This window comes from Phenylobacterium sp. LjRoot97, assembly GCF_964254345.1.
GTDB lineage: Bacteria > Pseudomonadota > Alphaproteobacteria > Caulobacterales > Caulobacteraceae > Phenylobacterium.
In genome coordinates this window covers 1,446,067-1,502,057 of the sequence record NZ_CAXUTH020000001.1, presented here as the reverse complement: position 1 = coordinate 1,502,057, position 55,991 = coordinate 1,446,067, and the positions used below count along the sequence as shown (strand labels likewise).

Annotated in this window: 53 protein-coding genes and 1 riboswitch (2 of these 54 only partly in view); of the genes, 28 read left to right on the top strand and 25 right to left on the bottom strand. The window is 69.3% G+C overall.

Annotated features, from left to right (window positions below; all coding sequences use genetic code 11):
* Both ACSQ2H_RS07270 and ACSQ2H_RS07265 read left to right on the top strand, forming a co-directional pair.
* Positions 1 to 292 carry the 3' portion of a hypothetical protein gene (locus tag ACSQ2H_RS07270; protein WP_436060772.1) on the top strand. 170 nt of this gene lie to the left of the window's left edge, so 292 of the gene's 462 nt are visible here — the last part of the coding sequence; the start codon falls outside the window, past its left edge; it ends in the stop codon at positions 290 to 292.
* A gap of 80 nt (positions 293 to 372) precedes the next feature.
* The gene (locus ACSQ2H_RS07265; protein WP_436060771.1) at positions 373 to 1,995 is read left to right on the top strand and encodes a hypothetical protein; all 1,623 of its coding nucleotides are present in this window, start codon (positions 373 to 375) and stop codon (positions 1,993 to 1,995) included.
* 3 nt (positions 1,996 to 1,998) lie between these two features.
* Here ACSQ2H_RS07265 and ACSQ2H_RS07260 read toward each other — a convergent pair whose 3' ends face one another.
* The 3 genes from ACSQ2H_RS07260 to ACSQ2H_RS07250 all read right to left on the bottom strand — a co-directional run bounded on the left by ACSQ2H_RS07260 (position 1,999) and on the right by ACSQ2H_RS07250 (position 3,175).
* Positions 1,999 to 2,397, bottom strand: a complete 399-nt coding sequence (locus ACSQ2H_RS07260; RefSeq protein WP_436060770.1) for an NUDIX hydrolase — start codon at positions 2,395 to 2,397, stop codon at positions 1,999 to 2,001.
* Between the two features lie 141 nt (positions 2,398 to 2,538).
* Complete coding sequence (locus ACSQ2H_RS07255; RefSeq protein ID WP_436060769.1) at positions 2,539 to 2,922, bottom strand: GreA/GreB family elongation factor; 384 nt, start codon at positions 2,920 to 2,922, stop codon at positions 2,539 to 2,541.
* Positions 2,923 to 2,974: 52 nt separating this feature from the next.
* A complete protein-coding gene (locus ACSQ2H_RS07250; protein ID WP_436060768.1) occupies positions 2,975 to 3,175 on the bottom strand; it encodes a hypothetical protein in 201 nt (66 codons plus the stop codon).
* Positions 3,176 to 3,728: 553 nt separating this feature from the next.
* Between ACSQ2H_RS07250 and ACSQ2H_RS07245 the strand changes: the two genes are divergently transcribed.
* The gene (locus ACSQ2H_RS07245) at positions 3,729 to 4,064 is read left to right on the top strand and encodes an HU family DNA-binding protein (RefSeq protein ID WP_436060767.1); all 336 of its coding nucleotides are present in this window, start codon (positions 3,729 to 3,731) and stop codon (positions 4,062 to 4,064) included.
* Between the two features lie 70 nt (positions 4,065 to 4,134).
* Here the strand turns inward: ACSQ2H_RS07245 and ACSQ2H_RS07240 are convergent, their stop codons facing one another.
* Positions 4,135 to 4,872 (bottom strand): IclR family transcriptional regulator, encoded by a 738-nt coding sequence (locus ACSQ2H_RS07240; protein ID WP_436060766.1) that lies wholly within the window; start codon positions 4,870 to 4,872, stop codon positions 4,135 to 4,137.
* Positions 4,873 to 5,044: 172 nt separating this feature from the next.
* Between ACSQ2H_RS07240 and ACSQ2H_RS07235 the strand changes: the two genes are divergently transcribed.
* From ACSQ2H_RS07235 to ACSQ2H_RS07210, 6 genes are all read left to right on the top strand, one after another.
* Entirely contained in the window at positions 5,045 to 8,017 is a 2,973-nt protein-coding gene (locus tag ACSQ2H_RS07235) for a TonB-dependent receptor (RefSeq protein WP_436060765.1), read from the top strand.
* Between the two features lie 157 nt (positions 8,018 to 8,174).
* Entirely contained in the window at positions 8,175 to 8,894 is a 720-nt protein-coding gene (locus ACSQ2H_RS07230; protein WP_436060764.1) for an IclR family transcriptional regulator, read from the top strand.
* Positions 8,891 to 10,279 (top strand): MmgE/PrpD family protein, encoded by a 1,389-nt coding sequence (locus ACSQ2H_RS07225; RefSeq protein WP_436060763.1) that lies wholly within the window; start codon positions 8,891 to 8,893, stop codon positions 10,277 to 10,279. The genes ACSQ2H_RS07230 and ACSQ2H_RS07225 overlap by 4 nt, the downstream gene beginning before the upstream one ends.
* A 10-nt stretch (positions 10,280 to 10,289) precedes the next feature.
* Entirely contained in the window at positions 10,290 to 11,810 is a 1,521-nt protein-coding gene (locus tag ACSQ2H_RS07220) for a carboxylesterase/lipase family protein (protein WP_436060762.1), read from the top strand.
* 19 nt (positions 11,811 to 11,829) lie between these two features.
* Complete coding sequence (locus tag ACSQ2H_RS07215; protein WP_436060761.1) at positions 11,830 to 13,434, top strand: carboxylesterase/lipase family protein; 1,605 nt, start codon at positions 11,830 to 11,832, stop codon at positions 13,432 to 13,434.
* 5 nt (positions 13,435 to 13,439) lie between these two features.
* Positions 13,440 to 14,204 carry a hypothetical protein gene (locus ACSQ2H_RS07210; protein ID WP_436060760.1) on the top strand — a complete coding sequence of 255 codons (765 nt, stop codon included), beginning with the start codon at positions 13,440 to 13,442 and terminating at the stop codon, positions 14,202 to 14,204.
* A 7-nt stretch (positions 14,205 to 14,211) separates the two neighbouring features.
* Here ACSQ2H_RS07210 and ACSQ2H_RS07205 read toward each other — a convergent pair whose 3' ends face one another.
* Complete coding sequence (locus tag ACSQ2H_RS07205; protein WP_436060759.1) at positions 14,212 to 15,210, bottom strand: asparaginase; 999 nt, start codon at positions 15,208 to 15,210, stop codon at positions 14,212 to 14,214.
* 187 nt (positions 15,211 to 15,397) lie between these two features.
* Here ACSQ2H_RS07205 and ACSQ2H_RS07200 point away from each other — a divergent pair, with 187 nt between their 5' ends.
* Positions 15,398 to 15,592 (top strand): hypothetical protein, encoded by a 195-nt coding sequence (locus ACSQ2H_RS07200; RefSeq protein ID WP_436060758.1) that lies wholly within the window; start codon positions 15,398 to 15,400, stop codon positions 15,590 to 15,592.
* Positions 15,593 to 15,693: 101 nt separating this feature from the next.
* Positions 15,694 to 15,906 (top strand): hypothetical protein, encoded by a 213-nt coding sequence (locus tag ACSQ2H_RS07195; RefSeq protein ID WP_436060757.1) that lies wholly within the window; start codon positions 15,694 to 15,696, stop codon positions 15,904 to 15,906.
* Positions 15,907 to 16,041: 135 nt separating this feature from the next.
* On the opposite strand, the gene nagE is transcribed toward ACSQ2H_RS07195, so the two are convergent.
* From nagE to ACSQ2H_RS07175, 4 genes are all read right to left on the bottom strand, one after another.
* Positions 16,042 to 17,718 (bottom strand): N-acetylglucosamine-specific PTS transporter subunit IIBC, encoded by a 1,677-nt coding sequence (nagE, locus tag ACSQ2H_RS07190; RefSeq protein ID WP_436060756.1) that lies wholly within the window; start codon positions 17,716 to 17,718, stop codon positions 16,042 to 16,044.
* Positions 17,718 to 20,225 carry a phosphoenolpyruvate--protein phosphotransferase gene (gene ptsP, locus ACSQ2H_RS07185; RefSeq protein WP_436060755.1) on the bottom strand — a complete coding sequence of 836 codons (2,508 nt, stop codon included), beginning with the start codon at positions 20,223 to 20,225 and terminating at the stop codon, positions 17,718 to 17,720. The genes nagE and ptsP overlap by 1 nt, the downstream gene beginning before the upstream one ends.
* Positions 20,215 to 22,509, bottom strand: coding sequence for a family 20 glycosylhydrolase (locus ACSQ2H_RS07180; protein ID WP_436060754.1), 2,295 nt, complete (start codon positions 22,507 to 22,509; stop codon positions 20,215 to 20,217). The genes ptsP and ACSQ2H_RS07180 overlap by 11 nt, the downstream gene beginning before the upstream one ends.
* Positions 22,510 to 22,744: 235 nt before the next feature.
* Positions 22,745 to 25,396, bottom strand: coding sequence for a TonB-dependent receptor (locus ACSQ2H_RS07175; RefSeq protein ID WP_436060753.1), 2,652 nt, complete (start codon positions 25,394 to 25,396; stop codon positions 22,745 to 22,747).
* Between the two features lie 245 nt (positions 25,397 to 25,641).
* Between ACSQ2H_RS07175 and ACSQ2H_RS07170 the strand changes: the two genes are divergently transcribed.
* From ACSQ2H_RS07170 to ACSQ2H_RS07155, 4 genes are all read left to right on the top strand, one after another.
* Complete coding sequence (locus tag ACSQ2H_RS07170) at positions 25,642 to 26,379, top strand: GntR family transcriptional regulator (RefSeq protein ID WP_436060752.1); 738 nt, start codon at positions 25,642 to 25,644, stop codon at positions 26,377 to 26,379.
* A 70-nt stretch (positions 26,380 to 26,449) separates the two neighbouring features.
* Positions 26,450 to 27,445, top strand: a complete 996-nt coding sequence (locus ACSQ2H_RS07165; RefSeq protein ID WP_436063554.1) for an SIS domain-containing protein — start codon at positions 26,450 to 26,452, stop codon at positions 27,443 to 27,445.
* Positions 27,445 to 28,563 (top strand): N-acetylglucosamine-6-phosphate deacetylase, encoded by a 1,119-nt coding sequence (nagA, locus tag ACSQ2H_RS07160; RefSeq protein WP_436060751.1) that lies wholly within the window; start codon positions 27,445 to 27,447, stop codon positions 28,561 to 28,563. The genes ACSQ2H_RS07165 and nagA overlap by 1 nt, the downstream gene beginning before the upstream one ends.
* Positions 28,564 to 28,600: 37 nt before the next feature.
* A complete protein-coding gene (locus ACSQ2H_RS07155; protein WP_436060750.1) occupies positions 28,601 to 29,506 on the top strand; it encodes a siderophore-interacting protein in 906 nt (301 codons plus the stop codon).
* On the opposite strand, the gene ACSQ2H_RS07150 is transcribed toward ACSQ2H_RS07155, so the two are convergent.
* The 9 genes from ACSQ2H_RS07150 to ACSQ2H_RS07110 all read right to left on the bottom strand — a co-directional run bounded on the left by ACSQ2H_RS07150 (position 29,503) and on the right by ACSQ2H_RS07110 (position 39,015).
* A complete protein-coding gene (locus ACSQ2H_RS07150) occupies positions 29,503 to 30,636 on the bottom strand; it encodes an AAA family ATPase (RefSeq protein ID WP_436060749.1) in 1,134 nt (377 codons plus the stop codon). The two genes, ACSQ2H_RS07155 and ACSQ2H_RS07150, sit on opposite strands and share 4 nt — an antisense overlap.
* 35 nt (positions 30,637 to 30,671) lie before the next feature.
* Positions 30,672 to 31,718 (bottom strand): threonine aldolase family protein, encoded by a 1,047-nt coding sequence (locus ACSQ2H_RS07145; RefSeq protein WP_436060748.1) that lies wholly within the window; start codon positions 31,716 to 31,718, stop codon positions 30,672 to 30,674.
* A 52-nt stretch (positions 31,719 to 31,770) separates the two neighbouring features.
* Positions 31,771 to 31,878, bottom strand: a riboswitch (SAM-I-IV-variant riboswitch).
* Between the two features lie 68 nt (positions 31,879 to 31,946).
* Positions 31,947 to 32,144, bottom strand: coding sequence for an SHOCT domain-containing protein (locus ACSQ2H_RS07140; protein WP_436060747.1), 198 nt, complete (start codon positions 32,142 to 32,144; stop codon positions 31,947 to 31,949).
* A gap of 87 nt (positions 32,145 to 32,231) precedes the next feature.
* Positions 32,232 to 33,506, bottom strand: coding sequence for an O-acetylhomoserine aminocarboxypropyltransferase (locus ACSQ2H_RS07135; RefSeq protein ID WP_436060746.1), 1,275 nt, complete (start codon positions 33,504 to 33,506; stop codon positions 32,232 to 32,234).
* 102 nt (positions 33,507 to 33,608) lie between these two features.
* Positions 33,609 to 33,986, bottom strand: coding sequence for a Rieske (2Fe-2S) protein (locus tag ACSQ2H_RS07130; RefSeq protein ID WP_436060745.1), 378 nt, complete (start codon positions 33,984 to 33,986; stop codon positions 33,609 to 33,611).
* A complete protein-coding gene (gene fahA / locus ACSQ2H_RS07125) occupies positions 33,983 to 35,278 on the bottom strand; it encodes a fumarylacetoacetase (protein ID WP_436060744.1) in 1,296 nt (431 codons plus the stop codon). The genes ACSQ2H_RS07130 and fahA overlap by 4 nt, the downstream gene beginning before the upstream one ends.
* Positions 35,275 to 36,576: a homogentisate 1,2-dioxygenase gene (gene hmgA / locus ACSQ2H_RS07120; protein ID WP_436060743.1), complete on the bottom strand. Its 1,302-nt coding sequence runs from the start codon at positions 36,574 to 36,576 to the stop codon at positions 35,275 to 35,277. Before hmgA ends, fahA begins: the two co-directional genes overlap by 4 nt.
* Before the next feature lie 164 nt (positions 36,577 to 36,740).
* Complete coding sequence (gene hppD / locus ACSQ2H_RS07115) at positions 36,741 to 37,814, bottom strand: 4-hydroxyphenylpyruvate dioxygenase (RefSeq protein WP_436060742.1); 1,074 nt, start codon at positions 37,812 to 37,814, stop codon at positions 36,741 to 36,743.
* 1 nt (position 37,815) lies between these two features.
* Positions 37,816 to 39,015 (bottom strand): amino acid aminotransferase, encoded by a 1,200-nt coding sequence (locus tag ACSQ2H_RS07110; protein ID WP_436060741.1) that lies wholly within the window; start codon positions 39,013 to 39,015, stop codon positions 37,816 to 37,818.
* A 114-nt stretch (positions 39,016 to 39,129) separates the two neighbouring features.
* Here ACSQ2H_RS07110 and ACSQ2H_RS07105 point away from each other — a divergent pair, with 114 nt between their 5' ends.
* The 6 genes from ACSQ2H_RS07105 to ACSQ2H_RS07080 all read left to right on the top strand — a co-directional run bounded on the left by ACSQ2H_RS07105 (position 39,130) and on the right by ACSQ2H_RS07080 (position 41,988).
* The gene (locus ACSQ2H_RS07105; protein WP_436060740.1) at positions 39,130 to 39,600 is read left to right on the top strand and encodes an Lrp/AsnC family transcriptional regulator; all 471 of its coding nucleotides are present in this window, start codon (positions 39,130 to 39,132) and stop codon (positions 39,598 to 39,600) included.
* A 58-nt stretch (positions 39,601 to 39,658) separates the two neighbouring features.
* Positions 39,659 to 40,528, top strand: coding sequence for an alpha/beta hydrolase family protein (locus tag ACSQ2H_RS07100; RefSeq protein ID WP_436060739.1), 870 nt, complete (start codon positions 39,659 to 39,661; stop codon positions 40,526 to 40,528).
* Between the two features lie 68 nt (positions 40,529 to 40,596).
* Positions 40,597 to 40,920 carry an ArsR/SmtB family transcription factor gene (locus ACSQ2H_RS07095; protein ID WP_436060738.1) on the top strand — a complete coding sequence of 108 codons (324 nt, stop codon included), beginning with the start codon at positions 40,597 to 40,599 and terminating at the stop codon, positions 40,918 to 40,920.
* The gene (locus ACSQ2H_RS07090) at positions 40,917 to 41,327 is read left to right on the top strand and encodes an SRPBCC family protein (RefSeq protein WP_436060737.1); all 411 of its coding nucleotides are present in this window, start codon (positions 40,917 to 40,919) and stop codon (positions 41,325 to 41,327) included. Before ACSQ2H_RS07095 ends, ACSQ2H_RS07090 begins: the two co-directional genes overlap by 4 nt.
* Before the next feature lie 17 nt (positions 41,328 to 41,344).
* Complete coding sequence (locus ACSQ2H_RS07085) at positions 41,345 to 41,572, top strand: hypothetical protein (RefSeq protein ID WP_436060736.1); 228 nt, start codon at positions 41,345 to 41,347, stop codon at positions 41,570 to 41,572.
* Complete coding sequence (locus ACSQ2H_RS07080) at positions 41,569 to 41,988, top strand: DUF1801 domain-containing protein (RefSeq protein WP_436060735.1); 420 nt, start codon at positions 41,569 to 41,571, stop codon at positions 41,986 to 41,988. The genes ACSQ2H_RS07085 and ACSQ2H_RS07080 overlap by 4 nt, the downstream gene beginning before the upstream one ends.
* Before the next feature lie 6 nt (positions 41,989 to 41,994).
* On the opposite strand, the gene ACSQ2H_RS07075 is transcribed toward ACSQ2H_RS07080, so the two are convergent.
* Complete coding sequence (locus tag ACSQ2H_RS07075) at positions 41,995 to 42,354, bottom strand: hypothetical protein (protein WP_436060734.1); 360 nt, start codon at positions 42,352 to 42,354, stop codon at positions 41,995 to 41,997.
* Positions 42,355 to 42,547: 193 nt separating this feature from the next.
* Between ACSQ2H_RS07075 and ACSQ2H_RS07070 the strand changes: the two genes are divergently transcribed.
* Positions 42,548 to 43,567, top strand: coding sequence for a methyltransferase (locus tag ACSQ2H_RS07070; protein WP_436060733.1), 1,020 nt, complete (start codon positions 42,548 to 42,550; stop codon positions 43,565 to 43,567).
* Between the two features lie 7 nt (positions 43,568 to 43,574).
* Here the strand turns inward: ACSQ2H_RS07070 and ACSQ2H_RS07065 are convergent, their stop codons facing one another.
* On the bottom strand, positions 43,575 to 44,030 hold the full coding sequence (locus ACSQ2H_RS07065; RefSeq protein WP_436060732.1) for a GFA family protein: 456 nt from the start codon (positions 44,028 to 44,030) through the stop codon (positions 43,575 to 43,577).
* Between the two features lie 134 nt (positions 44,031 to 44,164).
* Between ACSQ2H_RS07065 and ACSQ2H_RS07060 the strand changes: the two genes are divergently transcribed.
* Complete coding sequence (locus ACSQ2H_RS07060) at positions 44,165 to 44,809, top strand: FABP family protein (RefSeq protein WP_436060731.1); 645 nt, start codon at positions 44,165 to 44,167, stop codon at positions 44,807 to 44,809.
* Between the two features lie 4 nt (positions 44,810 to 44,813).
* Here ACSQ2H_RS07060 and ACSQ2H_RS07055 read toward each other — a convergent pair whose 3' ends face one another.
* Genes ACSQ2H_RS07055 through ACSQ2H_RS07045 form a run of 3 tightly spaced genes read right to left on the bottom strand, consistent with a single transcriptional unit; the run spans position 44,814 to position 48,395 of the window.
* Positions 44,814 to 46,253: a cryptochrome/photolyase family protein gene (locus tag ACSQ2H_RS07055; RefSeq protein WP_436060730.1), complete on the bottom strand. Its 1,440-nt coding sequence runs from the start codon at positions 46,251 to 46,253 to the stop codon at positions 44,814 to 44,816.
* A gap of 37 nt (positions 46,254 to 46,290) precedes the next feature.
* Complete coding sequence (gene hutC, locus ACSQ2H_RS07050; RefSeq protein WP_436060729.1) at positions 46,291 to 47,028, bottom strand: histidine utilization repressor; 738 nt, start codon at positions 47,026 to 47,028, stop codon at positions 46,291 to 46,293.
* Positions 47,025 to 48,395, bottom strand: a complete 1,371-nt coding sequence (locus ACSQ2H_RS07045) for a formimidoylglutamate deiminase (RefSeq protein ID WP_436060728.1) — start codon at positions 48,393 to 48,395, stop codon at positions 47,025 to 47,027. The genes hutC and ACSQ2H_RS07045 overlap by 4 nt, the downstream gene beginning before the upstream one ends.
* A gap of 65 nt (positions 48,396 to 48,460) precedes the next feature.
* Between ACSQ2H_RS07045 and hutI the strand changes: the two genes are divergently transcribed.
* From hutI to ACSQ2H_RS07020, 5 genes are read left to right on the top strand one after another with little or no spacing between them, the layout of a single operon-like run.
* On the top strand, positions 48,461 to 49,666 hold the full coding sequence (gene hutI, locus ACSQ2H_RS07040) for an imidazolonepropionase (protein ID WP_436060727.1): 1,206 nt from the start codon (positions 48,461 to 48,463) through the stop codon (positions 49,664 to 49,666).
* Positions 49,663 to 51,195: a histidine ammonia-lyase gene (gene hutH / locus ACSQ2H_RS07035; protein WP_436060726.1), complete on the top strand. Its 1,533-nt coding sequence runs from the start codon at positions 49,663 to 49,665 to the stop codon at positions 51,193 to 51,195. The genes hutI and hutH overlap by 4 nt, the downstream gene beginning before the upstream one ends.
* A complete protein-coding gene (gene hutG, locus ACSQ2H_RS07030) occupies positions 51,195 to 52,004 on the top strand; it encodes an N-formylglutamate deformylase (protein WP_436060725.1) in 810 nt (269 codons plus the stop codon). Before hutH ends, hutG begins: the two co-directional genes overlap by 1 nt.
* Positions 52,005 to 52,013: 9 nt before the next feature.
* On the top strand, positions 52,014 to 53,681 hold the full coding sequence (gene hutU / locus ACSQ2H_RS07025) for a urocanate hydratase (RefSeq protein ID WP_436060724.1): 1,668 nt from the start codon (positions 52,014 to 52,016) through the stop codon (positions 53,679 to 53,681).
* Positions 53,681 to 54,226: a HutD/Ves family protein gene (locus tag ACSQ2H_RS07020; RefSeq protein WP_436060723.1), complete on the top strand. Its 546-nt coding sequence runs from the start codon at positions 53,681 to 53,683 to the stop codon at positions 54,224 to 54,226. The genes hutU and ACSQ2H_RS07020 overlap by 1 nt, the downstream gene beginning before the upstream one ends.
* Here the strand turns inward: ACSQ2H_RS07020 and ACSQ2H_RS07015 are convergent.
* Positions 54,223 to 54,666, bottom strand: coding sequence for an FKBP-type peptidyl-prolyl cis-trans isomerase (locus ACSQ2H_RS07015; protein ID WP_436060722.1), 444 nt, complete (start codon positions 54,664 to 54,666; stop codon positions 54,223 to 54,225). The two genes, ACSQ2H_RS07020 and ACSQ2H_RS07015, sit on opposite strands and share 4 nt — an antisense overlap.
* A 12-nt stretch (positions 54,667 to 54,678) precedes the next feature.
* Positions 54,679 to 55,991, bottom strand: partial view of a M1 family metallopeptidase gene (locus tag ACSQ2H_RS07010; RefSeq protein WP_436060721.1) — the 3' portion only. The gene runs 565 nt beyond the window's last position; the window shows 1,313 of its 1,878 coding nt (coding positions 566-1,878); its start codon lies beyond the right edge, outside the window; its stop codon occupies positions 54,679 to 54,681.

Below are 55,991 nucleotides of genomic sequence, written 5' to 3'. Positions count from 1 at the left end.
CGAAACCCGGCTGGGCATGGGCACGGGCGCGATCCTCGGCGGCATCGCCGGCAGCCAGATCGGCGGCGGGACAGCGGCGAACGTCGCCGGCGGCGTCGCCGGCGCGGTCGCAGGCGGCGCCCTGGGCAGCGCGATCCAGGGCTCGCAGAACACCCCCGGCCTGGAGCTGACCGTCCAGCTCGACTCCGGCCGTACGATCGCCATCGTCCAGCCGGGCGGCCCGAACGACTTCCGGATCGGCGACCGCGTGCGCGTCGTCGGCAACGGCGAGAACACCCGCGTCACCCGCTAGGCCGTCCATCCCGCGCAGCTAGCGATTGCGTCTGACAAGCATTTGCAGGACCCTGGACTAAGCCACCGGGGGACGCTGACGTGACCGCTACCGACATTCTGCTGATCGCCGCCCTGGCGGCGTTCGTCCTGGCCGTATGGCTGCCGCGGCTGCCGGGCCGCGGCCGGGTGCTGTTCGGCGCAGGCCTGGCGGCGCTGGCCGTCGGCGTCGTAGGGGTGCTGGACGCTCGCTGGCAGAGCGGGCTCGGCGTCGTCGTCGCCCTGCTGCTGCTGGCCGGTCTCGGGATCGCCCGCCTGCGCCGCCGCCCCGCTTCCGGCCGCCGGCCCTACGTGTCCGGCGTGCTCGCCGCGCTGCTGGCCGGTCTGGCGGTCGCCGCCCTGGTCCTGTTCCCCGTCGGCGCCCTGCCCCGGCCCAGCGGCGAGCGCCCGGTCGGCGTTCGCACCTTCGAGGTGAGCGACGCCAGCCGTCCCGGCCTGCTCGCCGCCGCCCCCGACGCGCCGCGCCGCCTGCTGGTGCGGGTCTGGTATCCGGCCGGCGACACCAAGGGGCTCAAGCCCCGCCCCTACTTCACCGACGAGGAAGCACGGACCACCGGCGCCAGCCTGGGCGCGCTGTTCAAGTTCCCGCCCTTCTTCACCTACCTCAAGCACGTGCGGACCAATTCCTACGAGGACGCGCCGCTGGCCTCTGGCGCGGCCGGCCTGCCGGTGGTCATCTACAGCCACGGCTTCACCTCGTTCCTCGGCCAGAACACGGTGCTGATGGAGGAGCTGGCCAGCCACGGCTACGTCGTGTTCTCGCTGCAGCACACCTACGACTCGGCCGCCACGCTGTTCCCCGACGGGACGCTCGCGGCGATGGACCCCGACCTGTTCGCGCGCGGCGAGGACGACGGCGCGGCCCAGGCCCAGATCGACGCCATCGCCGGCAAGGATCTCGACGCCCGCCTCGCAGGCCAGCTGCAGATTCGCGAGACCGGCCTGGCCAAGGCCGAGCGCATCACCCGCAGCGGCGTGATCTGGGCCGCCGACCGCATCTTCCTGCACGACCAGCTGCAGGCCGGGCGGGTTCCCGACGCCATCAAGCCCATCCTGGCCGCCAGCGACCTGACCCGGGTCGGCGAGATGGGCATGTCGTTCGGCGGCGCGACCTCGGGCAGCGTCTGCATGGTCGACCGCCGCTGCGCCGCCGGCGTCAACCTGGACGGCGCCGACTTCCCGTTCCAGGCCTTCGACGCGGCCATGCCGGTCCCGTTCCTGATGTTCCACTCCGACATGCGCACGATCTACCAGGCCATGGGCGTGGAGCCGCCGGGCGGGCGGGCGCGGGCCTTCAACGACTTCTCCTACGAGACCTTCGCCGCGGCCGGTACCGACCCCAAGGTCCATCGCCTGCAGCTGCGCGACGCCAAGCACCTCGGGCTGTCGGACTTCTCGCTGTTCATCCGCCGGCCGGTGCGCGACCCGCTGCTGGGCTCAACGCCCGCCAGGGTGATGATCGGCGCCCAGAACGACTATGTCCGCGCCTTCTTCGACCGCCATCTGCGCGGCCGCAACGCCGTCGAGCTGCCGTCCAAGACCTATGCCGACTGGATCCTGCCGGCCGACAACGGCGACGTGCGCGCCTGGTGGGCCGGCAAGGCCCCGGCCGAGCAGCAGGCGATCGAGGCGCGGATCGCGCGCCTGCGCGGACCGACGCCCTAACGGCTAGCTCGGCGCGCTGAAGGCCCGGATCAGCGCCCGCAGTCCCGGCTCCTCCAGCCGCGCGGCCGCCTCGTCCGGCGCGAACCAGCGGCGCTCGCGCTGCGTCTGTTCGGGCCAGGCGTCCTGCTCGGCCAGGACCTGCATCGGAAAGACGCTGACCTCGACCGGCCGCACGTCGCCGCTCGCCAGCCGCTTGCCGTAGACGTAGCGGCCGGCCGCCGCCGGATCGATCTCGCCCACGACCCCGGCCTCCTCGAGGGCCTCCAGCGCCGCGGCCTCCTCCGGGCGCTTGCCCCGCATGGTCCACCCCTTGGGAATGACCCATCGGCGCGTCTCGCGCGAGGTGATCAGCAGCACCTCCAGCGCGCCGCACGACGCGCGCCGCCACGGCAACGCGGCCACCTGCCGATTTCCGCGCCGCGTCTTCCGCGGCGCCGCTGATGCTTGCAACGACCTACTCCAAACAGACGTCAGCCCGACAACGCCCACCCCGACGGCGGGACGTCGCGGCCGACCCGCCACCGGGCCGACCGCGATTTGCGACTAGTCGAGAACTTCCAGCACTGTGACGCGACGCCGCGATCCGCCGGTGTCGCGCCAGTCGAACTCGCATCCGGCCTTCAGCCCCAGCAGCGCCGCGCCCATCGGCGAGGTCACGGTGACCGAGCTCTCGTGGAGCTTCTCGTCCTTGGGCATCACCAGCCGGGCGGTCTTGATGCGCTGGCTCTGCGCATTGAGGTAACGCACCCGCACGCCCAGGCGGGCGAAGGGCTCGGCGTCGGGGGCCGCCACCTGCAGCCGCGCCAGTTCGGCCAGCAGCAGGTGGACGCCCGGTCCGTCGGTGGGGCGCAGCTTGTCGCCCAGCGCCGTCAGGCGCTCATAGTCTTCGGACGTGGCGTAGATCGGCGGAAGTTCGGTCGTGGTCATAAGTACCTCCAGGGGTAGCTGGAATTGAGGGGAATGGGCCTGGCGCGCCGCGCTATCGGCGGTAGGCGGCCTCGACGCGATCTCCGGCCAGGAGATCTGCCGCGCCGGTCGCGCCGCGCGCGCGAAGCCGCCGAATGGTCTCGTCGACCTGTTCGCGGCCGGCCGGACGGGAGGCTGTGGTTTCCACCAGCGCGCAGAGGGCGGCCTCGAGGTCGTCCAATCGCTTCTGGTGGTCGAAAAGGGTCATCGCCATGCGAGGCTCCTGATGCAGAGGGAGAACCGCCCGCACGCATGACCCCGCCCGCGCGTGCGCTGGGCGCGTCGCGTGGCCGACTCAAGCCGATGATGGCGGACGGATTTTGGGAATCGGCCAAGCGGCCGAGCCTGTGACGCGGGCGAAAGTCTCACCGGCGCCGTTCACCCCGGGCCGTGGCGGACGCCTAGACCCGGGGTTTCTTGCCTTCGACGCGAAGGCGCGCGCGACCCGCGCGACAGGAATTCTGCATGTTCCGCATCAGCCGAAGCATGCCAGATATATTTTATAAGTCAAAAATCTGGAAAACCTGCACGACGCCAGCTCGTGTGAAGCGAACAAGACGTGTCACGTCCGCGTGAATTCGAATAACGGCAATACTTTCCAGAACTTTCTATTCGGCTCTGTAATTCGCAGCGTGTTTTTCGACGTCCCCGCCAACGGGCGAACCATGATTTCGCGCGCCCGGATTATTACTCAGGGGACGAAGCGGCGCGACGCCGAGGGCCTCCCCGCCGCGCGCGACACCATGTGACACCGTGTTTCAAGCGCGATGGACAGCGGCCGCCGCGCGGTGAAACCTCCCCTCACCGATTCCGTAGGAGAGCACTGCATGAACACCACCGATCTGGCCGAGCGGCTCGCCGCCGACGGCAAGCTCACCAAGGCTCAGGCCCGCGAAGCCGTCGACACCCTGCTGGGCGCCGTGCGCGAAGCCCTCGTGCTTGGTCACGAGGTCAATCTGCCCGGCTTCGGCAAGTTCAAGGTCCAGGACAAGCCCGCGCGCACCGGCCGCAACCCGGCCACCGGCGCTGCGATCGAAATCGCCGCCTCCAAGAAGGTGGCGTTCGCGGCGGCCAAGGCCCTCAAGGACGCCGTCGCCGGCTGACGCTCTGGTCGCATCGCGGCGACGCGATGCGACCCACCTCTTCCGGCTGACGCGACGCCCGTAAGCGGCCTCAGCCGTCGCCCAGCACCCCGATCTCGTTCGAAATCGCCAGCAGCGCCTCGGAAACCTCGCGCAGGTGCGCGCCGCTCATGCGCTGCGCCATGGCCGAGACCGAGATCGCCCCCACCGGCGCGCCGTCGGGCCCCTCGATCGGGGCCGAGACCGAGCGCGAGCCTGGCAACAGCCCGCCGTCCAGCACCGCCAGGCCGCTGCTGCGCGCCTCGGCCAGCGCGTCCAGAACCCCTTCGGCGCTGACGTCGCGGTCGGCCGGATGCTCGGCCAGCCCCTTGGCGATCGCCGGCGCGGGATCGCCCATCGCGCTCAGGAACACGTGGCCGGCCGCGGTCAGCGTCATCGGCGCCCGCGTCCCGTTCATCGGCGTGTAACGCAGCGCCCTGGCCGGCGCGACGCGGTCGAGGAACAGCACCTCGTGGCCGACCGGCGCGGCCAGCAGCACGGTGTCCTGGGTCTGCTGGTGCAGCTTCTGGAGATAGGGCGCGACCGTGCGGCGCAGGCTGTTGGTCGAGATGATCGCCACGCCCAGCTCCCACGCCTTCAGCGAGGCGAAGTAGCGCGAGGTCTCGGCGTCCTTCTCGACATAGCCCAGCTCGATCAGCGTGCTCAGCAGCCGATGGACGTTGGATTTCTGCAGTCCCAGCGCCTCGGTCAGCGCGCTCAGCCGCATCGGCCGTTTGGCGCGCGCCAAGACTTCCAGGACCGCAAAGCCCTTCGCGACCGTGGTGTCCATCGAGCCCCTCCGACGGCGCAGCCTAGCTGATCCGTTCCAAATATTGAAACGGCCATTTGTTCCATATACTGGAACATTGATCTATTATGTAGACGCTCGATCTGATCGCTGCCTATCCTGACGCATAACTTCCGTCACCGAATGACGGTCGGCCAATGCATTAGGGGGCACCATGTTGAAGACCGAACGCCTTTGCGGCGTCTCGGCCCTGGCGATCATGCTCGGGCTCGCGACCACCACCCACGCGCAGGACAAGCCCGGCGAAGTCGCCGAGGTCATCGTCACCGGCTCCTTCATCCGCGGCACCCCCGAGGACGCCGCCCTGCCCGTCGACGTGCTCTCGGCCCAGGACCTCCAGAAGCAGGGCGCGCCGGCCATGGTCGACGTGATCAAGGCGATCCCCGGCGTGCAGAGCGTGCTCGGCGAAACCAACCAGTTCGCCAGCCAGGCCACCACCGGCTCGGGCAACGTGAACCTGCGCGGCCTCGGCGCGGTCCGCACCCTGGTGCTGCTCAACGGCCGCCGTCTGACCAGCTCGCCGGGCGGTTCGGGCGTCGACACCAACCTGCTGCCCACCGCCGCTATCGGCCGGATCGAGGTGCTCAAGGACGGCGCGGCCGCCACCTACGGCTCGGACGCCATCGGCGGCGTCGTCAATTTCATCACCCGCACCGATCTGAGCGGCCTGGAGCTCAACGGCAGCTACACGCTGATCGACGGCTCCGACGGCGACTACACGCTCAGCGCCAACTACGGCTGGGTCGGCGAGCGCGGCGACGCCCTGATCTCGGTCGGCTACCGACATCGCTCCGAACTCGACACCCTGGAGCGTGACTGGGCGGTCAACAGCTACCTGGAAAACCCCAACGGCAGCTGGTCGGGCTTCGGTAACCCCGGGACCTACATCGCGGGCGCCACCCGCTTCATCGACCCGGGCTGTACGGCGCTCGGCAACACCATCGTCACCGCCGCCGCCGGGACCCAGAGCTGCTACTTCCAGTTCGGCCGCTTCAACAACCTGGTCGAGGAGGAGGAGCACTACCAGATCTACGGCCAGTTCAACTGGGACCTGACCGACAAGACCAGCTTCCACGCCGAGGCGCTCTACGCCGCCCACGACGTGCCGCATGAAGGCACCTCGCCGTCCTACGGCCCGACCCAGGCCTTCGGCCCCGGCGCCGCCAGCGGCTCGTTCATCATCCCGCGCACCAACCCCGGGCTCTGCGGCACGGCCGGGACCGCCCTCTGCCTGCCCGGCAGCCTGCTGCCACAGCTGACCGCCGCCCAGCAGGCCGCTGTCAACGCCGCCGGCTTCACCGCCGCCAACATCCTGCTCTGGCGTCCCTACGGCGTCGGCGGCAATCCGCTGACCGGCGACTCCAAGCCCGACCAGCGGTTCTTCGAGGGCTTCCGGGTCTCGGCCGGCCTCAGCGGCGAGTTCGACAACGGGGTCGGCTGGGACGTCGCCGTCACCCACATGATCAACCGCAGCGACATCGTCACCTACGACATCCCGGTCGCGCGGCTCCACTACGCGCTCAACGGCCTTGGCGGCCCCGGCTGCGACACCGATCCGGTGACCCCGGGCGTCCAGGGCGGCGTCGCCGGCGTCGGCGCCTGCCTCTACTACAACCCGTTCTCGACCGGCGTCGCGGCCAACGCCGCCTCGGGCGAGAGCAACCCGAACTACGTCGCCGGGTCGGCCGCCGCCAACGCCAACAGCCGCGCCATCGGCCAGTGGCTGTTCCAGCCCTACGGCTACCAGTCCGAGACCACGCTCACCGTCGTCGACGCGGTGATCAACGGCCAGTCGACCCTCGACTTCGGCGGCGGCCCGATCGGCTGGGCGGCCGGGGCCCAGTACCGCGACAACACCTTCAGCCGCGAAGTGAACGACATCAACAACATCGCCCTGAACCCCTGCCCGGAGGAGAACGTCACCACCTGCACCACCGGCCGCGGCGCCGGCGTGTTCGGCTTCCTCGGCCCGCTATCGGAGCAGGATCTCGGCAGCGACGTCTGGGCGGTGTTCGCCGAAGCCCAGGTCCCGATCACCGACACCCTCTCCTTCCAGCTCGCCGTCCGCCACGAGGACTACGGCGGCGCGGTCGGCGCCACCACCAACCCGAAGCTGGCGGTCCGCTGGCAGGCCACGGACTGGCTGGCGTTCCGCGCTTCGGCCGGCACCACCTTCCGCGCCCCGACCGACCTCAACCTGGTGCCGGACGCCAACACCACCCAGGCCTTCATCACCCAGACCAGCGGCTATCGGGCCTTCGACACCACCGGCAACCCGAACCTGAAGCCGGAGACCGCCGACACCCTGAACATCGGCGCCATCGTCGACTTCGGGGCCTTCAAGGCGACGGTCGACTACTGGTCGTTCGACTTCCAGGACACCATCGAGGCCGAGTCCGGCTCGGGCCTGCTCTCGACCGTGTTCCCGAACGGCTCGTCGACCACCCTGCCGAACGGCTGCGCCAACCCGGCGCTGGCGCCGCTCGTCGCCCGCTTCGTGTTCCAGGGCGGGGTCTGCGCGCCCGGAACCATCCAGCGGGTGCGGCTCAACACCATCAACGGCACGGGGACCAAGACCTCCGGCGTCGACTTCTCGGCCACCTTCCGCGCCGACAACGTCTGGGGCGGGGCGATGAACTTCGGCCTCGATGGTTCGTACCTGCTCAAGTACGACACCGGCCCGGCCTTCATCGAAGGCATCCAGGTCGAGGCGGGCCAGGAATTGGCGGGCACCCACGGCGGCACGGCGGGCGGGACCTCGTTTCCGAAGCTGCGCGCCAACCTCTACGCCGAGTACGCCCGCGACGTGCACAACCTGCGCCTGACGCTGCGCTACATCGACAGCATGGCCGACGTGCGCGACGGACGGTTCGGGGGCACCAACATCTTCGGCCTGAACGGCGCGGTGTTCGGCTACATCCTGCCCCAGGGGGCCAAGCTCGACGCCTTCGTCACGCTCGACGCCTCCTACCGGGTGCTGCTGCCCTGGGACACCACCGCCACGCTGACGGTCGGCAACCTGCTGGACACCGATCCGCCGTTCGCCCGCCGCGACCTCAGCTACGACCCGGCCACGGCCAACCCGCTCGGCCGCACCTTCAAGCTGGGGGTGACCAAGCGCTTCTGACGGAGACGTTTCCTTCCCACCCTATGGGCCGCCCCGATCCCGGGGCGGCCTTCTTTTTCACGGCCAAGATGTTCCGCACAACGGAACATCATTTCATATATTGGAACAACACGATTATCTGTGCCATAGCTGGCGCACCACGAGGGCGGCGGCGACGATGGACCGGGCGGTTACGCGCAGTTTCGAAATCCTGGAGTGCCTGGCCCGCGCCCGCCAGCCGATCCGGCTGTCCGACGTCGCTGCGGCGACCGGCCTGCAGAAGAGCACCGTCCACCGCATCCTCGGCACGCTCTGCGCGCTCGGCCACGCCCGCCAGGACGACAGCGGCCGCTACGGCCCCACCCTGCGGGCCTGGGAGCTCGGCGCCGGGATCGTCTCGGCCCTGCCGATCTACCAGGTCGCCTCCGGCTATCTGCAGGCCCTGCACCGGGCCACGTCCGAGACCGTCAGCCTGACCATCCTGTCGGGCGACGACGTGCTCTATCTCGAGAAGATCGTCGCCGCCCGGCCGGTGCGCTTCCACACCCGCGTCGGGTCGCGCGCGCCGGCGCCGCTGACCGCCAGCGGCAAGGCGATGCTCGCCTTCCGGCCCGGCGCCCGTTCCGTCGTGGACCGCCTCGCCGCGGTCCGCGATCTCGATGTCCCCGCGCTGATGACGGAACTCTCGCAGGTCCGTCAGCGGGGATACGCGCTCTCCGGCTACAGCCCCGGCGTCACGAGCATCGGCGCCGCGGTTGCAGCCGGAGGCGCACTCCCTTCCGCGGCCCTCTCGATTTCCGCGCCCACCGAGCGCCTGACCGCCCGCAAGCGCGAGGCGTTCATCGACGCCCTGCTCGAAACCCGCGCCCGCATGACCGAGGCCCTCGACCAAGCATGAGCTCCAACGACGTCCTTCCGGTCGGCGAGACCCTCGCCGCCTATATCGCCGGCGCCCTGACCACGCCGGCCACCGCCGCCGACCGCGAACTCGGCCGCCTGCACATCCTCGACACCCTGGCCTCGATCGTCGCCTGCCGCGACCTCGAGCCCGCGGTGCTGGCCCGCGACTATGCCCTGTCGCTGAGCGGCGGGGCCGAGCGCAACGCCGCCACCATCCTCGGGACCGATCTGCGGGCCGGGATCGTCGACGCCGCCTTCGCCGGCGCCATGACCGGCCACGGGGCCGAGATCAACGACTTCATTCCCTCGGCCTTCGTCCAGCCCGGCCCGGCCGTGCTCAGCGTCGCCCTCGCCGTCGCCGAGACCCGCGGCGCCACCGGGGCCGAGCTGCTGGCCGCGGTCATCGCCGGCTACGAGATCGCCGGGCGCATGCCCAAGGCGCTCGGCGTCGACAACCTGCGCCGGGCCGGCATCGCCAACCACGGGATCGGGCCGCAGTTCGGCGCGGCGACCGCCGCCGCGATCCTGCTGCGCCTGCCGCGCGCGATGATCGCCGACGTCTTCACCTTCTGCGCCCAGCAGGCCTCCGGCTCCTGGCAGTGGCTGCTCGACGTCGAGCACATCGAGAAGGCCTTCGTCTTCGCCGGCATGGGCGCGCGCGACGGCCTGCACGCCGCCCTGATGGCCGCCGCCGGTTTCCGCGGCGTGCGCGAGGCGCTGGATCATCCCGGCGGCTGGATGCGCGGCCCGCTGTTCGCCGGCGGCGACGCCGACCGCGCCTATCTGATCGACGACCTCGGTGGACGCTCGGAGCTGCCGCATACCGCCTTCAAGCGCTATCCGGTCGGCGGCCCGACCCAGCCGGCGGTCGAAGCCCTGCTCGACCTGACGAGCGAGGTCGCCGGCGCCGAGGTCGCCTCGGTGCTGATCGAGATGCCCGGCCGCTGGCAGGCGTTCCGCGACGCTGCGATGCCGGCGCTGAACCTGCGCTACCTCGCTGCCATCATCCTGCTCGACGGCCGGCTGGACTTCGTCGGGGCCCAGAGCCTGCAGCGGATGGCCGGGGACGCCGCCGCCCGCGCCCTGATGGACAAGGTCGAGATCCGCCACGACCCGGCCCAGGAAGCCGCGCCCGGCCAGCCGCGCACCGAATCCGCCCGCGTCGCCATCGTCCTCGCCGACGGCCGGCGGCTCGAGCGCTACGTCCCGCACGTCCTCGGCTTCCCGTCGCATCCGATGAGCGCCGCCGACGTCGAGGCCAAGGCCGCCGAGCTGATGGCCCCGGCCCTGGGCCAGGCGCGCGCGAGCGCGGTGATCGACGCCGTCCGCGATCTCGAAGCCCTGCCCGACGCCGGCGCGCTCGCCCGCCTGATCGCCCGCTGAGGAGACCGCGATGAGCGAGATTGAGACCACGGCCTCCGTCACCACCGCCCACGGCCAGGTCCGCGGCCTGCGCAAGGCCGGCGTCAGCGTCTTCAAGGGCCTGCGCTACGGCGCCGACACCGCCGGCGCGGGCCGCTTCCGCCCGCCGCAGCCGGTCACGCCCTGGACCGGCGTGCAGGACGCCTTCGACTTCGGGCCGCAGTCGCCGCAGATGCGCAGCCCGCTCGCCGACAAGGGGCCGATGAGCGAGGACTGCCTGCGGCTCAACATCTTCACCCCGGCCGCCGACGCCGCCGCCCGCCCGGTCATGGTCTGGTTCCACGGCGGCGGCTTCGAGGCCGGCTCCGGCTCGCAGAAGCTCTATGACGGGACCGCGCTGGCCCTGCGCGGCGACGTCGTGGTCGTCACCCTCAACCACCGCCTCAACGTCTTCGGCCACTGCTATCTCGGCGACCGGCTCGGCGAGGCCTACGCCCAGGCCGGCAATGTCGGCTATCTCGACCTGATCGCCGCCCTGCGCTGGGTGCGCGACAACATCGCCGCGTTCGGCGGCGACCCGACCAACGTCACCGTCTTCGGCCAGTCGGGCGGCGGCCGGAAGGTCAGCCTCTGCTACGCCGGAGAGGACGCCCGCGGCCTCTTCCAGCGCGGGATCGTGCAGAGCGGGTCGCACCTGCGCGTCCAGGCGCCGGAGGAAGCCGCGCGCCTGACCAGCGCCCTGCTCGCCGCCCTCGACCTCGGCGACGCCGCCCAGCTGCTGGAGGTCCCGATGGACGCCCTCAGCGTCGCCCAGCTGAAGGTCATGCGCGAGACCCGCTCGCGCTTCTCGCCCGTGCTCGACGGCCTGGCGTTCAAGGACCACCCGTTCCTGCCGAACGCCCCGGCGATCTCGAACCAGCTGCCGATGATGGTCGGGACCACCCGCACCGAGCTCTCCAACCAGCTCGGCTACGAGCCCGGCGCCTTCGAGCTCGACATGCCCGAGCTGCGCAAGCGCCTGGTCCGCCACGTCGGCGAGGCCGACGTCGAGGCCGCCATCGCCGAATTCCGGGCCAGCAATCCCGCCGCCTCGCCGTCCGAGCTCTACTTCCTGATCACCTCGGCCCGCGGCTACATCCTCGACCAGACCCTGATGGCCGAGCAGCGGGTCAAGGCCGGCGCGGCCCCGACCTACGTCTACCAGCTCACCTGGCGCTCGCCGGCCGAGGACGGCCGTCGCATCAGCCAGCACACCCTCGACCTGCCGTTCATGTTCGACAACGTCGCCGCCGCCCCGCACCTGACCGGGCCGCAGAGCAACGACACCCGCGCCCTGGCCGAGGCGATGTCCGAGACCTGGCTCGCCTTTGCGCGCACCGGCGATCCGAACAACGCCGCCATCCCCGCCTGGGCGCCCTACGACCTCGGCGGCCGGCCGATGATGCTGTTCGACGTCCCGCCGCGCCTGGCCGACGACCCGTTCGCCGGCGAGCGCGCCTTCATGAGCCGCTTCCCGACCCAGCAGATGGGCCGGACCCTGCACCGCCAATAGACCAGCTGGAGGAAACGCCATGACCTCAGACCGCCGACAGTTCCTCGCCGCGGGCGGCGCGGCCCTCGGCCTGGCCGCCGCCGGCCCGGTGCGGGCCGCCGAGGCCGACCTGTTCCCGATCGTCGAGACCGCCGAGGGCAAGCTGCGCGGCCTGGCCAGCGGCGGGATCAGCGTCTTCAAGGGCGTCCGCTACGGCGCCGACTCCGCGGGCGCCAACCGCTTCCGCCCGCCGCAGCCGGTGCAGCCCTGGAGCGGCGTGCGCGACGCCCTCGACTACGGGAACATCTCGCCGCAGATCCCCGGCAGCCGCCGCCACGCCTATGCCGACCTGATCCTCAACGACGTCCAGCCCGGCGGCATGGGCGAGGACTGCCTGGTCCTGAACCTCTGGACCCCGGACCCGTCGCGCCGGGCCAAGCGCCCGGTCATCGTCCGCTTCCACGGCGGCGGCTTCTACGGCGGCTCCAGCAACAACCCCGGCGGCGACGGCGAGATGCTGTCGCGGTTCGGCGACTGCGTGGTGGTCACGGTCAACCACCGCCTCAGCGCGCTCGGCTACCTCTATCTCGGCGACGACGGCGACTTCGCCGACTCCGGCGCGGCCGGCATCCAGGACTTGGTCGCGGCCCTGCAGTGGGTGTCGCGCAACGTCGAGGCGTTCGGCGGCGATCCGAAGCGGGTGCTGATCGTCGGCCAGTCGGGCGGCGGCGCCAAGGTCAGCCACCTGATGGGCATGCCCAGCGCCAAGGGCCTGTTCTCCAGCGCCGGCGTCATGAGCGGCTCGCGCCTGACCGCCATGACCCGCGAGGAGGCGCTCAAGGCCTCCGACCAGCTGCTGGCCCAGCTCGGCCTGCGCCGCGACCAGATCGGCGCGCTGCAGCAGGTTCCCTACACCACCCTGCTGGCCGCCCAGGCCCAGGTCGAGGCCGGCGACCGCGCCCGCGGCGAGGCCCCGCGCTCCTTCGCCCCGGTGCTCGGCGCGGCCATCCCGCACCACCCGTTCACGCCCGGCGCGCCGGTCGAGAGCCGCGACGTGCCGCTGGTCGTCTCCACCGCCCTCGACGAGCGCGCCTATCGCGAGGTGAAGTTCGACATGACCTGGGAGGAGGTCCAGCAGCGGCTCGAAAAACGGGTCGGCCAAGACGCCCCGGCCCTGCTCGCGGCCTATCGCGACGAGGACCCCAAGGCCACGCCCTTCATCATCAACGCCCGCATCGTCAGCGACGGCTCGTTCCGGCTCGGCGCCGACCTCATGCTGGAGCGCCGGGCCGCGGCCGGCGGCGCCAAGACCTGGTCCTACCTCTGGACCAGCCCCAGCCCGGCCTTCGGCGGCCGCTACGGCGCCGTGCACGGCATCGACGTCGCCTATTCGATGCACGACATCCGCTTCCCGCTGGCCGGCCCGACCGCCGACAACCTGCGGCTGGCCGACGAGATCGCCTCGGCCTGGGTGGCGCTGGCGGCTACGGGCGATCCCAACAATCCCAAGACCCCGGCCTGGGCGCCCTACGACACGGCCGACCGCACCACCCTGGTGTTCGGCTCGACCACCGCCGCCGTGAAGGATCCGCGCCGCTACTTCCGCGAATACTGGGCCGCCCGCTCCGCGGCGCGGTCGGCGTGAGCGCCATGCAGGTCGTTTCCGAGAAGACCGCCGACGGCGTGACCCGCCGCGAGTTCCGCCTGGACGTCGCCGGCGAGGCCGTGCCCGGCTGCCTCTGGCATCCGCAGGACGCCGTCGGGCCGCGCCCGCTGATCCTGCTCGGCCACGGCGGCTCGCAGCACAAGAAGACCGCCAACATCGCCGAGGCCGCGGTCAGCCACGCCCGCGAGCTCGGCTTCGCCACCCTGGCCATCGATGCGCCGGGCCACGGCGACCGCATCAGCCGCGAGGAGGCGCAGGCCGCCCGCGCCGCGGCGCTCGAAGCCGGCCGCCGGGCGCGTGAGGGCGGCGCGGCGCCGGCCCGCGTCTCGCGCATCCCGGCCAACGCGCCCAAGGCCGTCGCCGAGTGGCGCGCCGCCCTCGCCGCCGTGCAACAGCTGGACGTCGTCGGCGACCACGACCGAGTCGGCTACTGGGGCGTCTCGATGGGAACCCGCTTCGGCGTGCCGTTGGTCGCGGAGGAGCCGAAGATCGCCTGCGCCATCTTCGGCCTGTTCGGGGTGTTTCCGGGGCTGGAGGACCACCGCGCCGCCGCCGCGCAGATCCAGGTCCCGCTGATGTTCGTGTTCCAGTGGGACGACGAGCTGATGACCCGCCAGCAGGGCATGGACCTGTTCGACGCCTTCGGCTCGGCCGACAAGACCATGCACGTCAATCCGGGCGGCCACGTCGGCGTCCCGGCCCGCGAGCGCGAGTCCTGGCTGGCGTTCTGGAAACGCTGCCTCGGGTGAAGATCGCCTAGGCGCTGGCGCGGGCGAACGCGTCGATGATCTCGTCCCGGCTCGCCCCGGCGCCCAGCAGCAGGCTGAGCAGCAGCCGCGCCTTGCGCGCGTCCAGCACGCCGGCCCCGATCAGGCCGCGGCCCAGCAGGTCGATCTCGCCGCCGCCATAGCCGTAGGTCTTCGTCAGCGTCTCGCCCGCCCCGGCGCGCGTGGCCAGCACCACCGGGATCTTCGCGGCCAGCTCGCCCAGCGGCCCGGCCATGGCTGACGGCGCGTGCCCGCCGCCGACCGCCTCGACCACCATGCCGGCCAGCGGCCCGTGGCTGAGGTCGTGCAAGCTCTGAAGGTCGTCGCCGAACACGATCGGCAGCAGCACCACCCGCGGCGGGGCTCCCTTCCAGGCGATGGTCGGGCTGCGGGTCGCCGGGCGGAACGCGATCCGCACCCGATCCTCGACGACCCAGCCCAGCGGGCCGGCGCTCTCCGAGCCGAACGCCGAGGTCTTGTGGGTATGGCGCTTGGCCACGTAGCGGGCGGCGTGCACCTCGTCGTTCATCACCGCCACCACGCCCAGGTCGCGGGCCGCCGGGCTGGCGGCGACGCGGATCGCGGCGGCCAGGTTGGCCGGCCCCTCGGCGCCGGGCTTGGTCGGGTCGCGCATCGCGCCGGTCACCACCACCGGCTCGGCCAGGTCCAGCAGCAGGTCGAGCAGATAGGCCGTCTCCTCCAGGGTGTCGGTGCCCTGGGTGACGACCACGCCATCCGCGCCGCCCTCGACCGCGGCGCGGATCCGCTCGGCCAGCGCGGCGATGTCGGCGAAGCCCAGCTCGACGCTGGCGGCCTTGGAGACCGTCTCGCCGGCCACCTGGGCCACCGCCGCCAGCTGCGGGATCCCGGCCAGCAGATCGTTGGCGTCCAGCTTGGGGACCACGCCCGAGCCGGCGGCTCCCTCCATGGAGATCGTCCCGCCCAGCGAGAAGAGAGTGATGCGCGGGCGGAGGGGGGCGGACTGCAAGACGGACCTCGGGGGACAGGTTCTGAACGGCTCTCTTGGCGCGCTTGTGGCCGACGCGCCAGCCCCGATGCGTCGCCGCAGGACAAGACCCGATACTCGCCGCCCGGCCCTCCCGCCGCGTCGTCGTCTGCTATGATGGCCGCTCGCTCCCCGGCCGCTTCAGGGCGGCGCGCTTCAGGACGATCCCATGCCGAGGGAACTCCACTACATCGGTCGCCAGGATCACGAGCCGATCGACGACGCCCGTCATTTCCACATCTGCGCCCGCTGCGGTCAGCCGGTCGACAAGCGAGACCCTGGGGCCGTCGCCCGGCACGAGGCCCGCGGCCACGATCCGCCGCCGCGCGAGACCGCCGCGCCGCCGCCCTCGACCGCCAAGTGAAATAGGCACGCGTGATGTCGGCATCTTGCCGCCGCTCCGGGCAGGCCGTATTGTTGGGGCCTCCCCCGATTATCCGCCGCGACTGCGGCGATCGGGGTCGTATGCGCATCTACTCCTTTTCCCTGGTCAATCATCTCGGCGAGCGGTTCGGCACGCGGACCGCGACATGCGCCGACGATGCGGCCGCCCTCGCCCATGGCCGGCGCTTCGAATCCGACGGCTATCCCGTGGAGATCCACGTCGAGGGGCGGCGCCTGTCGCTGTCGACGACCCCCGCCTGGAGCGCCGAACCCTGGCTGCGCCACCTGCTCTGATCGGCATCGGCAGGTTGCCGCCCCCGAACCGGCCGATGGTGACGATAGAGCTACCCTTTTTGGACCTCCGGGCCCGCCTAAGCGGCCCTACCGTGAGCGTTCCTGCAAGGCGCGGCCGGGAAACCTGCCGATAGCCTAGGTCGGACGCAGCAGAATCTGCACTTCGCCGCCCGGCAGCCGCGCCACCCCGCGCGCCCCGCGGGCCGTCAGCAGCGCCTCGTCCAACGCCGCCGGATCGACCAGCCGCGCGCAGACCCGGCCAGCCTTCAGCCCCGCCTCGACGACATTGCCCGCCCCGCCCAGGCCGGCCAGCCAGGGCCCGACGTCGAACGACGCCGCCGGCGCTGCAACCGCCGGCGCAGCAAGGGTTTGGCCGCCAGCGATGGCGGCCCGGATCTCGCCCGCCACCTGGTCGGCGATCGGGCCCAGCACCACCTGCAGCGCCTTGTCCGAGGGCCGCACCATGCCGCGCGAGCCCAGGGCCTTCAGCCCCGCCTCGTCGACCGCGCCCTGGTCGGCGACCACCAGCCGCAGCCGCGTGGTGCAGGCGTCGACCCCGATCAGATTGCCCGCCCCGCCGAGCGCGACGACGAATTCGTCGCCGCGCTTGCCGCTCATGGGCCTGGCCTCGGCCGCCGCCGGCTCGGCCTCGCGGCCCGGCGTCTTGAGGTCGAAGCGCGTGATCGCCCAGCGGAAGACGCCGTAATACAGCCCGAAATACACCAGCCCAATCGGCAGCAAATACAACGGGTTGGTGGCTTTTCCGAAGTTCAGAGCATAGTCGAAGAACCCGGCCGAGAACCCGAAGCCCAGCTTCACGTCGAGCAGGCTCATGACGATGAACGACAGCCCGGTCAGCGCCGCGTGGATCGCGTAGAGCACCGGCGCCAGGAACATGAAGCTGAACTCGATCGGCTCGGTCACCCCGGTCAGGAAGGTGGTCAGCGCCATCGAGCCGAGCATCCCGCCGACCGCCTTGCGCCGATGCGGCGGGGCGGCGTGGTACATGGCCAGGCACGCCGCCGGCAGCCCGAACATCATCACCGGGAAGAACCCGGCCATGAAGGCCCCGGCGCTCGGATCGCCGGCGAAGAACCGGTTGAGGTCCCCCGTCGCGCCGTGGAAATCGCCGACGATGAACCAGGCGATGTTGTTGAGGATGTGGTGGAGCCCGGTGATGATCAGCGCCCGGTTCAGCACCCCGTAGACGAACAGCCCCGCCTCGCCCGAGCCGACGATGCCGCGGCTGGCGGCGTCCATGCCCGCGTTCAGGCCCTCATAGGTGAAGCCGACCAGCGCCCCGAGGATCAGCCCCGCCAGCCCGGCGACGATCGGCACGAACCGCCGACCTCCGAAAAAGGCGAGATATTCCGGTAGCTTGATGTTCGAAAAGCGATTGTAGAACTGCCCGCCGATCAGGCCCGAGAGGATGCCGATCGGCACCGAGACCTTGGCGATCGCCTTCTCCTTGAACGCCGCGGTGGCCAGGCCCACGGCGTCGCCGGCCATGCCCTTCAGCACCTCCGGCGGCACGTGCAGAAGCACCTCGGCGCTGCGGGTGGCGATGAGGAAGCAGACCACCCCGGCCAGCCCCGCCGCGCCGTTGTTGTCCCGCGCCAGCCCCACCGCGACGCCGGCTGCGAACAGCAGGCCGAGATTGGCGAAGATCGCCTCCCCCGCCGCGGCCATGAACGGCACGTCGAGCAGGTCGGGCTGGCCCAGCCGCAGCAGCAGGCCGGCGGCCGGCAGCACGGCGATGGGCAACATCAGCGCCCGTCCGAGGGATTGCAGCGCTTCGAGGGGCGAGGCCATCAGGCTTCTCCGGTCAGGAAGGTGTTCGACAGGGCGCGCACCGCCTCGGCCGACGGCTCGTCCAGCGCCTTGCGGGCGAGGTCGGCGCAGGCCTGCGGCGACAGCGTACGGATCAGCGCCTTGGCCTCGGGGATCGCCGCCGAGGGCATGGAAAGCTCGCTGACCCCCAGGCCGATCAGGATCGGCACGGCCGCCAGGTCGCCGGCCAGGCCGCCGCAGACTCCGGTCCACAGCGCGTGCTTGCGCCCGCCTTCGCTGGCCTGGGCGATCATCCGCAGCACTGCCGGGTGCAGGGCGTCGATCTCGCCGGCCAGGTCCGGGTTGCCGCGGTCCATGGCCAAGGCGTACTGGGTCAGGTCGTTGGTGCCGACCGAGAGGAAGTCGGACTCGGCCGCCAGCAGGTCGGCGATCGCCGCCGCGGCCGGGGTCTCGATCATCACCCCGAGATCGGAGCGCCCGACCCGGCCCATCTCGCGGCGCGCCTCGTCCAGGGCCGCGCGCACGGCGCGCAGCTCCGACAGGCTGGCGACCATCGGGACCATGATCTTGGCGTGCGGCGCCCCGTGCAGGATGGCCCGCAACTGGGTTTTCAGCACCTGCGGGCGGCGCATCAGAACGCGCACCCCTCGCACCCCTAGGGCCGGATTTTCTTCAGGCCCGATAGGCAGATAGCTCGCCGTCTTGTCACCGCCGACATCGAGCAGGCGGATGATCAGCGGCCGCCCCCCGATCGCCGCGGCGATGGCGCCGTAGCGCTCGGCCTGCTCGTCTTCGTCGGGCGCGGTCTCACGTTCGAGGAACAGGAATTCAGTGCGCAGCAGGCCGCAGCCCTCCGCTCCGGCGACCTCCGCCGCCTCGGCGTCGGCGACCGAGCCGAGGTTCGCATAGACCTTGATCCGCGTGCCGTCGGCCATCCGGCAGTCTTCGCGCGAAGCCAGCCGCGCGGCGGCGCGGCGCTCGGCGCGGACCGCCAGCGTGGTCTGCGCCGCCTCCAGCGCCTTGGCGTCCGGCGCCACGTGCAGCAGGCCGGCGTCGGCGTCGAGGATCAGGCTGGTCCCCTCGTTGATCGCCGCCACGCCCGCCCCGGCCGCCACCACCGCCGGCACGCCCATCGAGGCGGCCAGGATGGCGACATGCGAGGTCGGCCCGCCCCTGGCCGTGCAGATGCCGGCCAGCCGGCTGGCGTCCAGCCCCATCAACTGCGAGGGCAGCAGCTCCTCGGCCAGCAGGATCGCACCGAGCGGCAGATCGGGCCCGCGATCTTCCTCGCCGGCCAGCACCAGCAGCACCCGCCGCTCCAGGTCCAGCAGGTCGTCGACCCGTTCGGCGATGCGCCGGTCGCCCAGGCCGCGTAGCGCCTCGACATAGGCCCCGATCGCCGCGCGCCAGGCGTAGCCGGCGCCCTTACCCTCGCCGATCAGCCGCGCCGCCTGTCCGGTCAGTTCCGGATCCTCGAGAAACGCCGCGTGAGCGCCGAGGATGGCGCGCCGCGCCTGGCCCTCGCCGCTCTCGGCCTCGCGGGCGATGCGGCCGGCGACGGCGGCGATCGCCGCGTCCAGGGCCGCGCGCTCGTGCGCCGCGCCCTGCCCAGCCTCGACGACGGCCAGTTCCTCGACGAACAGCCGCACGGCCTTGCCGACCGCCAGGCCCGGCGCCGCCATCACGCCCTTGAGCTGGGCCAGGCTCGGCCGCTTGGCCGGCGCGCTCTCCAACGCCGGTCCAGTCGCCGCCTTGCGGATCGGCGCGCCCTCGCCCATGCCGCCCTCGATCAGCTCGGCCAGCGCCTCCAGCGCCGCGGCGGCGTCCGGGCCCGCCGCGGCCAGGGTGGCGCTATCGCCGCGGCGCAGGCCCAGCGACATGATCCCGACCGGACTGCGGGCGTTGGCGCGGCGGTTGAGCGCCAGCAGCGAGACCTCGGCCTGGAAGCGCTTGGCGACCTCGGCCACGCGCGCCGCCGGCCGCGCGTGCAGGCCGTGAACCAGCGGCACGACAATGGCGCGGGTCAGCTCCGGGCCGGCCGCGGCGGCAGCCTCCGCGACGCCCGCGGGCGCCGATAGGGTCAGCAACGGCGACCCGACCTTCACCGCCGCCCCCGTCGTCCGCGCCGCAATGGTGCGGCCGGCGACGTCGGTGATGATGATAGGCGTGATCAGGCTCTTGGCGTGATCGGCCAGCACCGCCAGGTCGAACGAAATCAAGCGCTCGCCGGCGCGCACAGCCTGGCCATCGACGACATGGGCCTCAAAACCCTCCCCGCCCAGGGTCACCGTGTCGAGCCCGACATGCATCAGCAGCTCCACCCCGCCTTCGGCCCGCAGGCTGACGGCGTGGCGCGCGGCGTGGACCGAGATGACCACGCCGTCGCACGGCGCGTGCAGCACCGAGCCGATCGGGTCGACCGCGACGCCGTCGCCCAGCATGACCTGCGCGAACACCGGATCGGGAACCTCGGCCAGCGGCGCGGCCCAGCCGTCGAGCGGCGAGAGAAGGACCAGTTCAGCGGCCATCGGCGCCTCCCGAGACCAGGGTGACGCGGTCGATCACCCACATCGGCTCGACGGCCGTCTGGGTGAAGGTGAAGCAGAGGTCCTGCGGTGCCGCCGCGCCGGCGATCTTGCCGGTCAGGACTGTGACGCCCTGCGAGCGGGTCGCCGGCGCCAGCGGCAGGGTGGCGACCACCGCGCCCTGGCAGGAGCCCTGGCGGATCTCCAGCTCGCCCTCCGGCGTCGCCGGCGGACGGAACTTGATGTTCTCGATGTCCTTGCCGATCTGGAAGTTGAACGGGATCTGGCCGACCGCGACCTCGATCTGGGACACCCCGGTCAGGTCCGCGCCTTCGTAGAGCCAGCACGGGCTCAGGATATCGACCAGGAAGCGGGCCCGCTCGCCCTGGATCGGGGCGTCGTCCTCGAGGTTCAGCACCAGCGCGCCCTTGCAGGCCTTCAGCTCCTGGCTGGCCCGCGTGCGGATGCTGCGGGCGTCGACCGCGATGTCCGAGGCGGCCGCCAACGGTTGGCCATTGCGGAACGCCTGCGCCCGCACGCGCGTCCCGAGCGGCGCCGTGAACGGCTGGCTGTAAAGCGTCGAGCCTACGCCCGGGACCGTTCCATCCAGGGTGTAACGGATCTCTCCGACCTGCTCGGCGCCCAGCAGGGCGACCTGCGCGCCGGCGCCCTGCGGCGCGCTCAGCGCCCGCACCTTCAATGGCGTTTCGTCGAAGCTCTGGCCCAGGGCGCGGTAACGGCCGAGCTGGGCCGGCAGACGGTCGGCAAAGCTCTTCCAGTCCTTGTTCGCGGCCGGCGACCAGGCGGTCTCGGCGACGGCGGCGACACGTGGGAACAACATCTTGGAGACCCGCTCCTCGGTGCGCGCGTGCTCGGTCCAGATGTTGCCCTGCATGCCCAGAACATGGCGCTGCTCGTCGGGATTTAGCGCCGCCGGCATCGGCTCGTAGTCGTAGACGTCCTTCAGCGTCACCACGCCGCCGCGGCCCGGCGGCTCGTCCGGCGCGGCGCTCTGGCGATAGTTGAGGTACATCATCGGCTCGGGGCTGAGGATCGTGTCGTGGCCCAGCTTGGCGGCGATGATCGCCCCGTCGATGCCGCGCCAGGAGGTCACCGTCGCGGTCTCGGCGACCCCGCCCTCGAGGATCTCGTCCCAGCCGATCAGCTTGCGGCCCTTGGCGTGCAGCATCTGCTCGACGCGCGAGATGAACCAGCCCTGCAGCTGGCGCTCGCTGGCGATGTGCAACTCCTTCATCCGCGCCTGAACGGCGGGATTGGTCTTCCACTGGTCCTTCACCGCCTCGTCGCCGCCGACATGGACATAGGTCCCTGGGAACAGGTCGACGACTTCCGTCAGCACGTCGTCGAGGAAGGCGAAGGTCCTCTCGTCGACATTGTAGAGATAGGGAAAGACGCCCCAGTCCGAGGACGTCGCGGTCGGCGCCGTCGCGGCCGAGCCTAGCTCCGGATAGGCGACGATCGGCGCGTGCGCATGGCCGGGCGTCTCGATCTCCGGGACGATGGTGACATGGCGCGCGGCCGCGTAGGCGACCACGTCGCGCACCTGGTCCTGGGTGTAGAAGCCGCCGATGACTCCCGGCTTGCCGGTCTTCGGATCGATATCGGCCGCCGCGGCCGGACCGGCCGGAACGCGCCAGCCGCCGATCTCGGTCAGCTTCGGGTATTTCTTGATCTCCAGCCGCCAGCCCTGATCGTCGGTCAGGTGCCAGTGCAGCGTGTTGAGCTTGGCCTGGGCCATCCGGTCGATGAGGCCCTTCACATAGTCGACGCTCTGGAAGTGGCGTGCGCTGTCGAGCATCACCCCGCGCCAGCCGAACCGCGGCGCGTCGTCGATCTGGCGGGCCCAGATCACCGCAGGTCCCTTGCCCGGCTCGGCGGTCGCCAGCTGCCAGGCGCTGACCGCGCCGTAGAACAGCCCTGCGTCGCCCGCCGAGGCGATGGTGATGCCATCGACGCCGACATCCAGCTTATACGCCTCGCCGGCCGGCCCCTTGCGGCTCAGCACGATCGCCCGCTCGCCGGCCTTGGGCGCGCGGATCGCCAGCTTCAGCCCGCGGCTGCGCTCGAGCAGGTCGGCCAGGTAGCGGGCGCTGGCCAGGGCCTGGGCGTCGTTGGCCGGGACGCTGATCACCGTGCGCGCGTCGAGCTGGAAGGCCCCTTCGCGGGGCGTGTCGGACATCGGCGCGGGAATGATCGGGGCGGCGGCGAACGCGCTCCCGGCGAACACCATCGCGGCGGCCATGGCCAGGAGAAGAGAACGGATCATCGGCCGGACTCGCACAAAATAAGGGCGGAGCGGCAAGCCGCCCCGCCCAGTGGCCTCGATGAGGCGGGGTTCGGGGGAATCTCGGCGCGGCGGGTCATCATGGACGCATCCTGTACCGGCCGAGGCGGGAAGCGAAGGCGCGGACGGGGCTCCCGGGCATGGGCTCCCCGTCCGCCGCGGGCGCAGCTCAGGATCTGAGCTGCCTCCACGTTGGGGCTTCGCGCTCTCGCGCGGATCAGAAGCTCAGGCTGACCGTCGCCATGTACTTGCGGCCGGTGCGGTACGAGGCGCGCGGCATCGCCTCGACATTGGCGTAGGCGTAGTACTCGGAGTCGGTCAGGTTCATGCCGGCCAGGGTCAGACTGACATTGTCGGTGAAGTTGTAGGTTCCCGAAATGTCGAGGTTGTCCGAGTCCTTGACGTACATGTTGTCGCCGCGGTCGACGCCGGTGAAGTACTCCGAGCGCCAGGTGTAGGTCGCACGCAGCTGGATCGGGCCGTTCTCGTAGAACGGGCTGACATTGATCTGGTGCTTGGAGTTGAAGGGCAGATCCTGGCCTTCGCTGCCATTGCCGTCGGCGTAGGTGTAGTTGGCCAGCAGGCCGAAGCCGTAGGCGTAGTTCTGCTGGTAGGCGATCGACACGCCCTTGATGTCGGCCGTGCCGGCGTTGTGCGGACGGCTGATCTGGTAGGTGGTGACCCGGCCCTGCGACTGGTTGAAGTACTGCTCCGGAGCGGTCTGCTGCAGGATGTAGTTGCTGATGTCCTTGTAGAAGAACTCGACCGCCACGATCGCTTCCGGCTGGAAGTACCACTCCGCCGACATGTTGAAGTTGCTGGACTTGTAGGGATCGAGGTTCGGGTTGCCGCCCGAACCGATCAGGATGCCGTCGGACAGCTGGAAGAAGTTGGTCATGTCGGCGTAGTTCGGCCGCGCGATGACCTGGGCGGCGGCGAAGCGCAGTAGCAGGTCTTCACGGACATTGTAGACCAGGTTCACGCTCGGCAGGAAGTTGTCGTAGCTCTTCTGCGAGGACTTCCAGCTCCAGTCGGCCGGTCCCGAACAAGCCGATCCCGGGTTGCAGACGTAACCGGCGCTGTCGACGTCGGTGTAGACGTAGCGGACGCCGAAGTTGCCGCGAAGGTCGCCGGAGTCGATCTCGGCCTGGGCGTATAGGGCGTTGATGTCCTCCTGGATCGCCCAGTTGCCGGCGGTGAACTCAGGCGCCGCGAAGATCGACGGCACCGGCATCGCCCGTCCGGGGGCCAGCCAGGCCCCGCCCTCGACGTAGCTGACCATCGCGCCGCCATCGATGCGGAAGCGGTTCTTCATCTGCTGGTTGGAGTTGAAGCCGTCGAGATAGTTGCCCGGCACGGTCGACGGGCTGAACAGGCTGGCCGGGGCCGAGACGCCGGTCACTGCGATGCCCGCATATTGCTGCGTCGTCTCGTGGCGGCGGAACTTGTAGCCGACCTGGACGCGCTTGATGACGCCGTCGAGGTCATAGCCGAAGTCGGCCTGGGCGTACTTCTCTTCGTCGGTGGTCGGCTTCTCGACCAGGTTGCCGCTCCAGCCCGGATCGGTCGCAAAGGCGGCCGGATTGCCCTGGACGTTGTTGGCGTAGGTCAGCTGGCCAGGCACGCCGCCGATGTCGACGGTGTAGTCGGCCCAGTTGAGGAACTCGAGGAACACCTGCTTCTTGGTGCCGCCGTCGGCCTTGGAGAACCCGACCGCGCCCGACAGGTCCCAGCCGTCGCCCTGATACTTCCCGCGGAAGTCATAGGTGTCGGAGTTCATCTCGGCTTCGCGGGACTGGACATCCAGCACGCTGAGCGCGTTGTGGAAGCTGGCCGACGTGACGATGCCGTTGTTGACCGTGAGGCCGGTCAGCGCGCCCAGGCTGTTCCAGGTGTTGCCCTGGAAGGCATACATCGACTGGTTCAGGTTGTCGTAGTTCGCCTGGATCTTCAGCCAGTTGAACTCCAGCTCGATCTCTTCCGTCGGGCGGAATTGCAGCGAGGCGGTGTAGCTGGTGCGGTCGCGTTCCTGCTCGAAGAACGAGGTGCCGAAGGCGTTCGGGCTGCGGGCGTTGAGGTTGTTGCCCAGCGTGGTCGCGCAGGCGCCGGTGCAGCCGAAGTTGCGCGAGTCGACCGGGTTGTCGGGGTTGCCGCCCGCCCAGTTGCTGGCCGCCATGGTGCCATAGGTCTCGATGCCGTCGCGGCGCAGCTGGTCGGTGGCCTTCTGGACCGAGAGGGCGATGCCGAAGGTCTCGGCCTCGTTCTTCCAGCTGCCCATCAGGGCGCCCTGGACGTCGCCCTCCTCCGAGCGGTCGTTATAGAGGTAGCCGATCGAGCCGGCGGCCAGCATCGGCTTCATGTCGAGCGGGCGGCGGGTGATGACGTTGACGGTGCCGCCGATGCTGCCTTCGTCGATGCGGGCTTCCGGCGTCTTGTAGATATCGACGCGGCCGACGATCTGCGGCGCCAGCAGCGCGTAGTTGAAGGTCCGGCCCGGCGAGTCGAGAATGAACCAGTCGGCCGAGGCGACGGTCTGGCCGTTGAGCAGGGTGCGGTTCAGCGCCGGGTCGGTGCCCAGGATGCTGACCTTTTCGCCCTGGCCGAACTGGCGGTCGACGGTGACGCCGGGCACCATGGTCAGGGCTTCGGCGACGTTGGTGTTCGGGAACTTGCCGACGTCTTCGGCGGTGACCGAGTCGACGATGCCGTCAGCGGCGCGCTTGGTCTCCAGCGATTGCTGCAGCGAGGCCCGGATACCGGTGACGACCAGTTCGTCGACCTGGGTGTCCTGCGCGAAGGCCGGGCTTGCGCCGACGACGGCCAACAGGCTCGCGGACGCGATCAGAATGGATTTGCGATGCGTGTTCACTCGGCTTCTCCCCTATTTCCGGGCTTCCCCCCGGAGCCGACGCGAGCCCAATGTGATACCAATTCTTCGCAAACGCCTGCGAAGACCGGTGTTACATCGACCCTGCGAAGCCGATCTGTGCGCAGTTTCATAAAATTGACAAGCCCAAAAAGAGACCAATTGCACAGACGGTACATATTGGTATCTAAATGGTCTCAAGACCCGTCGGCGGGATATCGGCCGGCGATCGACGCGGAGAGACGCCTTTGACCTTTTCCGAGCGCATCGGCCAGTTGGACGCCAAGGACCATGCGCCCCTCTACCGCCAGCTTCAGAAGGTGCTGCGCGAGGCGATCGCCAACCAGGTGCTCGGCCCCGACGACGCCCTGCCGGCCGAACGCGACTTCGCCGAGGAACTCGGCGTCTCCAGAATCACCGTGCGCAAGGCGCTGGACGGGCTGGTCAGCGAAGGCCTGCTGGTCCGCCGCCAGGGCGCCGGCACCTTCGTCGCGGCGCGGGTCGAGAAGAACTTCTCCAAGCTCTCGTCGTTCACCGAGGACATGATCGCCCGCGGCCGGGTCCCGCACTCGACCTGGCTGTCGCGCACCGAGGGCCAGGTGACTCCCGAAGAGTCGCTGACCCTCGGCCTTTCGCCGGGCGCGCCGGTCTATCGCTTCGCCCGGATCCGGTACGCCGACGGCGCGCCGATGGCGCTGGAGTACTCGACCATGGCGGCGTTCTGCATGCCCAGCCCGGACTTCGTCGAGACCTCGCTCTACGAGGCTCTGGAGAAGACCGGCCACCGGCCTGCGCGCGCGCTGCAGCGCCTGCGCGCCGTGCTGTTCACGCCCGAGCAGGCCGAACTGCTGGGCGTGGCGCCGCGCGACGCCGGTCTGCTGATCGAGCGCCGCAGCTTCCTGAAGGACGGGCGCGCGGTGGAAGTCACCCAGTCCTATTATCGCGGCGACGCCTACGACTTCGTCGCCGAACTGAACGCCCTTTGAGACAAGACCCGTGGCCCGGAGAAAACGCGTGACCGCAAAGCCCCCTGCCCTGCGCCCCGAGGCTACGCGCATGTTCCAGGAGGCCGCCGAGGCGCCCGCGGTCGTGGCCCGGATGCTGGCCGCCAACCGCGAGGCGGCTCAGGCGCTCGGCGCCGAACTGCGCGCCCATCCGCCGAAGGCCGTGGTCACCTGCGCGCGCGGCTCGTCCGACCACGCGGCCACCTACGCCAAGTACCTGATCGAGACCGGCACAGGGGTCGTCACCTCGTCGGCGGCGCTGTCGGTGAGCTCGGTCTACGCGGCCGAGCCGAAACTCGACGGCATGCTCTATCTGGCGATCTCGCAGTCGGGGAAGAGCCCTGACCTGCTGGCCGCGGTCGAGGCCGCCAAGCAAGGCGGCGCGCGCACCGTGGCGCTGGTCAACGACGAGACCTCGCCGCTGGCCAAACTGGTCGACCGGGTGCTGCCGCTGCACGCGGGCCCGGAAGTCAGCGTGGCGGCCACCAAGTCCTACATCGCCGCCCTGGCCGGCATCGCCCAGCTGGTCGCCGCCTGGACCCAGGATGCGGCGCTGGACAAGGGCCTGGCGGACCTGCCGGCGATCCTCGAGAAGGCCTGGCCGCTCGACTGGAGCCCGGCCGCCGAGCGGCTGAAGAGCGCCCGCAACCTCTATGTCCTGGCCCGCGGCGTCGGGTTCGGCGTCGCTCAGGAAGCGGCGCTGAAGTTCAAGGAGACCTGCGGCCTGCACGCCGAGGCCTTCAGCGCCGCCGAGGTGCTGCACGGGCCGATGGCGCTGGTGAAGGAAGGCTTCCCGGTGCTGGTGTTCGCCCAGGACGACCAGAGCCAGGAGAGCGTCGTGGCCCTGGCCAAGGACCTGGCCGCCCGCGGCGCCGACGTGATGCTGGCCGGCGGCGGCGGCGACCTGCCGACCCTGAGCGCCCACCCCGTCCTGGAGCCGATCGTGCGGGTGCAGGGCTTCTACCGGATGGCCAACCAGCTCTCGATCCTGCGCGGCCACGATCCCGACCGCCCGCCGCACCTCAACAAGGTGACCGAGACCGTCTGATGACCACCGCGTTCGTCAACGGCCAGGTGCTGACCGAGCAGGGCCTGGAAACCACCAGCGTCGTCATCGACGGCGCACGCATCGTCGCGCTCGGCGAAACCGCGGCCGACCGCACCGTCGACCTGGAGGGCGGCTACCTGCTGCCCGGCTTCATCGACACCCAGGTCAACGGCGGCGGCGGGGTGCTGTTCAACGACTCCCCGACCCTGGAGGCCGTCGCCACCATCGGCGCGGCGCACCGGACCTATGGCACCACCGGCTTCCTGCCGACCCTGATCAGCGACGACCTCTCGACCGTGGCCAAGGCCATCGCCGCCGTGGACGCGGCGATCGAGGCCGGCGTGCCCGGCGTGCTGGGCATCCACATCGAGGGCCCGTTCCTCAATGAGCAGCGCAAGGGCGTGCATGACGCCTCCAAGTTCCGCACCCTGGACGGGGCCGCGCTAGAGCTGCTGACCTCGGCCAAGCACGGCAAGACCCTGGTCACCCTGGCGCCCGAGACCACGACCCCGCAGATGATCGCGCGCCTGGCGAAGGCCGGCGTGACCGTCGCGGCCGGCCACACCAACGCCACCTACGAGCGGATCACCGAGGCGCTGGCCAACGGCGTGACCGGCTTCACGCACCTCTTCAACGCGATGTCGCCGCTGGCCAGCCGCGCGCCTGGCGCGGTCGGCGCGGCGCTCGAGAGCCAGGACAGTTGGTGCGGGATCATCGCCGACGGCCGCCATATCCACCCGGCGGTGCTGCGCGTCGCCTTCGCCGCCAAGCGTCGCGACCGCTTCATGCTGGTCACCGACGCCATGCCCAGCGTCGGCATGGTCGACAAGAACTTCACCATCCAAGGTCGGCCGATCCGGGTGGTGAACGGGGTCTGCGTCGATGAGAACGGCACTCTGGCCGGCTCGGACCTCGACATGGCCGGCGCGGTCGCCAACGCCGTGCGCATGGCGGGCCTCAGCCTGGAGGATGCTGCGCGGATGGCGTCGGCCAGCCCGGCCGCGTTCCTCAGCCTGAAAGGCGACTACGGCGTCATCGCGCCGGGCGCGCGCGCCGACCTCGTGCTGCTGGACCAGGACTTCAAAGCCCAACGCACATGGATCGGCGGCGTCGAATGATATTGCGAGTCGTTCGCAACTGTGATGTTGTGAACCCATGTCGCAGGATGTCCCCTCGCCCGCTTCGCCCTATCAGCTGTTCGACGTCGCTCTGAAGGCCAAGACGACGCTGTCGCCGCACCTCTCGCGGCTGACCTTCGAAGGCCCGCAGGTCCGCCAGATGGCGACCCTGGCGCCCGACCAGCGCATCAAGATCTTCTTCCCGGACCCGCAGGGCCGGCCGCCGGCCATGGCCATCACCCCCGACTGGTACGCCCGCTACAAGAAGCAGGACGTCGAGACCCGCCCGCCGATGCGCACCTACACGATCCGCGCCCTGCGCGCGCAGGACGGCGAGGTCGACGTGGACTTCGTGTTGCACGGCGAGACCGGCCCGGCGTCGACCTGGGCCACGCGGGCGCAGGCGGGAGAGCGCCTGCAGATCATGGCCCCCAACGCCGCCTTCGAAGGCGACGGCGGCGGCTATGAGTGGAAGCCGCCGCAAGGCCTGAAGACTCTGCTGCTGATCGCCGACGAGACCGCCCTCCCCGCCGTGGCCGGCATCCTGGAGGAATTGGCCGCCCTGCCCCAGCCGCCGCAGACTCAACTGTTCATCGAGATCCCGGACCAGGACGACGAAATCCCGCTCGCCGCGTGGCCCGAACTCGCGGTCGAATGGATGCCGCGCAAGCTTGGCGCCCCCGGCGCCCTGATGATCGCCGCCGCCCAGCGCGCCGCCGTGCCGACCGCGACCCGCGCCGCGCCGGCGCTGGCCGACATCGATGTCGACGAGGCCATCCTGTGGGACGTCTCCGCTCCCGGCGACGCAGGCTTCTACGGGTGGGTCGCCGGCGAGGCGGCCGCCGTCCTCGCGATCCGCCGCCTGCTGATCACCGAGCGCAAGGTCGATAAGGCCTCGCTGAACCTCATGGGCTACTGGCGCGAAGGGCGTGTGCTCGACTAGTCGCCTGCGTCCGCGAATTCTCCGGTCAGGCGCAGTCCCTGAATCCAGGTCGCGCCGTCCTGCTTGATCACCGTGCGCACCTGGCCGGCGCCGGATTGCTCGACCGCCTCGGCCAGCGCCTCCGAGTGCGTGACCAGCCAGACCTGCGACCGCTCCGCAGCCCGCGCGACCATCCGCGCTAGCGGGGCCATGAGTTGCGGATGCAGACTGGCCTCCGGCTCGTTCAGCGCCACCAGCGGCGGCAGGCGATAGGCCAGCAGCGCGCCGGCCAGGCCCAGGAAGCGTAGGGTCCCGTCAGACAACTCTTCCGGCTCGAACACCCGGTCGGGAAACTCGGCGAAGACCATGCCGAAGCGGGCCGTCCGATCGGGCGGAGGAATGACGAGGCGCGCGCCGGGAAACGCCTCGGCCACCGCCTCATCGAGGTCGCGGGTGTCCTGGCGGATGTGGGCGAGAGTCGCGAACGTCGCCGCCAGGTTCGCGCCGTCGGACGCCAGGGTCGGGGTCGCCACCGCCGGGCATGGCCGGCGCAGCGGCGACCCGGCGTCGGTGCGCAGGTCGTGATAGAAGCGCCATTCCAGCAAGGTGCGGCGAACCAGGTCGAGCATCGGATAGCGGCTGGGATCCTGCAGCCGGCCCAGCACGGTCTCCGAAGCCAGCAGGTCGATATCGATCTCCGCCGGGCGGCCGTCGTCGCCTCGCGCCATCACCGACGGCCCGCGCCGATCCAGCAGCCGCACCTGCCGACCGCCACCGTCGTAGGAGAGCTGCTCCTCCTTGATCTGGGGCTCGAGATCGAAGGCCGCGGCCACGCCGCGCTGCGGGAATCCGATCTCCACGCGGTAGCGATAGCGCCCCCGGCCGCCGGGTTCGGCGAGGCTGACCTCCAGCTCGATCCGCTGCGCGCCGGCCCGACGCGGGCCGGCCCAAAACGCCGAGGCCATGCCTTCCTGCGCCAGTTGGCGACCGAGACTGTTGTCGGCCGCCGCAGCGACCAGCTCCAAGGCGCGGTAGAGGTTGGTCTTGCCGACCCCGTTGCCGCCGACGAACACGTCGAGGTCCGAAACCGGGCAGCTGATCTTGCGCAACGACCGATAGCCGGCGGCGGAGAATTCGCGGACGCGGAGCAAGGCCTCTCCCGATGCTGCCATGGAGCCGGCCGAGCCTAGCCTCGAACCTCCGCGCCGAACACCGCCGCCATGTCGGCCGCCAGGGCGTCGACGCGGTCCATGTCGGCGTCCCAGGAGAACATGAACCGGGCTCCGCCGCCGATGAAGGTGTAGAACCGCCAGCCCCTGGCGCGCAGCGCTTCCAGCCGGTCCTCGGGCGCGGCGACGAACACTGCATTGGCCTGGACCGGGAACATCAGCGAGGCGCCGGACAGGCCCTCGATCCGGTCGGCGAGACGCTGCGCGCAGGCGTTGGCGTGGGCCGCGTTGGCGAGCCAGGCGCCGCCCTCCAGCATGCCGATCCAGGGGGCGGCCAGGAACCGCATCTTCGAGGCCAGCTGACCGGCCTGCTTGCAGCGATAGTCGAAGTCCTCGGCCAGGGCGCGGTCGAAGAACAGGATCGCCTCGCCCACCGCCATGCCGTTCTTGGTGCCGCCGAAGCACAGCACGTCGACCCCGGCCTTCCAGGTGATCTCGGCCGGAGCGCAACCCAGGTGCGCGCAGGCGTTGGCGAACCGCGCGCCGTCCATGTGCAGACGCAGGCCAAGCTCCCGGCAGACCGCCGAGATCGCGCGAACCTCGTCAGCCGAGTAGACCTGCCCGGTCTCGGTCGGCTGGGTGATTGTGACCACCCGGGGCTTGGGATAGTGGATGTCGCTGCGCTTGCCGGCGATCTCGCGGATCGCGGCCGGGGTCAGCTTGCCGTCCGGACTGGGCGCGACCAGCAGCTTGGAGCCGTTGGAGAAGAACTCGGGCGCGCCGCACTCGTCGGTCTCGACGTGGGCCGACTCCGCACAGATGACGCTGTGATAGGACTGGCAGAGCGCGGCCAGGGCCATCGAGTTGGCCGCCGTGCCGTTGAAGGCGAAGAACACCTCGCAGTCGGTGGCGAACAGCGCGCGAAAGGCGTCGGCCGCACCTTGCGTCCACGTATCCTCGCCATAGGCCGGAGCGTGACCGCGGTTGGCGGCGTCCATCGCCGCCCAGGCCTGCGGACAAATGCCGGCGTAGTTGTCGCTGGCGAACTGCTGGATGTTGGACATGCGTCCCTCGAGAATGCGGTTGGCGCATCTGGAGGCTGAATGACGCTGAGGCTTCGTCCCGTTTGGTTGCCGGACCGGCCACATCCTCCCTTGCGGAAGCGCCACCTTGCTCGGGAGCAGGTTGGCGTTTGAGCGTCGGCTCAAACTCTTGATGCTATTGCCCGCTGGGTAGCGGGGATTGGCGCTGGGGGCAAGCGGAGCTTCCCCCTCGCCTCTCCAAGGCCGATCCTACCTGCGCAGGATGTCCTTCCGCTTGCGCTCGTACTCGGACTTGCTGATCACGCCCTGGTCGTAGGCGGCCTTGAGGTCGATGAGTTCCTGGCCGGTCGTGGCGGTGTCGACCTGGGTGGTCGAGGTGCTGCCGCAGGCGGCGAGCGGCGCGGCGGCGAGGCTGAGGACGAGGGCGGCGGCGAGCGTACGGGTCATAGGCATCCTACTGTCTGAAGCCCCCGCCCCATCTTGGCTCGGAGCGCCGGGCGCGCGCAACCCTGCGTCGCGCGCGCCCGGACCGGTTCAGAGTTCCGCGAAGGCCTGTTCGAGATCGGCGATCAGGTCGGCGACATTCTCGATCCCGACCGACAGACGGATGACGTCCGGACCGGCGCCGGCGGCGACCTGGTTCTTCTCGTCCAGCTGGCGGTGGGTAGTCGAGGCCGGGTGGATGATCAGGCTGCGCGTGTCGCCAAGGTTGGCCAGGTGCGAGAACAGCTTCACGCCGCCGACCAGCTTCACCCCTGCCTGATAGCCGCCCTTGAGCCCGAACGAGAACACCGAGCCGGCGCCGTTGGGCGTGTAGCGCTTGGCGAGGGCGTTGTACGGGTTGCCGTCGAGGCCGGCGTAGGAAACCCAAGCCACCTTGTCGTTGCCTTCCAGCCACTTGGCCACGGCCAGCGCGTTGTCGACGTGGCGCTGCATGCGCAGCGGCAAGGTCTCGATGCCGGTCAGGATCATGAAGGCGTTGAACGGCGAGATCGACGGGCCGAGGTCGCGCAGGCCGAGCGCGCGGCAGGCGACGATGAAGGCGGCCGGGCCGAACGCCTCGGTGAACACCTTGCCGTGGTAGCTGGGGTTGGGCTGCGAGAGGTAGCCGTACTTGCCCGAGGCGGCCCAGTCGAAGCGGCCGGAGTCGATGATCGCCCCGCCCATCGAGTTGCCGTGGCCGCCGAGGAACTTGGTCAGCGAATGCACGACGATGTCGGCGCCGTGCTCGAACGGCCGGCAGAGGTAGGGGGTGGCCAGGGTGTTGTCGACGATCAGCGGCACGCCGGCGTCATGGGCGACCTGGGCGATCGCGGCGATGTCGGTGATCACGCCGCCCGGATTGGCGATCGACTCGACGAAGACGGCGCGGGTCTTGTCGTTGATGGCGGCGGCGTAGTCGGCCGGATTGTCGCTGTCGATGAAGGTGGTGTTCCAGCCCATGCGCTTGAACGACTGGCCGAGCTGGTTGATCGAGCCGCCGTACAGCTTGCGCGAGGCGACGATGTTGCAGCCCGGCTCCATCAGCGAATGGAAAGCCAGGAACTGGGCGGCGTGGCCGCTGCCGACCGCCAGGGCCGCGACGCCGCCTTCCAGGTCGGCGAGACGCGCTTCCAGCACGCCGGTCGTGGGGTTGCCCAGGCGGGTGTAGATGTTGCCCGGCGCTTCGAGGTTGAAGAGGTTGGCCGCATGGTCGGCGTCGTCGAAGACGAAGGCCGTGGTCTGATAGATCGGGGTGATCCGGGCCTTGGTCGTGGGATCCGGCGCTGCGCCGGCGTGGATGGCGCGGGTCTCGAAGTTCTGGGTCATGCGGGCGTCCTCTACGTCTCGTTGCAGCGACCTAGCCCGCCAAACGCGGCGTGGTCCAGCCTGGGAGACTACGGAGCGTCCTCAGAATTGCTGCGCGGCGGCCTAGGCCGTGCGGATCCAGCCATCGACCAACGCCACCGGCCAGGGCCGCAGCGCCGCGCCGACGCAGGGTCCGCCGACGCAGGCGCCGCTGTCGATGTCGAACAGGGCGCCGTGCCAGGAGCAGGCGATGAGATCGCCTGCGGGCGTCAGGTAGTCGTCGAGCTTCTGGGCCAGCGGCAGGCCGGCATGGGGACAGCGGTCGACATATCCCCTCACCTGCTCGCCGAGGCGAACCACGAAGCCGTGGAAGAACCCCTCGCCGATCTGCAGCACGAAGTTGCGCGCTGCGCCGTCGGCGATCAGCTCCAGCGGACCGAGCTTCACGCCGGCAGGCGTGGAGAACAGCCGCGCCGGAAGCTGGGGCTCCTCGGCGCTCACCCGACGACCGTTCCCGTGCAGGGGCCGAAGCCGATGGCGACATACCCGTCGGCCCGGGCGTGGCCCGCGATGGCCAGTTCATCGCCGTCCTGCAGGAAGGTGCGGGTCTCGCCGCTGGGCAGGGTGATCGGCTGCGCGCCGCCGCGGGTCAGCTCCAGCAGGCTTCCCAGTCCGCTGTCGTCGGGCGTCGAGATCGTACCGGTGCCGAGCAGGTCGCCCGGATTAAGGTCGCAGCCGCCGACGGTGTGGTGGGTCACCATCTGGGCCGCGGTCCAGTAGAGGTGGCGCGCGGCGCTGGCCGAGATGCGGAGCGGCGCGATCCCCTGCTCGCGCATCTGCGCGGTCGACAGGAAGACCTCGAGGTCCAGCGCGTAGCCGCCCGACGCCTGATCGGCGTCGTCGCTCAGATAGGCCATCGGCGCGGGATCGCCGTCCGGCCGGGCCGGCTGGGCGATGCGGAACGGGGCAAGGGCCTCGCTGGTCACGATCCACGGCGAGATCGTGGTCATGAAATTCTTGGCCAGGAACGGCCCCAGCGGCTGGTACTCCCAGGCCTGCAGGTCGCGCGCCGACCAGTCGTTGAGCAGGCAAAGACCGGCGATGTGGGTGGACGCCTGGTCGATCGGGATCGGTTCGCCCAGCGCGTTGCCCTGGCCGATCCAGACGCCGAGCTCGAGCTCAAGGTCTAGGCGGGCCGAGGGGCCAAAGGTCGGCGTCTCGGCGTCCGGGGCCTTCTTCTGACCGCTCGGACGACGGACCTGCGCGCCCGAGACCCGGATCGAGGAGGCGCGGCCGTGGTAGCCGATCGGCACGTGCTTGTAGTTGGGCAGCAGCGGATTGTCGGGCCGGAACTGGCGGCCGACGTTCAGGGCGTGGTGAATGCCGGCGTAGAAGTCCGTGTAGTCGCCAATGGACGCCGGCAGATGCAGGGTGCAGGCCGAAGCCGGATAGAGCCAAGTCTCGACCTCGGCGCGGTCAGGCGCGCCCTCGGCCAGCAGTTCCGACAGCCTGCGGCGCAGCGTGCGGCGCGCCGCGGGCGTCAGACCCAGCAGCGGGTTCAGTGCTGCGCCGGCCCCGGCTTCGGCTGCAGCCTTGGCCTCGCCGCTCAGCAGCGCCGAGCGCGCGGCCAGCGACAGGTCGAGGATCAGGTCGCCGATCGCCACCCCGCCGCGCGGCGCGCCGCCGTTCGGCGAGAAGACGCCGAGCGGCAGGTTCTGGATCGGGAAGTCGGCGTGGCTGTTGGCGCTCGAAACCCAGCTGGTACGCGCCGGGTCGTGGGTCTCGTCGATCATTTGGTGGGAACTTGCGCCTTGGAGAAGCCGGTCCAGCAGTCGTCGTAGTCGAGCTGGTGAAGCGGGGTTTCGGTTGCGAACCTGGTCGGTCGGATCACCCAGCGACTCTCGAACATGAAGGCCATGGTGTTCTCGATCTTGTGCGGAGCGAGGTTGGAGGCCACCGCCTTCTCGTAACTCTCGCGGTCGGGCCCATGGCCGCTCATGCAGTTGTGCAATGAGGCGCCGCCAGGCGCAAAACCGCCGGCCTTGGCGTCATAGGCGCCGTGGATCAGGCCCATGAACTCGCTCATCACGTTGCGGTGGAACCAAGGCGGGCGGAACGTGTGCTCGGCCACCATCCAGCGCGGCGGGAAGATCACGAAGTCGCAGTTGGCCGTGCCGGGCACGTCCGACGGCGAGGTCAGGACCGTGAAGATCGACGGATCGGGATGGTCGTAGCTGACCGTGTTGATCGTGTTGAAGTGAGCCAGATCGTACTTCAGCGGCGCCAGCGTGCCGTGCCAGGCGACCACGTCGAGCGGGCTGTGGTCGAGCGTCGTGGTCCACAGGCCGCCCTGAAACTTCTGGACGACTTCCGTGGGTTCGTCGCGATCCTCGAACCAGGCGACCGGGGTCTGGAAGTCGCGCGAATTGGCCAGGCCGTTGGCCCCGATCGGTCCGAGTTCAGGCAGCCGGAAGGGCGCGCCGTAGTTCTCGCAGACATAGCCGCGGGCGCTTGGGCCGGTCAGCTCGACGCGGAAGCGAACCCCGCGCGGGATCAGCGCGATTTCGCCGGGCGACAGCTCGATGCGCCCAAGTTCGGTGGCGAGCAGCAACTCGCCCTCCTGCGGCACGATCAGCAGCTCGCCGTCGGCGTCGTAGAACACCCGGGCCTGCATCGAGCGATTGGCGGCGTAGAGATGGATGGCGACGCCCGCGAAGGCCCCGACGTCGCCGTTGCCGGCGTAGGTGACGAGGCCGTCGACGAAGTCGGTCGGCGCGGCCGGGATCGGCAGCGGATCCCAGCGCAGGCGGTTGGGGCTGGGCGCGACCTCGTCGAACGGGCCTGAGCGCAGCAGCTTGCCGCCGTCATACGGCTTGAACGGCGCATGGCTGGCGGTGGGGCGCAGGCGATAGAGCCAGGAGCGCTTGTTCTCGTGCCGCGGCGCGGTGAAGGCGCTGCCCGAGAGCTGTTCGGCGAACAGGCCGAACGGCGTCTGTTGCGGCGAGTTCTGGCCGACCGGCAGCGCCCCGGCGACCGCCTCGGTCGCGAAGCTGTTGCCGAAGCCGGACATGTAGTTCAGCGGCCCGTTCATCACCGATCTCCCCACCGTTCCAACACCCGCTCATTCCGGCGAAGGCCGGGACCCAGTTTCACCCGCAGCATGGCGGTTTTGCCGGCGAGACACAGCCCTTCGATCTGGGTCCCGGCCTTCGCCGGGATGAGCCGATCAGGGGTGTCCCGCCGCGCCCTGCGGCCCTACTCGGCCGCGTCGACCTTGATGACGCCGCGGCGGATCTGGTCGAGCTCGATGGACTCGAACAGCGCCTGGAAATTGCCGTTGCCGAAGCCTTCATTGCCCTTGCGCTGGATGATCTCGAAGAAGATCGGGCCGAACAGGTTCTCGGTGAAGATCTGCAACAGGATGCCTTCGTCGCCGACATTGCCGTCGATGAGGATGCGGTTCTTGCGCAGGCGCTCGAGGTCCTCGCCGTGGCCGGGGACGCGCTTGTTCACCAGCTCGTAGTAGGTCTCGATGGTGTCCTGCAGGTTCACGCCGCGGGCGCGCAGCGCCTCGACCGTCTCGAAGATGTTGTCCGTGGTGAAGGCCAGATGCTGGATGCCTTCGCCGTTGTACTCGCGGATGAACTCTTCGATCTGGGACTTGTCGTCCTGGCTCTCGTTCAGCGGGATCCGGATCGCCTTATCGGGCGCGATCATCGCCTGGCTGAACAGGCCGGTCGCCTGGCCCTTGATGTCGAAGTACTTCTGCTCCTCGAAGCCGAAGATCTGATTGTAGAAGCTCGACCAGGTGCGCATCTGGCCGCGCTTGACGTTGTGGGTCAGGTGGTCGAGCAGGTCGAGACCGACAGCGTTCTTGGCCTCGGCTTCAGCCGCGCCGGGGATCTGCTCCCACGCGTCGTAGATCGTGCCTTTGTCGCCATACCGATCGACCAGATAGAGCAGCGAGCCGCCGATGCCTTCCAGCACGTAGGCGTCTGCCAGGGCCGAGGCCGAGGCGTCGGCCGGCTTCGCGCCGCGCGACACGGCGAGCTCATAGGCGGCCTTGGCGTCGGCGACGCGGAAGGCCATGCCGTTGGCCGATGGGCCGTGGGCGGCGCGGAACTCGGCGGCCTGGCCGGCCGGCTCCTGATTGACCAGCAGGTTGGTACGGCCCTGCTTGTAGCGGACGATCGCCTTGGTCGGGTGCTTCGAATAGGCGGTGAAGCCGAGTTGTTCGATCAGGGCGGCCATCTTGGCCGGATCGGGGCTGGTGAACTCGACGAACTCGAAGCCGTCGAGGCCGATGGGGTTTTCCGGGGTCACGGTCATGTCAGGCGGCTCCCTTGAGGCAGGCGTCCAGCGCCTGCACGAATGGCTGGACGGTGTCGGCCTTCAGGCCGGCGATGTTGATGCGGCCGGAACCGGCCATGTAGACGGCGTGGTCGCGGCGCATGGTTTCGACCTGGGCCGGGCTCAGCGGCAGCAGGGCGAACAGGCCGTGCTGGTCGCGCAGCGGCTCCAGGCGCGGGTCGGCCTCGGCGAGCGCCGCGCGCACTTCGTTCAAACGCGTACGCATGGCGTCCAGTTCAGCCCGCCACTGAGCGGTCAGGGCGGCGTCTTCCAGGATGACGCGGACGGCGGCCGCGCCGTGGTCCGGCGGCATCGACCAGGCGCAGCGGGCCAGTTGCAGGATGTTCGACCGGACCACGTCCTCATGGCCGCGGGCGCGGACGAACAGCGCGCCGGTCCGCTCGCGGTAGAGGCCGAAGTTCTTGTCGCAGGAGTAGGCGACGATTGCGGCGTCGGCGGCCTCCATCACCAGGCGCATGCCGGCGGCGTCCTCGTCGAGGCCGGCGCCCAGGCCCTGATAGGCCAGGTCGATGAGCGGGACCGCGCCGCGGGCGCTGAGCAGCGCCGCGACGTCGGCCCACTGAGCCGGCGACAGATCCGCGCCAGTCGGATTGTGGCAGGCGCCATGCAGCAGCACGAGATCGCCGGCCTCGACCTTGGCCAGGGCGGCCATCATCTCGTCGAAGCAGATCCGCTGGGTCACGGCGTCGAAGTAGCGGAAGGTCTCAACGACCATGCCCGCCTGACGGAAGATCGGCGCATGGATCGGCCAGGACGGCGTGCCCATCCAGATGCGGGCGCCAGGCGTGCCCGCATTGGCCAGTTCGGCCGCGAGGCGCAGAGCGCCGGTGCCGCCGGGGGTTTGGACCGCGAACAGCCCCTCGCTTGCCGAGCCTTTGCCGAACACCACCGGCGCGACGGCTTCCAGGAAGCCGAAGTCGCCTTCGGGACCGAGGTAGGCCTTGGTCGGCTGGGTTTGCAGCAGGATCTGCTCGGCGGCCTTCATGGCGCCGAACACCGGGGTGTCGCCGGCTGCATCGCGATAGACGCCGACGCCGAGGTCGAGCTTATGGGTCCGCGGATCGTTCTTGTAGAGCGCGATGAGGGACAGCAGCGGGTCGGGCGCCTGGGCCTTCAACCCGGCGAACAGCGAGCGCGGCGGGGCGATCACATCGGTCATGCAGCTTCCTCCTCCATCGGAGAAGAAAGTTACGCGCGCGCCGCGATGAATGGCTTTCAATCTCGCGCTGTTTTGACGATCTTATGGAGACGCGTTTCACCATATGGCCTCCGGATGAAAGAAATACATCAACTCGACGAGATCGATCGGAAACTGCTTCGCGCACTGCAGGCCGACGCCTCCCAGAGCCACGCCGCGCTCGCCGAGCAGGTCGGGGCCTCGCCGGCCTCCTGCTGGCGGCGGATCAAGGCGCTGGAGACCGCCGGCGTCCTTCGCGAGAACGTGCGCCTGGTCGACGCCGAGCGCGTCGGCCGCGGGGTCAACGTCATGTGCCAGCTGCGGATGAAGTCGCACGCGACGGCCCAGCGCCAGGAGTTCGAGGCCTTCCTGCGCACCCGTCCGGAGATCATGGAGTGTCACTCGATGTCCGGCGAGTGGGACTACCTCATGCGCGTGGTCGTCGCCGATGTGGCCGGTTACGAGAGGTTCCTGATGGGCGTGGTCCTAAACCATCCGAACGTGGCGACCGCAGCGTCGCACTTCGCGCTCAGTCAGGTGAAGTACACCACCGCCATGCCCGTCTGAGCCGGTGACAACCGCGCGTCGACGCGCATAGTCTTCACTCGCTCAGAGGGAACCGCGGATGAAGAGTCTGCTGCTGTCGATCGCGCTGCTGGCGCCGCCCGGGGTCTGCCTGGCGCAAGCGCCTCCACCGCAGGCGGTGGTCGCCGACCCGGCCCCCGACAAGGACTTTCCCGCGCACCTGCACCAGACGCGCTATCACACGGCCGGCGTTGACGCCCCTGCCCGCTGGTTCACGGCGGCGGGCAAGGGTCAGCATCCTACAGTCTTGCTTCTCCATGGCTTTCCCGGAACGGAGCTAAACCTCGACCTGGCGCGGTCGATCCAACGCGCGGGCTGGAACGTCCTGGCGATCCACTATCGCGGCGTCTGGGGCGCGCCCGGCCAGTTCAGCTTCGGCAACACCATCGAGGACGCCCGCGCCGCCCTGACCTGGCTTCGTCATCCGTCCAACAGCGACAAGGTGGACGCCAACCGGCTGGTGGTGCTGGGGCACAGCATGGGCGGCTTCGACACCGTCATGTTGGGCGACGAGCCAGTGGCGGGCTTCGTCGTCATCTCGGCCGCGGACCTAGGCGGTATGGCCACCGGGCTCGACACCCCGACGGGCCTGGCCGACACGATCATGGGGCTGACCGACGACGCGCGCTTCACCAACGCCACGCCTGCTGCGCTAGCCGAGGAAGTGCGAGAAAACGCCCAGGCGTGGGACTGGCGTACTAACGCCGCGGAGATGGCCGGCCGACCCGCGCTGATCATCAGTTCCGACGACGGCAACGAACCCGCCGACCAGGCGGTCGCCGACGCCATCGAGGCCGCTGGCGGCCCCAAGCCGGCGCGGGTCAGGTTTCCGACCGACCACAGCTACAACGACCACCGCATCGCTCTGCAGTCGGCGGTAGTCAGTTGGCTGCAGGCGACCTTTCCTTAGGGCGCGCTTGACGAATCCATAACCACATGGCTATGGATTAATTCATAGCCATGTGGTTATGGATTGAAATGCACGACGCCCAGGACCTGATCTTCAGAACCCTCGCCGACCCGACCCGACGGGCAATCTTCGAGCGGCTGTGTCGTGACGGCGAACAGACGGTAGGCGCCCTGACAGCGCAGGCCGGGGTCTCTCAGCCGGCGGTGTCCAAGCACCTGGCGGCCTTGAAGCTCGCCGGGCTGGTGCGCGACCGCCCGGAAGGCCGGCAAACGCACTACCGCGCTCAGATCGAGGCCCTGGCTCCGCTGATCGATTGGACCCGTCAAATGAACGACTTTTGGGAAAGTCGGTTCGATCAACTCGAAGACCTGCTCAGGAGGATGGACCAGTGAGCGCCACCACGACCCAAGCCCGCACCGTCGTCGTCGAACGCGAGATCCCGTTTGCGCCGGAGAAAATCTGGCGCGCGCTAACCCAGCCGCACCTGATCGCCGAGTGGCTGATGAAGAACGACTTCAAGCCGGTGGTCGGCCACGCCTTCAGCCTGTACGCCGAGTGGGGTGCAGTGAACTGCGAGGTCCTGGAAATCGAACCACCGGCCTCGCTGTCCTACACCTGGGCTGGGATGGGCCTGGAAAGCGTCGTCACCTGGACGTTGACGCCGACCGGGACGGGAACGCGACTGCGCATGGAGCAGTCGGGCTTCGGACCCAATCAGGAAATGGCGTTCCGCGGCGCGACCGCGGGCTGGCCGCGATTCTTCGCGGCCCTGGAAGACGCGCTGGCGCGAGCCGACTGATCCCCAAGGAGCCGCCAATGAACTGGAACAGGTGGATCCGCACGACGCACCGCTGGGTGTCGCTCGCCTTCACGGCGGCGGTCATCCTCAATGTGGTCGCCATGCTGCAGCAGTCCTCAGCGACCTGGATAGGCTTCCTGGCGCTGGCGCCGCTGGCCCTGCTGTTGCCCACCGGGCTCTACCTCTTCCTTGCGCCGTACGCCGCCAAGCGGCGCGCGACGCCGGAGGCCGGGAGCACGCCGTGACCTCGCCGGAAGCTCCGAAGCTGCTAGCCGGCGGAAACCCTCAGATTCCGAAAGGTGACGGCGATGGCCCAGTCCAGGCCTACATCGCCGCCATGCCAGACTGGAAAAGCGATCTCGGCCGCCGGCTCGACGAGTTGGTCATGCGAACCGTGCCGGCAGCCCGCAAGGGCGTTCGCTGGAACTCCCCGTTCTATGGAGCGCCGGACGGCGGTTGGTTCATGTCATTCCACGTTCTGACCAAATACGTGAAGGTGACCTTCTTCGAGGGGTTGTCGTTGACGCCGATCCCGCCGGGCGGAACGCCGAAAAGCGGCCAGTCGCGATGGATCGACATCTATGAAGGCGACGAACTGGACGAGGCGCGGATGAGCGATTGGCTTCGCCAGGCCGCGGCCCTGCCCGGCTGGACGCCTTAGCCCCGATCAGAGTCCCGGGACTCGCGGCGCGCGAAAGCCGCCCGGCGATTGCGCCGGCGCCTTGCGCGGCTCCCAGGGATCGGCGACCCGGCCCCAGGCCTCGCGACGCAGGATCGGAGAGTTGCGGATCATGCTGTCGGGCGGCGTGATCCCGCGGCCATGGCCATCTGAGGTTCCCCATCTACGCGGATCGGTGGAGGTGGTTCGGGCGCCGCCCTCGCCGTCCGGTCGCCGCTCGGTCACATGACCGTCGATCTCTTTACAGCGCCAGCCGCCGTCGATCGTCGCCCTGCACTTCGGTGACTCTGCGTTGACAGGCGTCGACAGGAGGAGAGCGGCAAGAGCCGAGATCAGACCTGCGCGCATACGAGCGCTCCCGCCTTGAACACCATGCCTAGTAGAACACTAACGCCTGCGCAGGAGCATGGTCCCCCACATTCTGGACCGTGCCACTGCACGGTCGGCGGTTCCGCCGAACACGCTCGATGATCAGCCCTTGACGAGCTCGCACCACCGGGCGGACCGTCCGCGGGGTCGGGGCTGGCCAGGGAGGCTAGGCATGGACGACGCGCGCCCGATTACCCCTGAGACGATCATGCAGTTGGGCTGGGGCTTCTGGGGTTCAAAGACCCTGCTGACCGCCGTCGAGCTTGGGGTGTTCACCGAGTTGGGCAAGGGCCCGCTGGAGCTGGAGGCGCTGACCACGCGACTGGCGCTGCATCCTCGATCCGCCCGCGACTTCTTCGACGCGCTGGTGGCCCTGGGCGTTCTGGCCCGAGACGGCGGCGTCTACGCGAACACGCCCGAGACGGCGCTCTTCCTCGATCGCAGCAGGCCGTCCTACATCGGCGGCATCCTGGAGATGGCGAACAAGCGGCTCTACCGGTTCTGGGACGGACTGACCGAGGCGCTTCGGACGGGCCAACCGCAGAACGAGGCCAAGGACGGCGGCGAGGACCTGTTCGGCGTCATCTATGCCGATCCGGTGATCCTGGAGAGCTTCCTGCGCGGCATGACCGGCGTCAGCCTGCCCGCCGCCCAGGCCATGGCGGCGCTGTTTCCCTGGAACGAGGTCAAATCGTTCGTGGACGTCGGCTGCGCGCAGGGCGGAGCGACGGTCGCGATCGCGCAGGCGCACCCGCACCTGGCGGCGACCGGCTTCGATCTGGCCGTCGTTCAGCCGGTGTTCGAGGCCTATGTGAGGGAAAAGGGACTGTCGGAGCGGGCGCGCTTTGCGGCGGGCGACTTCTTCGCAGGCCCGCTCCCGTCCGCCGACGTGATCATCATGGGCCACATCCTGCACGACTGGGATCTTGAACAGAAGCGCATGCTGCTGGCCAAGGCCCATGCCGCGCTGCCCGACGGCGGCCGGCTGATCGTCTACGACGCCATCATCGACGACGAGCGGCGGCAGAACGCCTTCGGTCTGCTGATGAGCCTCAACATGCTGATCGAGACCAACGGCGGGTTCGACTACACCGGCGCCGACTGCATCGGCTGGATGAAGGAGGCCGGGTTCCGAGAGGCCGTGGTCCAGCCATTGGTCGGCCCTGACTCGATGGTGATCGGCACAAAGTAGCGGCGGATCAGCCGCCAGCGCGGCCCGCGGCGAAAGCCTTCATCATCGGAGCATAGGCCTCGACCGGCGGGAAGCCCTCGAAGCTCTCAACCGCTGGGGTGCTCGCCCAAGGCAGCTTCTCCGCGGTCATGGTCTCCATGTAGGGCTCAAGACCGCTCGGATCGTCCAGCAGGGTCGTACGGACGTTGACGAGATGCTCGGCCCCGTCCGGGCGCGTGAACATCCAGCTCTTGCAGTGCGGGCAGAAGAAGTGCCGGGTCGCACCGTGCAGACCGCCGATCACCGGCTCGCCGTCGATCACGGCGAATCCTGCAGCGGGCGTCAGGACGCTGAGCGAGAATGCGCTGGCGGTCATCTTCTGACAGCCTGTGCAGTGGCAAGCCATGGTGATTAGCGGCGGCGCGGAGATCCGAAACCGCACTTGACCGCAACGGCAGCCGCCGTCTCGCGTGAACTCGCCCATGATGCGTTCTCCACCGGACTTCCGATCCACGCCTTATGCCAGCAGTTCAGGGACACTCCAATGCGGCCGAGCTTGACCGTTGCGGGGGCTGCTTGGCATTGGCAAGAGCGCGATACTGACGCGAGGAGGCGCCCGTGAACCCGTTCCCCGACGACATCTTCACCGAGCCGCAGGACGTGGATCCGGACGGCTTGGCGAACCTCGGGCCGCTGCGCCGGCTGGCGGGGATCTGGGAAGGGCGCAAGGGCGTCGACGTGAACCCCAAGGCCGACGGGCCGGAGCAGCGAGAGTACGTCGAGCGCATCGTGATGCGGCCGATCGATCCGCAGGCCAATGGGCCGCAGCTGTTCTATGGCCTGCGCTACCACGTGCGGATCATCGCTGTGGACGAGGAGACCACGTTCCACGACCAGGTCGGCTATTGGCTCTATGAGCCGGCGACGGGGCTGATCCTGCAATCGCTGGCGATTCCCCGCGGCCAGACGGCGCTCGCAGGCGGCGCGGCGACCGAGGGCGGGATCGTCGTCAAAGCGACCCGTGGCGACACCCAGCACGGCATCAGCTCAACCGCGTTTCTGGAGCACGCGTTCCGGACCGACAGCTACCAGCTGGCAATCACCTTCCACGACGACGACAGCTGGAGCTACGTCTCCGACACCATGCTGGCGGTCCGCGGTCAGGAGGGTCTGTTCCAGCACCGTGACCGCAACACCCTGACAAGGGTCGCCGAGCCGATGGGCAATCCGCTGATGCGGCGTGAAAGCGGACTGGACCTCTGATCCGCTAGGCCCGCGTTGAGGCGTAGGCTTCGAGGGCCCGCGCGCGGGCCCTCGCGTGATCGACAATCGGGAGGGGATAGTCGACGCCCAGGCGAACTCCGCCGTCGGCGAGTTCGATCGGCCGCGCCGTCCACGGCGCATGCAAAACCTTGTCGGGAAGGCCAGAGAGCTCCGGAACCCAGCGGCGCACGTAGGCGCCGTCAGGGTCGAACTTCTGACCCTGGGTGACCGGATTGAAGATACGGAAGTAGGGCGAGGCGTCTGCGCCCGAGCCCGCCACCCACTGCCAGCTCGCGGCGTTGTTGGCCAGGTCCGCGTCGACCAACGTATCCCAGAACCACGCCTGCCCCTCGCGCCAATCGATCAGCAGGTGCTTGATCAGAAACGAGGCGACGATCATGCGCACACGGTTGTGCATCCATCCGGTGGTCCAGAGCTGGCGCATCCCCGCATCGACGATCGGATAACCGGTCTGTCCCTTCCGCCAGGCGGTCAGCCCCGCCGGATCGCTCGCCCAGGGAAAGGCGGCGAAGTCCGGCCGGAGCGGCTGCTCGGGAAGGTGCGGCGCGCTGAACAATAGGTGGTGGGAGAACTCACGCCAGGCGATCTCAGACAGGAAGACCTCGACGCCCGACGGCATCAGATCGCCGGTCTCCGCCAGCGCCGCAGCAGTCAGCGCTCGCCAGACCTGACGCGGACCGACCTCACCGAAATGCAGATGCGGCGAAAGCCGCGAGGTCCCTTCCCTACCCGGCAGATTGCGTGCCTCGCGGTACTCCAGGCTGACACGGCCGGCGAAGGCGTCGAGCCGCTCGTGCGCGCCGGCCTCGCCCGGCGTCCAGGTCTCGCGCAGTCCGCCAGCCCAATCGGGACGCGAGGGCGACAGCGACCAGTCCGCGAAGGCCTCGCTCGCCGGCCACTTGTCCAGCGCAGCGATCTGTTGCGGAGCCTCAATCGGGGTCGGCAGTTCGAGGCCGGCTCGGAGCGCCCTCCAGAACGGCGTGAACACGCGATAGGGTTCGCCCTTGCCGTTCATGACCTCCCACGGCTCGCGCAGCAGGCCGGCGTTGCAGCTGCGCGCAGCGACGCCCCGTTCCTTGAGCGTCGCCTTGAGACGCTCGTCGCGCGCTACGGCCCACGGCTCATAGCGACGGTTCCAAACTACGGAGTCGGCGCCGGTCTCGGCCAAGAGGCGTGCGATCTCGCGCTCCGCCGGGCCACGTCGCAGGATCAACCGCGAGCCCCGCATCGCAAGATCGGCGGCCAACGCCGTGAGCGAATTATGCAGCCACCACCGCGAGGCGCCGCCAGCCCGCCAACGGCCCGCGTCCTCGTCGTCGAGGATGAATACGGGCACGACGCGGCCGCCGTTCGCTATCGCCACAGCGAGCGCGGGATTGTCGGCGAGGCGGAGGTCGCCGCGGAACCAAAGGAGCGTCGTCACCGCACCGACTTGGCGCGGGCGGACCGCCTTGGCAAGCTCAGCCGCGCGAGGGCCCGAAGCGCGCGACGAGATCGTAGGCCTCACCGGGGAACAACTGGCGTACGCGGGTGACGCCGACCCCGGCGCGCCACGTCCTGCGCTCGACCGCCAGGCAGGCGGTCTTCGGCGGAACCGCCAGCAGACGCGCAGCTTCCGCGTCGGCGGCTAGGGCCGAGATGCGGTTCTCGGCTTCCGTCCACGGGATGTGCTCCAGAAGCCAGGCGCCGGGCGATATCTCAGCAAAGTCGATGCGGGCCGCCTCAGGCGCGGCGCGCATGCTGATCAGCCGGTCCTCCAGCGAAAACGGCCTTGTGTCGGCGAAGTGCACGCCGCGCAGCGCCAACAGCGTTCGGCCGCCCGCCAGCTCGGCTTCGTCGGCGCCGTCTGCAGCGCGCTGAACGCAGGCGATCAGTTCGAACCGGTAGGCCTGTCCCCGGCCTTCGATTTCGGCGCGCAGATCAGGAATGTCGAGAACCGCCGAATGCACGCGTGGCCGCGCGACGAATGAACCGGCGCGACGTCGGCGCTCGATCAGTCCGGCTTCGGCCAGGGCAGAGATCGCCTTGCTGACCGTCATTCGCGAACATCCGTATTGGATCGTCAGCTCATGCTCGAAGGGGATCCGATCCCCCGGCCCGAGTTCGCCCGAGAGAATCTTGGCCTCGATGTCGGTGCGAATCCGTTGGTGCAGGGCGGCCGGAGCATCGGCCTCCCCGACGGAAGCGGGCTTGGTCACGCGAGCACGTACTCCAGGGCCTTGCGGTAACGAGCCGCGATCTCGGCCCGCCGGTAATGGCGGCCATTAGTGACCAGCTTCGCGCCCGCCCGCCAGACGCCGTCGATCATGTCCCTGCGGCCGGCGAAGACGTAGCTGTCCAGAACGGCGTCCTCACGGCGTGCGGCGAGGGCCGGATGGTTCGGATCAAGACTGACGATGTCTGCTGGCGCTCCCTCGGCGAGCACCGCCGGTGCATGCCCGAGCGCCTGCGCTCCACCGAAGGCGGCTGCGCGATAAATGTCGGCCCCGGTGGCGCCTCCGGCGTCGCCGGCCAGCACGTTGCGGGTCCGGCGAGTCAGCCGCTGGCCATATTCCAACAGCCGCAGTTCCTCGGGAGCATCGATCAGCACGTTGGAGTCCGAACCGACGCCATACCGACCGCCCGCCGCCATGAACTCGACTGCAGGAAATATCCCGTCGCCAAGATTGGCCTCGGTAATGGGACACAAACCCGCCACCGCGCCGCTTCGGGCCATCGAGCGCGTCTCGGCCGAGGTCATGTGAGTGGCATGGACGAGGCACCAGTTCCCACCAACGGAAGCGTTCTCCAGCAACCACTCGACCGGCCGAGCGCCCGACCAGGCGAGACAGTCGTCGACCTCCTTGGTCTGCTCGGCGATGTGGATATGGATCGGCGCCGCGCCCGCCATACGGACCAACGCCGATAGTTCGCCCGGCGTCACCGCGCGGAGGCTGTGCGGCGCCACGCCGACCACTCCATTGGTCAGCGATGCGATCGCGGCCTGGCTGGCCTCAAGCAATCGCGCGAAGCTGTCGAGGTCGTTGATGAAGCGCGCCTGCCCCGCCGTCGGCGGCGCGCCGCCAAACCCGGCATGGGCATAGAACACTGGCAGCAGCGTCAATCCCAGGCCGGTCTCCCCTGCCGCCGCGACGATCGCGAGCGCCATCTCGGCCGGGTTGTCGAACGGAACGCCGCCGGCAGCGTGATGGAGGTAGTGAAACTCCCCGACCCGCGTGAAGCCCCCCTCGAGCATCTCGACATAGGCCTGCGCGGCGATCGCCTGCAGATCGTCGGGCCGTAGACGTTCGGTGAACCGGTACATGACTTCGCGCCAGGTCCAGAAGCTGTCGGCCGAGGGGCCGCGGACTTCCGCAAGACCCGCCATCCCCCGCTGAAAGGCGTGGCTATGCAGGTTCGGTAGTCCCGGGAAGGCCGGGCCATAGGCCTGCTCACCGGCATCGCGCTCAACTTCGGCCTCGACGCGCACGATGAGGCCGTCCCGCAATGAGAGGCGGACGTTCCGCGCCCAGCCGGTCGTCAGCAACGCACTTTCGAACCAGATCGTTTGAGAGTGATCCGCCACTGGACAAGCCTCCTCGCTCGGACATATGTCTATACATAATTGGAACGAAGGGGAAGGAGGCGAACATGCGATGCGACCGGCTCTGGACCGACGCTCGGCTGGCGACTCTTGCGCCCGATCACCCGGGGGTCGGCGAGATCGAAGGCGGCGTCATCGCCTCACGCGACGGCCGCATACTCTACGCCGGCTGCGCCAACGACGCCCCCGCGCTAACCGCTGACGAAACGATCGACTGCGAAGGTCGTTGGATCACGCCGGGCCTGATCGATCCGCACACGCATCTGATCTTCGGAGGCGACCGCGCCCAGGAATTCGAGATGCGGCTGGCCGGGGCGTCCTACGAGGACATCGCCCGCGCCGGCGGCGGCATTGTCTCAACGATGCGCGCCACCCGCGCCGCCAGCGAAGACGATCTCGTGGCTGCCGCAATACCACGCCTCGACGCACTTATCGCGGAAGGCGCGACGACCATCGAGGTGAAGTCTGGCTACGGCCTGTCACTCGAGCACGAAATGAAATGCCTGAAGGTTGCAAGGCGGCTCGCAACCGAGCGGCCGGTGCGGATCACCACCACCTTTCTCGGCGCGCACGCCCTACCGCCTGAGTGGTCGGGCGACGCTGACGGCTACATCCAGGACATTTGTGAACGCATGATCCCCGCCATCGCGGCGGACGGCCTTGCCGACGCCGTCGATGCGTTCTGCGAAGACATTGGCTTCACGCCCGCCCAGACCCGCCGGGTCTTCGAGGCCGCACGCGCCCATGGCCTGCCTGTGAAGCTGCATGCCGAGCAGCTCTCGAACCAGCATGGAGCCGCCCTAGCGGCTGAGTTCGGGGCCCTTTCGGCCGATCACCTGGAGCACCTGGATATGGAAGGCGTCGCCGCCATGGCGCGCGCCGGCGTCGTGGCGACCCTGCTGCCCGGCGCCTTCTACTTCGTCCGCGAGACGCGCCTGCCCCCGATCGCCGAGCTACGCGGATCCGGCGTGCCGATCGCCCTGGCAAGCGACTGCAATCCGGGCACCTCGCCCCTCACCTCGCTGCTGCTGACCATGAACATGGGCGCGACGCTGTTTCGCCTGACCGTGGACGAGTGCCTGGCCGGCGTGACCCGCGAGGCCGCGCGCGCGCTGGGATTGCTCGGCGAGACCGGAACCTTGGAGGCCGGCAAGGCCTGCGACCTCGCCATCTGGGACATCGAGCGCCCAGCTGAACTTGTCTATCGCATGGGGTTCAACCCGCTCCATGCGCGCGTGTGGAGCGGAAAATGAACTGTGTGGTGCTGCGCCCGGCCGACGTGAGCCTGGCCGAATGGCGCGCGATCTATCGCGGCGCTGAGGTGCGTCTGGATTCCGCATCGAACACGGCGATCGCGCAAAGCGCCGCGGCCGTCGAGCGTATCCTGGCCAAGGGCGAGCCGGTCTACGGCATCAACACCGGCTTTGGAAAGCTGGCCAGCGTCCGCATCGACGCTGCCGACCTTGAGACCTTGCAGCGGAACATCGTGCTCTCGCACGCCGCCGGCTTTGGCGAGCCTTCCCCGGTCCCAGTCACGCGGCTGATGCTCGCCCTGAAGCTCGCCAGTCTTGCACAGGGAGCTTCCGGCGTTCGACCCGCGACCACCGCCCTGCTCGAAGCCATGCTGGCGAAGGGGCTGACCCCGGTCATTCCGGCGCAAGGATCGGTGGGTGCATCCGGCGATCTGGCGCCGCTGGCGCACATGGCCGCGACCATGATCGGAGTCGGAGAAATCTTCGTGGCCGGCGCGCGTCGTACCGCGCGGGATGCTTTGGCCGAAGTCGGTCTCGCCCCGCTTACCCTCGGACCGAAGGAGGGGTTGGCGTTGCTGAACGGAACGCAGTTCTCGACCGCCAACGCGCTCGCTGGGCTGTTCGAGGCCGAATTGCTGTTCCAGACTGCGCTCGTCACGGGCGCACTATCGACGGAAGCCGCGAAGGGCTCCGACACCCCATTCGATCACCGTATCCATGCCTTGCGCCGGCACGCCGGCCAAATCGAGACAGCCGACGCACTGCGCTCCTTGATGGCCGGCTCCGCAATCCGAGCCTCGCACCTGAAGGACGACGAACGGGTGCAGGACCCATATTGCCTCCGCTGCCAGCCCCAGGTCATGGGCGCGGCGCTCGAGGTCCTTCGCCAGGCCGCATCGACGCTTGCGACCGAGGCGAACGGCGTGTCCGACAATCCTCTGATCTTCCCGGATACGGACGAAGCGCTGTCGGGCGGCAACTTCCACGCCGAACCGGTGGCGTTCGCCGCCGATATGATCGCGCTGGCGATCTGCGAGATCGGATCGCTCTCCGAGCGCCGGGTCGCCATGCTCGTCGACCCAGCGCTCTCAGGCCTGCCGGCGTTTCTGACGCCCAAGCCTGGCCTGAACTCAGGCTTCATGATCCCGCAGGTGACCGCCGCGGCGCTCGTGTCTGAGAACAAGCAAAAGGCCTACCCGGCCAGCGTCGACTCGATCCCCACCTCGGCCAACCAGGAGGATCACGTCTCGATGGCCGCGCATGGCGCGCGGCGGCTGCTAGGGATGGCGGAGAATGTTGTCGGCGTGTTGGGGATCGAGTTGCTGGCCGGTGCCCAGGGCTGCGACTTCCACGCCCCCCTGGCGTCAAGCCAGACGCTTGAGACTGTCCGCGCCTCCCTGCGCGCGCGCGTTCCGCACCTTGGTGACGACCGCCACTTCCACCCCGACATGCAGGCGGCCAACGACCTCGTACGCTCGGGCGCTGTCATCGCGGCCGCCAACGCCGTCGGCCTGCCGGGTGTCGGTTGATGGACTGGCTGGAGGTTCGGCGCGGCGAAGCGCCGCTGATTGTGAGCTTTCCCCACACGGGCACGGATCTTCCCGCTGACGTCGAAGCGGAGCTGACGTCCCCATGGCTGGCGCGGAAGGACGCCGACTGGTGGATCCATCGTCTTTACGACTTCGCGCAGGGACTAGGCGCGACCACCATTCGGACTGCGATCAGCCGCAGCGTGATCGACGTGAACCGCGATCCCAGCGGCGCTTCGCTCTATCCCGGCCAAGCCACCACCGAACTTTGCCCCACGACGACGTTCGACGGCGAGCCGCTCTACCGAGATGGCGCGCCCAGCGAGAGCGAGATCGCCCGCCGGCGCACCGCCTACTTCGAGCCCTATCACGCGACGCTGGCCCAAGAGATCGAGCGGCTGCAGCAGGCTCGTGGGACCGTCGTCCTTTACGAGGCCCACTCGATCCGCTCGCGCATCCCACGACTGTTCGAAGGCGAGTTGCCCAACTTCAATCTTGGCACGAACAGCGGCGCGAGCTGCTCTCCAGACCTTGCGGCGGCGGTCGAGACGGCCTGCACGAACCCCAGGTTCACACAGGTGACCAACGGCCGCTTCAAAGGCGGCTGGACCACCCGGCACTACGGCCGCCCTGAGGCCGGCGTCCACGCGATCCAGATGGAGCTCGCCTGCCGCGGCTACATGGACGATCCGGCCGAGCCGCCGACGAGCGCCAACTGGCCCGCGCCCTACTCGCCGATCCAAGCCGAGCCAATGCGCGCCGTTCTAACCAACGTCCTGAAGGCCTGCATCGCCTTCGCCCAAGCCTGAGCACCCGAAATGACCCGTCTCGACAAGACCCGCGTGATCCGCCCCGCGACCGGAACGGAGCTGTCCGCCAGGAGCTGGCTGACCGAAGCGCCGTTGCGCATGCTGATGAACAACCTGCATCCCGACGTCGCCGAGCGCCCTGAAGAGCTGGTGGTCTACGGCGGCATCGGGCGCGCGGCGCGCGACTGGGAGAGTTTCGACAAGATCGTCGAGACCCTTCGCCGCCTCGAAGACGATCAGACGCTGCTCGTCCAGAGCGGCAAGCCCGTGGGCGTGTTTCGCACCCACGCGGATGCTCCGCGCGTGCTGATCGCCAACTCGAACCTGGTCCCGCGCTGGGCGACCTGGGATCACTTCAACGAGCTCGATCGCAAGGGCCTGGCGATGTACGGCCAGATGACCGCCGGCTCGTGGATTTACATCGGCGCCCAGGGCATCGTGCAGGGCACGTACGAGACGTTCGTGGAGATGGGCCGCCAGCACTATGACGGCGACCTGTCGGGCCGCTGGCTTCTTACCGCAGGCCTCGGCGGCATGGGTGGAGCTCAACCGCTCGCCGCGGTCATGGCGGGCGCGTCCTGCCTCGCCATCGAGTGCCAGCCTTCCAGCATCGAAATGCGCCTTCGCACAGGCTACCTTGATCGCTCGACTGACAACCTCGATGAGGCTCTGGCCTGGATCGAGCAGTCGTGTGCCGACAAGACCCCGATCTCGGTGGGCTTGCTAGGCAACGCCGCCGAGTTGCTGCCGCAGTTGCTGGCTCGTGGCGTGCGGCCGGATCTGTTGACCGACCAGACGTCGGCCCATGACCCGGTGAACGGCTACCTGCCGAAGGGCTGGAGCCTGGAGCGCTGGTACGCCATGCGCGACCAGGATCCCAAGCAGGTCGAGGAAGCCGCTCGCGCCTCCATGGCCGAGCACGTCCAGGCGATGCTCGATTTCCAGGCCGCCGGCGTCCCGACCGTCGACTACGGCAACAACATCCGCCAAATGGCCAAGGAGGAAGGCGTCGCCAACGCCTTCGATTTCCCTGGCTTCGTACCCGCCTACATCCGCCCGCTGTTCTGCCGCGGCATCGGCCCCTTCCGCTGGGCTGCGCTCTCCGGCGATCCTGAGGACATCTACAAAACCGACGCCAAGGTGAAGGAGCTCCTTCCGGACAACGCCCATCTGCACAACTGGCTCGACATGGCGGCCCAAAAGATCAAGTTCCAGGGCCTGCCTGCGCGGATCTGCTGGGTGGGGCTCGGCGATCGCCACCGTCTCGGACTGGCCTTCAATGAGATGGTCGCAAAGGGCGAACTCAAGGCGCCCGTCGTCATTGGCCGCGATCATCTGGACTCAGGCTCCGTCGCCTCCCCCAACCGCGAGACCGAAGCCATGCGCGACGGCTCCGACGCGGTCTCCGACTGGCCGCTGCTCAACGCGCTGCTGAACACCGCGTCCGGCGCTACCTGGGTCTCGCTCCATCATGGCGGCGGAGTGGGGATGGGCTTCTCCCAGCACTCGGGCATGGTCATCGTCTGCGACGGCACGGACGCGGCCGCCAAGCGTATCGAACGCGTGCTGTGGAACGACCCGGCGACCGGGGTGATGCGGCATGCGGACGCCGGCTACGACATCGCGCTCGACGTCGCCCGCGAGAAGTCCCTCGACCTGCCGGGCATCCTAGGCTGATGCGCATACTTCGCGCCGTGGACCGCACGCCGACGCCATGGAAGAACGGTGGAGGCCGGACCTGGGAGGTGGCCGCCTGGCCGGTCGACGCGTCGCTTGCCGATTTCGAGTGGCGCGCCAGCATCGCCGAAGTCGCGTCGGAAGGACCGTTCTCCGTGTTCGAGGGTGTTGACCGCGTGCTCACGGTGCTCGAAGGCGGCGCTCTTGAACTAGAGTTCGATGGGCAAGCGCCCGTCAGGCTCGACGCCTCGGCGCCGCCGCTCTCCTTCGCAGGCGATGCGCCCTGCAGCGCCGCGCTGTCGGGCGGGGCGCTGCGCGACTTCAACGTGATGGTCCGAAGAGGCCGCTGGGCGGCCCGTGTTCATAGAGTTGACGGACCAGCGGAACTCCACATCCAGGCGGACGTCACGATCCTGCTCGCCCGGACCCCGGCTCCCATGGGCCCTGACCGCCTCCAGCCAGAGGACGTCGTACTCATCGAAGGCGAGCACAAGACGCACCTCGTCGACGGCGCGTGGCTGGTGGCGGAACTGACGCGCGTCTAGCCGACGACCTCGACAAGCTCGATCCGAAACTCCAGCGGCGTGTTGGCCGGGATCATATCCTTGCCCGCGGGCCCATAGGCGTACTCTGGCGGCATGTAGATCACCCACTCGTCACCTGGCCGCATCAGAGGCAGCACGGTCACCCAGCCGGGGATCAGCTTGCCGAGCGGAAACGTCACCGCGCCCTCCGGATCGTTCCTCGACGAGTCGAACACGCGGCCATCCAGGAACTTGCCTTCGTAGCGCACCTTGATCGTCGACGAGCGCGTTGGGTGCGCGCCCTTCTCAGGTCCGGACTTGAGGACCTTGTACTGAATGCCCGGGATCGTCTTGACGCCCGGGGCTTTTGCGTTGCGCGCGAAAAACTCCGTGTTCGCGTCCTGCGCCGCCGCCGGGGCGGTCAGCGCGAAAGCCAGAAATACGCCGATCAACTTTTGCATTCGCTGCTCCGGTCAGCCGCCAGACACAAGACGTTCGAGGCTCGACGCTACGGTCGGATGATACGTCGGTTTCGCTTCCTGGAAGATGCGAACTGCGATCGGACGGCCCCAGTCGCCTTGTTTCATCAGGCCGGCATAGAGCGGACGCAGGAAGAGGCCGCGACCGACCGACGTAAGGAACTCTTCGAGGGCGGGAACCGCCGGTTCGTATCGATTGGCGATTGCGAGTTCGAGCCAGGCCGATCGGATGTAGCTGTTCGTGGACGCCGAGAGCTTGAGGGTTCCGTCCAGGTCGTCGAGCTGCGCCTTGGAAAGCTGCCTCGGAAGGCTGTTCAGGAACCGCAACCACTCCTGAGTCGTCCAGGCCGACGTGGTCAGTTGCGACGCCGGCGCGCCCTGCTTGAATGCGGCGACCTGGGCGTCGACACGTGCAAGCGCCTCGGACTTAACGTGCACGGCATTATCGGGAAGGCCCGCTCCATACGCCCAGCGGTCAAGCTGGAGTTTGTCCTCCAACCCTTTGTCGCCCTTGATGAGATTGGCGCGTAAATCCTTCAGGAAGCCGGCCGTGGTTTGCGGCTGGAACGCGTGGCGATCGAAGTACGAGGTGAGATAGGCGTCCCAGCGCTCGCGGCCGACCGTCCTCTCGATCGTCCGCAAGAACGTCGCGCCCTTAAAATAAGCCAACTGCCCGCCGACATCCCCATAGAGCTTGGTGGCTTCGGCGGTCGGACCGCCGACCTCCGCGATGTCCGCCTGCATCCCGTCCCAATCGAGATCGGCCTCCATCTCAGCTCGAGGCGCGCCGTACTGCGCCTCCATGATCCGGTTCTCGAAGTAGGTGGTGAAGCCCTCGTTCAGCCAGCTGTCCGGCCAGGTCGCATTGGTCACCAGATTGCCGGACCAGCTATGCGCCAGCTCGTGCGCCACGAGGCCGACATTGGCCCGGTCGCCGGTAATGAAGGTCGGGGTCAGGAATGTGAGGGTTGGGTTCTCCATTCCTCCGAACGGGAACGACGGCGGCAGCACGAGCACGTCATAACGGCCCCAGCGGTACGGTCCGTAGAGCGCCTCCGCGGTGGTCACCATCTTCTCGGTATCAACCAGTTCCGCCGCGGCCCGATCCATCATCGACGGCTCGGTGTAGACGCCCGTACGCGGGCCGAGCTCCCGGAAGGACAGGTCGCCGACGGCCAGGGCGATCAGATACGGAGGCACCGAGTTGTCCATCCGGAAGCGATAAGCGTGCTTGCCCTCGCCGGCCGGCTCGCCATTCGGCGTTAGCCGAGCGCCGCTCATCACCGCCACAAGGTCGTTTGGAACAA

Coding starts and splice junctions, on each gene's coding strand:
- hmgA (WP_436060743.1), bottom strand. CDS start 36,576: ATGAACGGGCCGCTGAACTACATGTCCGGCTTCGGCAACAGCTTCGCG.
- nagE (WP_436060756.1), bottom strand. CDS start 17,718: ATGGCCTCGCCCCTCGAAGCGCTGCAATCCCTCGGACGGGCGCTGATG.
- hutI (WP_436060727.1), top strand. CDS start 48,461: ATGCGATGCGACCGGCTCTGGACCGACGCTCGGCTGGCGACTCTTGCG.
- ACSQ2H_RS07145 (WP_436060748.1), bottom strand. CDS start 31,718: ATGTCCAACATCCAGCAGTTCGCCAGCGACAACTACGCCGGCATTTGT.
- ACSQ2H_RS07015 (WP_436060722.1), bottom strand. CDS start 54,666: ATGCAAAAGTTGATCGGCGTATTTCTGGCTTTCGCGCTGACCGCCCCG.
- ACSQ2H_RS07135 (WP_436060746.1), bottom strand. CDS start 33,506: ATGACCCAGAACTTCGAGACCCGCGCCATCCACGCCGGCGCAGCGCCG.
- ACSQ2H_RS07020 (WP_436060723.1), top strand. CDS start 53,681: ATGCGCATACTTCGCGCCGTGGACCGCACGCCGACGCCATGGAAGAAC.
- ACSQ2H_RS07210 (WP_436060760.1), top strand. CDS start 13,440: ATGCAGGTCGTTTCCGAGAAGACCGCCGACGGCGTGACCCGCCGCGAG.
- ACSQ2H_RS07110 (WP_436060741.1), bottom strand. CDS start 39,015: ATGACCGATGTGATCGCCCCGCCGCGCTCGCTGTTCGCCGGGTTGAAG.
- nagA (WP_436060751.1), top strand. CDS start 27,445: ATGACCACCGCGTTCGTCAACGGCCAGGTGCTGACCGAGCAGGGCCTG.
- ACSQ2H_RS07105 (WP_436060740.1), top strand. CDS start 39,130: ATGAAAGAAATACATCAACTCGACGAGATCGATCGGAAACTGCTTCGC.
- ACSQ2H_RS07245 (WP_436060767.1), top strand. CDS start 3,729: ATGGACAGCGGCCGCCGCGCGGTGAAACCTCCCCTCACCGATTCCGTA.
- ACSQ2H_RS07165 (WP_436063554.1), top strand. CDS start 26,450: ATGTTCCAGGAGGCCGCCGAGGCGCCCGCGGTCGTGGCCCGGATGCTG.
- hutU (WP_436060724.1), top strand. CDS start 52,014: ATGACCCGTCTCGACAAGACCCGCGTGATCCGCCCCGCGACCGGAACG.
- ACSQ2H_RS07255 (WP_436060769.1), bottom strand. CDS start 2,922: ATGACCACGACCGAACTTCCGCCGATCTACGCCACGTCCGAAGACTAT.
- ACSQ2H_RS07195 (WP_436060757.1), top strand. CDS start 15,694: ATGCGCATCTACTCCTTTTCCCTGGTCAATCATCTCGGCGAGCGGTTC.
- ACSQ2H_RS07220 (WP_436060762.1), top strand. CDS start 10,290: ATGAGCGAGATTGAGACCACGGCCTCCGTCACCACCGCCCACGGCCAG.
- ACSQ2H_RS07240 (WP_436060766.1), bottom strand. CDS start 4,872: ATGGACACCACGGTCGCGAAGGGCTTTGCGGTCCTGGAAGTCTTGGCG.
- hppD (WP_436060742.1), bottom strand. CDS start 37,814: ATGACCGTGACCCCGGAAAACCCCATCGGCCTCGACGGCTTCGAGTTC.
- hutH (WP_436060726.1), top strand. CDS start 49,663: ATGAACTGTGTGGTGCTGCGCCCGGCCGACGTGAGCCTGGCCGAATGG.
- ACSQ2H_RS07140 (WP_436060747.1), bottom strand. CDS start 32,144: ATGACCCGTACGCTCGCCGCCGCCCTCGTCCTCAGCCTCGCCGCCGCG.
- ptsP (WP_436060755.1), bottom strand. CDS start 20,225: ATGGCCGCTGAACTGGTCCTTCTCTCGCCGCTCGACGGCTGGGCCGCG.
- ACSQ2H_RS07225 (WP_436060763.1), top strand. CDS start 8,891: ATGAGCTCCAACGACGTCCTTCCGGTCGGCGAGACCCTCGCCGCCTAT.
- ACSQ2H_RS07215 (WP_436060761.1), top strand. CDS start 11,830: ATGACCTCAGACCGCCGACAGTTCCTCGCCGCGGGCGGCGCGGCCCTC.
- ACSQ2H_RS07230 (WP_436060764.1), top strand. CDS start 8,175: ATGGACCGGGCGGTTACGCGCAGTTTCGAAATCCTGGAGTGCCTGGCC.
- ACSQ2H_RS07095 (WP_436060738.1), top strand. CDS start 40,597: ATGCACGACGCCCAGGACCTGATCTTCAGAACCCTCGCCGACCCGACC.
- ACSQ2H_RS07075 (WP_436060734.1), bottom strand. CDS start 42,354: ATGCGCGCAGGTCTGATCTCGGCTCTTGCCGCTCTCCTCCTGTCGACG.
- hutG (WP_436060725.1), top strand. CDS start 51,195: ATGGACTGGCTGGAGGTTCGGCGCGGCGAAGCGCCGCTGATTGTGAGC.
- ACSQ2H_RS07250 (WP_436060768.1), bottom strand. CDS start 3,175: ATGGCGATGACCCTTTTCGACCACCAGAAGCGATTGGACGACCTCGAG.
- ACSQ2H_RS07180 (WP_436060754.1), bottom strand. CDS start 22,509: ATGATCCGTTCTCTTCTCCTGGCCATGGCCGCCGCGATGGTGTTCGCC.
- ACSQ2H_RS07235 (WP_436060765.1), top strand. CDS start 5,045: ATGTTGAAGACCGAACGCCTTTGCGGCGTCTCGGCCCTGGCGATCATG.
- ACSQ2H_RS07155 (WP_436060750.1), top strand. CDS start 28,601: ATGTCGCAGGATGTCCCCTCGCCCGCTTCGCCCTATCAGCTGTTCGAC.
- ACSQ2H_RS07085 (WP_436060736.1), top strand. CDS start 41,345: ATGAACTGGAACAGGTGGATCCGCACGACGCACCGCTGGGTGTCGCTC.
- ACSQ2H_RS07070 (WP_436060733.1), top strand. CDS start 42,548: ATGGACGACGCGCGCCCGATTACCCCTGAGACGATCATGCAGTTGGGC.
- ACSQ2H_RS07200 (WP_436060758.1), top strand. CDS start 15,398: ATGCCGAGGGAACTCCACTACATCGGTCGCCAGGATCACGAGCCGATC.
- ACSQ2H_RS07100 (WP_436060739.1), top strand. CDS start 39,659: ATGAAGAGTCTGCTGCTGTCGATCGCGCTGCTGGCGCCGCCCGGGGTC.
- fahA (WP_436060744.1), bottom strand. CDS start 35,278: ATGATCGACGAGACCCACGACCCGGCGCGTACCAGCTGGGTTTCGAGC.
- ACSQ2H_RS07065 (WP_436060732.1), bottom strand. CDS start 44,030: ATGGGCGAGTTCACGCGAGACGGCGGCTGCCGTTGCGGTCAAGTGCGG.